Genomic DNA, 46,954 nt, shown 5'->3' on the forward strand with positions numbered 1-46,954 from the left:
ATGGGCGTCTTCGAGCACCCCGACTTCGCCGAGGGCACCAGGGCGGTCGCCCAGGCCCTGGTCGACTCGGACGGCTTCACCGTCGTGGGCGGCGGCGACTCCGCCGCCGCCGTCCGTACGCTGGGCTTCGACGAGTCGGCATTCGGCCACATCTCGACCGGCGGCGGCGCCTCCCTCGAATACCTCGAGGGCAAGACGCTCCCCGGCCTCGCCGCACTGGAGGACTGAAACCGTATGAGCACGCGCACGCCGCTGATGGCGGGCAACTGGAAGATGAACCTCAACCACCTCGAGGCCATCGCGCACGTCCAGAAGCTCGCCTTCGCCCTGGCCGACAAGGACTACGAGGCCGTCGAGGTCGCCGTCCTGCCGCCCTTCACCGACCTGCGCTCCGTGCAGACGCTGGTCGACGGTGACAAGCTCAAGATCAAGTACGGCGCCCAGGACGTCTCGGCGCACGACTCGGGTGCCTACACGGGCGAGATCTCGGGCCCGATGCTGGCCAAGCTGAAGTGCACCTACGTGGTGATCGGCCACTCGGAGCGCCGGCAGTACCACAACGAGACCGACGAGCTGGTGAACGCCAAGGTCAAGGCCGCCTACAAGCACGGTCTGACCCCGATCCTGTGTGTCGGCGAGGAGCTGGAGGTCCGCGACGCGGGCAACCACGTCACGCACACGCTCGCCCAGGTCGAAGGGGGTCTGAAGGACCTCCCGGCCGAGCAGGCCGAGTCGGTCGTGATCGCCTACGAGCCCGTCTGGGCCATCGGCACCGGCAAGGTCTGCGGCGCGGCGGAGGCCCAGGAGGTCTGCGGCGCCATCCGCGGCAAGCTCGCCGAGCTGTACTCGCAGGAGGTCGCCGACCAGGTGCGCATCCAGTACGGCGGCTCGGTGAAGTCGGGCAACGTCGCCGAGATCATGGCGCAGGAGGACATCGACGGCGCCCTGGTCGGCGGTGCCTCGCTGGACACGGACGAGTTCGTCAAGATCGTCCGCTTCGGCGAGCAGTGAGCCGGGGCCACCGCAGGCAGTGAGCCGGGCCCGCCGCGGACGGCGGGCCGGGCCGTGAGTATGCGCGGGCGGCGATCCGTCGTACCCTTGCGGGGGCATGGTAGGCATGACCTGCCACACCCTGTCGTCCATCCGAATCCGAGGAAGTTGGTCCAGCCGTGGTTTTGGGGTTCTCGATCGCCCTGATCGTCTTCAGCCTGCTGCTGATGCTGCTGGTGCTGATGCACAAGGGGAAGGGCGGCGGTCTCTCCGACATGTTCGGTGGCGGCATGCAGTCGTCCGTCGGCGGCTCCTCGGTCGCCGAGCGCAACCTCGACCGCATCACCGTGGTGATCGGCCTGCTGTGGCTCGCCTGCATCATCGTGCTCGGCATCCTGATGAAGACGAGCAGTTGACGAGCGGCTGCCCGCCGGTCGGTACCGCACATTCCGTACGTAAGGCCCCATGGTCGGTACGCGCTCTCGGGCGCGGCCTATCATGGGGCTTGCGTCTGTGTGGGAGCGGTAACTCCCATCACTGGACGCGCGTTGGGCCTTACGTAGACTGAGGCGCTCGCGGCGGAGCGGCAGGCCGACCCGCTTCGCGGCACCATCACGCAGGGAGTTACGACCGTGGCAAGTGGCAACGCGATCCGAGGAAGCCGGGTCGGGGCGGGGCCGATGGGCGAGGCCGAGCGTGGCGAGTCCGCGCCGCGTCTGCGCATCTCCTTCTGGTGCTCCAACGGACACGAGACCCAGCCGAGCTTCGCCAGCGACGCGCAGGTTCCCGACACCTGGGACTGCCCGCGCTGTGGTTTCCCGGCCGGTCAGGACCAGGACAACCCGCCGGCCCCGCCGCGCACCGAGCCCTACAAGACGCACCTGGCCTATGTGCGCGAGCGGCGCAGCGACGCGGACGGTGAGGCGATCCTCGCCGAGGCGCTCGCCAAACTGCGGGGCGAGATCTAGGACTTGAGGTCCGGCCGGCCGCCTTCGGGCGCGGGGCCGGACCTGCTGCGTACCCGGGCGGACCGGCCGCCGCGGACCGGTTGTCAGTGGTGCCCTCTACGGTTTGTGCATCGGCGAATCGTGAGCAGAGGGGACGCCATGACGGGGGTGGAGGTCGGCCGCGAGGCCGTCGACGCGGGTGCGCCGGCGTGGCGCGGTGGATTCGGACGGCTGTGGAGCGCCGCCGTGCTGTCCAGCTTCGGCGACGCGCTGCGTACGGTCGCGCTGCCGCTGCTCGCCCTGTCGCTGACCGACGACCCGCTGCTCATCGCCTCCGTCACGGCCTGCGGGTATCTGCCCTGGATCGTCTTCGGGCTGCTCGGCGGCGCCGTGGCGGACCGGGTGGACCAGCGGCGCGCGATGTGGGCGGCGGACACGGTGCGGGGCCTGCTGGTCGCCGGATTCGCGGTGGCCGTCGCCCTCGGGCACGCCTCGATCGGCCTGCTGATCGCCCTGGCCTTCGCGCTGACCACGCTCCAGACGCTCTTCGACAACGCCGCCACGTCCCTGCTGCCCGTTCTGGTGGGGCCCGAGGCGCTGGGCACCGCCAACGCCCGTCTGATGACCGGGCAGCGCCTCGCGGGCGGGCTGCTGGGCGGCCCGGTCGTGCCCCTGCTGATCGCCGCGGGGGCCGCCGTCCCCTTCGCGGCCGACGCCGTCACCTTCCTGGCAGCCGCCGCGCTCGTGGCCTCCCTGCGGGTCTCCGCGCCCGAGCGGAAGCCGCGACCCGCGGGGAGCACGCTGCGGCGGGAGACAGCCGACGGACTGCGCGCCCTCGGCCGGGACAGGGCCCTGCGCGGGCTGTGCGCCGCCACCGCGCTGTGCAACGTCGGGATGGGCGCGCTCATCGCCACCCTGGTGGTCGTCGTGACCGGCTGGCTTGGCGCGGGCCCCAAGGGGTACGCGGTGGCGCTGACGGCGTACACGCTCGGCAGCCTGGCCGGGGGAGCGGCCAACCGGCCGATCGTGGCCCGGCTCGGGCGGATGCGGGCCGTGCTGATGGCCGGCGGGGTGCAGATCGCCGCGCTCGCGGTCATGGGACTGGTGCGCAGCCTGGCCGTCGCGGTGGCCTCGCTGGCCGTGTTCGGGCTGATGGGCATGGTGTGGAACGTCAACACGACGACGCTGATGCAGCAGCGCAGCCCCGCGGGGATGCTGGGCCGGGTCAGCGCGGCCTTCCGCACCCTTGCGGTGGCCGGGGCGCCGCTCGGGGCGGTGCTCGGAGGCGCCGTCGCCGCGGTGTGGGGGCCGAACTGGCCGGTGCTGCTCACGGCCGGTTTCTTCGTCCTTTCCGTGGCCGCGCTGATACCCGTGCGCCGTGCCGACGTACTCCTTGTCACGCCGGACGACGGCGTGACGACGACTCATGTCACCCGCTGATCAACTACGTTGGAGCGGCAGCGGGGCAAGGACGCAGGACAGCTAGGAAAGAAGGCTGAGGTCCGAATGAACGCAGACGCCCGTACCAGGCTCAACCAGAGGCCGGAGTGGACCGCTCTGGCCAGGCACCGTGAGGAGCTCGCCGACACCGGTCTGCGGGATCTGTTCGCGGCCCACCCGGAGCGCGGCGAGGCGTACGCCCTCCAGGTCGGTGATCTGTACGTCGACTACTCCAAGCACCTCGTCACCGACGAGACGCTGCGGCTGCTGCGGGAGCTGGCCGCCGCGACCGACGTGTTCGGCCTGCGGGACGCCATGTTCCGCGGTGCGCGGATCAACGTCACCGAGGACCGTGCCGTGCTGCACACGGCGCTGCGCGCGCCGCGGGACGCGGTGATCGAGGTCGACGGGGAGAACGTCGTACCGGGGGTGCACGCGGTCCTCGACAAGATGAGCGACTTCGCCCACCGGGTGCGGTCCGGGAAGTGGACCGGGCACACCGGCAAGCGGATCCGCAATGTGGTCAACGTCGGCATCGGCGGCTCCGACCTGGGGCCCGCGATGGCGTACGAGGCGCTGCGGGCCTACACCGACCGCGGTCTGACGGTGCGGTTCGTGTCGAACGTCGACGGCGCGGATCTGCACGAGGCCGTGCGGGATCTGGACGCGTCGGAGACGCTGTTCGTCATCGCCTCCAAGACGTTCACCACGATCGAGACGATCACCAACGCGACGTCGGCGCGCAACTGGCTGCTGGGCGAGCTGAAGGCCGGCCCGGAGGCCGTCGCCCGGCACTTCGTGGCGCTGTCCACGAACACGGAGAAGGTGTCCGCGTTCGGCATCGACGTCGAGAACATGTTCGAGTTCTGGGACTGGGTCGGAGGGCGGTACTCGTACGACTCCGCGATCGGCCTGTCCCTGATGATCGCGATCGGGCCTGACCGGTTCCGGGAGATGCTGGACGGCTTCCGTCTCGTCGACGAGCACTTCAGGACCGCGCCGGCCGAGTCCAACGTGCCGCTGCTGATGGGGCTGTTGGGGATCTGGTACGGCAACTTCCATGACGCGCAGTCGCATGCGGTGCTGCCGTATTCGCACTACCTGTCGAAGTTCACCGCGTATCTCCAGCAGCTCGACATGGAGTCCAACGGGAAGTCCGTGCAGCGGGACGGGGAGCCCGTGGGATGGCAGACCGGGCCGGTGGTGTGGGGGACGCCGGGCACCAACGGGCAGCACGCGTACTACCAGTTGATCCACCAGGGTACGAAGCTGATCCCGGCGGACTTCATCGGATTCGCCGAGCCGGTGGCCGAGCTGAGCGGTGAACTCCGCGCGCAGCACGATCTGCTGATGGCCAACTTCTTCGCGCAGACCCAGGCGCTTGCCTTCGGCAAGACCCCGGAGGAGGTACGCGCGGAGGGGGTGCCCGACGAGCTGGTGCCGCACAAGACGTTCCGCGGGAACCACCCGACGACCACGATCCTCGCGCGCGAGCTGACTCCGTCGGTGCTGGGGCAGCTGATCGCGCTGTACGAGCACAAGGTCTTCGTCCAGGGCGCCGTCTGGAACATCGACTCCTTCGACCAGTGGGGAGTCGAGCTGGGCAAGGTCCTGGCGAAGCGGGTGGAGCCGGCGCTGACCGAGGGCGCGCGGGTGGAGGGACTGGGCCCGTCCACGACGACCCTGGTCGCCAAGTACCGGGCCCTGCGCTCCCGCTGACCCTCCTCCCGCCCACCCCGTCACACCGGAGCGGGGCACCCGCCCCGCCGGGCGCCCCGGCTCAGGCCACCGCCGACAGCGTGTCCGCCGTGCGGCGGTGGGAGGCTCTGGTGGCGGGGAGGGTGGCGAGGGCTGCGGCCCCCAGGGCGGCCGCGGCGATGAAGAGGAGAAGCAGGAGCGGGGAGGGTGTTCTGGCGATCCCCGCCCCGATGCCGCTGGAGTGGCCCTGGCTGTTGATCAGCCAGTCGGACAGAGGGAGGGCCAGGAGGGTGGCCGCGGCCGCCGCGGCCAGGGCGGTGCAGCCGGTCGAGGTCACCGTGATCGCGGTGATCTGGCGGGGGGAGAGACCGATGGCCCTGAGGGCCAGGAGGTCCCGTTCGCCCTCGCGGATCGTGCCGCCGATCGCGGAGAGGAGCTCGATCAGACCGATCAGGGCCAGGACGCAGATCAGGCCCACGATGACCGCGCGCATCGACGACAGGCCGTCGGCCGGGTTGGTCACCGGGTGGACGTCCAGGTGGCCGTGGGCGGCGGCGGACAGGGCCGTGGCGACATGGCGTGGATCGGCGCCCGGATCGAGGCGGAGCTGGTAGAAGGTGGGGCTGAGGTTCGGGTCGTTCTCGTGCAGGCTGTCCAGGGACGTGGAGATGACCCGGCCGGCGTTCTCCGGCTCGATGCTGCGCCCGACGATGTGCAGGATCTGCGGCTGGTCGCCCACCGTCATGCGCACCCAGTCGCCGACGCGGACGTCGAGCAGATCCAGCAGGCCCTGCCCGGCCACCGCCTCGTCGGGGCCGTCGGCACGGCGGCCCTCGGCCAGGGCGAACGGGTAGGGGGCCTCGCGGGTCCCCAGGCCCCGCAGGGCGATCGTGGCCGTCTGGCCGGGGACCAGGGCGGCCACTTCCACCCCGGGGTAGACGGCGGCGACCCCGGGTTCGTCCGCCAGCAGCTCCCGTGCGCCACGGTCGTTCAGGGTGCTGTCGGGCCGGACGGTGAGCGCGGCCGGCAGCCCCAGCTCCTCCGGCCTGTTGTGGAAGCGGTCGATCGTGGTCCAGGCGCTCATCGCCACCACGATCAGCAGCAGCGGCAGCGCCAGCCGTCCCACGGTGGCGAAGGTGCGCGGGCGGCGGGTGAAGGCCCGGTGCCAGCCCAGGACGAGGGCGGGCGGCAGACGCAGACCCAGTGCCCTGCGGGCGGCCGCGGTCAGTCCGCCGCCCGGCACCGCCGCGGGGCGCGGCACGGGAACCGGCGGCACCCGCCCCGCCCGCCACGCGGCGAGCCCGGTCACCGCGCCGATGAACAGCACCGCGCCCACCGGGACCGCGACCATCGCCACCGTCTGACCCGGCAGGCCCTGCCACACCCCGACCGCGTCGCCGAGCCGGCCCGGGATCCGCGCGCCCAGCCCCTCGGTGAGCACCACCGCGGCCACGGCGCCCAGCACGGCGTACGCCACATGCTGGAGCAGGAAGATCCGGACCACCTGGGCGGGTGTGAAACCGATCGCCTTCAGCACCGAGATGTCCCTCAGATGCCCCCGGATCCGGGTGCCGATCGCGCCGTGCACCGCCAGCCCGGCCGCGATCAGCGCGCCCAGCCCGAACAGGCCCAGCACCTGCCCGAGCAGCCGGTTGTCGCCCTGCGCCTCGGCCCGCGCCTGCTGCCAGGTGGACACCTCGCCCACCACGCCGGCGCCCAGCACGGTGACGGCGCGCTGCACCGCGTAGTCCGTGTCGTCGGGATCGGTCAGCCGCAGCCCCACCACCCGTCCGCCCGGCTCGCGCACGGCGGACGGCTGCGCCCACACCAGCCCCGGCTGCTCGCCGGGGCCGTAACGGGGTTCGGCGCTGTCGGCGATGCCCACCACGCTCAGCGCGCGCCCGGTGCCGGGCAGGACGAGCGTGTCACCGGGCTCGGCAAGGAGCGCCCTGGCCAGACGGCTCTCCAGGACCACGCCGTCCGGCTCCCCGGCGTCGAGCCAGTGCCCGGCGGTGAGCAGCGGACGCCCCACGGTGGGCAGGGACGGCGTACCGCGCAGCTCCACGGTGGCGCGGGTGCCGCGGGAGGCGACGGTGGCGGACTCGATGAGGTAGGCGTCGGTGACCGACTCGACGCCGTCCAGCGAGGCGAGCCGTTCCGTCTCGGCGGACCGCGCCGTGTGCAGCCACACATGGGCGCCGCCGGACTGGGTGAAGACCCGCTGCCAGGGGTTGGTCGCGTAGCCGAACAACGCGGTGGCCAGCAGCAGCGAGGCGACGATGCCGGTCGTGGCCAGCGCGATGAACAGCGCCTCCCCGCGATGCGTGCGCAGATCGGAGTGCGCCCAGCGCAATGTGGCTCGCACGGGCCTCAGTCCTCCGGTCCGGAACGCGGACCCGGGCGCGCCGGGCGGCCGTGCCCCGAGCACATCAGGTGGTCGTACACCGCACTCAGTCCCTCAGCTCCAGCACGCCCGAGATCCCCGTGCTCCGCGACGGCGTGGTGCCGTCCAGTGCCGCGTCGTCGGCGATCCGGCCGTCGAAGAAACTGATCACCCGGTCCGCGGCGCTGGCCAGCCGGGCGTCATGGGTGACCAGCACGATCGTCTGGCCGCGCCCGTGGAAGCGGGACAGCAGCCGCATCACCTCGCGGGTGCCCTTGCTGTCGAGGCTGCCGGCGGGCTCGTCGGCGAGCAGCAGCGGAGGGTGGTTGACCAGCGCGCGCGCCAGCGCGACCCGCTGCTGCTCGCCGCCTGACAGCTCGCCCGGCATGCTGCGCTCCTTGCCCTCCAGTCCCAGCTCGGCCAGCAGTTCCTCCCGCTCGGCGCGCGCCTGCCGGGGTGAGCGGCCGGCGAGCAGGGCGGGCAGTTCGACGTTGTCGGCGACGGACAGGTTGGAGACCAGGTTGAAGAACTGGAACACGATCCCGATGCCGTTGCGGCGCTCCTCGGCCCAGCGGGCCTCGCCGTAGGAGTCGGTGCACCGGCCGTCCAGCCAGATGCTGCCCTCGTCCGGCCGCTGCAGCCCGCCGAGCAGGTGCAGCAGCGTCGACTTGCCGGCGCCCGACGGGCCGGTGACCGCCACGAACTCGCCGCGGGTCACCGACAGATCCACTCCGCGCACGGCCCGGGCGGGCGCCCCCTGGCCGTGGTGCGTCTTGACCAGGCCCTCGGCCCGCAGCAGTGCCGGAGCTCGGACGTCACTCACTCCAGCCCCTCCAGTTCCTCCTGGCACCGCTCCAGCCAGTCCAGGTCGGCCTGAAGGTGCAGCATGGCGCCCTCGATCAGCAGTTGGGCGATTCGGTTGTCCCGGTTCTCGGCGGCGGCCAGCTTCGACAGATTGCGCATGGTGTTGAGGTACTGGCGCCGCTGCTTGTTGATGAGGGCGACCTGGTCGGCGAGACCGGTCTGCGGGGCGAGGGCCAGCTTCATGAAGAACTCGTCCCGCACCCGGGGCTCGTCCTCGGGCTCCTCGAACCAGGCGCGCAGTGCCCCCCGTCCGGCGTCGGTGAGGTGGTAGATCTTCTTGTTGGGCCGGCTGGACTGCTCGACCTCCTCGCCCTCGATCAGTCCCGACTTCTCGAGGCGGCCGAGGGTCACGTAGATCTGGCCGACGTTCGGCTGAGGGTACGCGGAGCCCAGCAGTTGCTCAAGGTCCTGCTTCAGCTCGTAGCCGTGGGCGGGACCGCGCGCGAGAAGTGCCAGGAGGGGCAGGCGCACGCGTGCTCTCCTCCTAGGTCCTCGTCAGACGCGTCATGCGGGGGGTCTCCGGGTGGACGACGTGAGATTGACGCCAGGCCCTAGTATCGCCCATACCTAACAGGTATACATGGCCTGAGCCGGGCGAAGGTGCCCGGCGCCGGTGTGCAAGGAGGAACCTATGCGGTGGATCCACGCCGCCGGTAGGGGCCTCCTCGTCCTGGTCGTGGTCTTGACCGGCTACATATCCTCGGGCGCGAGGGCGACCGAGGGGAGCGGCGAGGGCCGCGGTCCGCTCACCCTGGCCACCGCGGGCGATCTGACCGGTTACCTCGGCCCTCTGCTGGAGGGCTGGAACCGCACGCACCCCGCCGAGAGGGTCACCCTCGTCGAGCTGCCCGACGCCGCCGACGAGACCCGGGCGCAGATGGCCACCGACCTGCGCGGCGGCAACCGCAGCCGGTTCGACGTGCTCAACATCGACGTCAACTGGACCTCGGAGTTCGCCGCCGCCGGCTGGATCCGCCCGCTGCCGCGCGAGCGCTTCCCGCTGGGGACGTTCCTGCCCCCGGTCGTCGGCACGGCCACCTACGACGGACGGCTGTACGCGGTCCCGTACGTCACCAACGCCGGCCTGCTGCTGTACCGCAAGGACATCCTGGACAAGGAGGGCGTCGCGCCGCCGCGCACCTGGGCCGAGCTGGAGCACGCCGCCCGGACCATCGCGCCGAAGTACGGACTGGACGGCTACGCGGGCCAGTTCCTGCCGTACGAGGGCCTGACCGTCAACGCGGCCGAGGCCGTGTACTCGGCGGGCGGCACGATCCTCGGTGACGAGGGAGAGCGCGTCACCGTCGACTCGCGCGCGGCCCGCGAGGGCATCGGCTTCCTGGCCCGCGGCTTCGCCGAGGGCTGGATCCCCAAGGAGGCGCTGACGTACAAGGAGGAGGAGTCCAAGCAGGCCTTCCAGGACGGCCGGCTGCTCTTCCTGCGCAACTGGCCCTACGCGTACGCCGTCGCCTCCGCCGAGGGCTCCGAGGTCGCCGGGAAGATCGGCGCCGTACCGCTGCCCGGACCCGACGGACCGGGAACGAGCGTCCTCGGCGGCTCCAACCTGGCCGTCAACACCCACGCGCGGCACCCGGACTCGGCCGCGCGCCTCATCGCGTACCTCACCAGCGAGCCCGTCCAGCGCCAGGTGCTCACCGAGGGCGCGCTGCCGCCCGTGCGCGCCGCGCTGTACGAGGACCCCGCACTCGTACGGCGGTTCCCGTATCTGCCGACCCTGCGGGCCTCCGTGCGGGCCGCCGCGCCGCGCCCCAAGAGCCCGCACTACGACCAGGTCAGCCTGGTGGTCCAGGCGGTCGTGCACGACGCGCTGGCCGGGCGGCAGACCCCGGAGGCGGCCGTGCGGCGCCTCGCGCGCGAGCTCGACGCCATCGCCGGGCGCTCGTAGCACTTGTAGCACTGTGCCGCGCGCAGCGGAAGCGCTCGATCTAGTTACTTGTTAGGTAACGCCGCCATCACATCTGTGTCCGCTCCCTCCGGACAAGTCCGGACACGCGTCGCCAACTGCCCAGTAGTTTCTGTTCCGTTCGTTGACACCTTCGAGACACCGCTACCTAACATGAATGCATAACTGCTGCCTTCACAGGAACAGGTCAATGGGTTGAACAGGCATGGTTGGTGGCGCGACGCGGTGATCTACCAGGTGTACGTCCGCAGCTTCCTGGACAGCACCGGTGACGGCATCGGCGATCTGGCCGGGGTCCGCGCGGGGCTGCCGTATCTGAAGAAGCTCGGCGTCGACGGCATCTGGCTGAGTCCCTTCTATCCCTCCCCGCAGCACGACCACGGTTACGACGTGGCCGACTACTGCGGCGTCGACCCGGTCTTCGGCGACCTCGCCGAGTTCGACCTGCTGATGGCCTCCGCCCGTCGGCTGGGGATCAGGGTGCTCCTCGACATCGTCCCCAACCACTGCTCCAGCGAGCACCCGTGGTTCCGCGAGGCGCTCGCCGCCGGGCCCGGCAGCGAGGCCCGCGACCGTTTCCACTTCACCGAGGGGCGCGGCCCGGACGGCGTCGAGCCGCCCAACAACTGGCACGCCATGTTCGGCGGCCCGGCCTGGAGCCGGGTCACCGAGCCGGACGGCCGCCCCGGCCAGTGGTACCTGCACATGTTCACGCCCGAGCAGCCCGACTGGAACTGGCGCAACCCCGAGATCCCCGCCGAGTTCGAGCGCGTGCTGCGCTTCTGGCTCGACCGGGGCGTGGACGGCTTCCGCATCGACGTCGCCGCCGGCCTGTTCAAGCACCCCGAACTGCCCGACTCCCCGGACCCGGAGGCCGACGCCCGCACCCGCGACTCGGTCAACCCGCTCGCCTGGAACCAGCCCGAGGTGCACGACGTGTGGCGGCACTGGCGCGCGGTGTGCGAGGAGTACACCGCACGCGACGGCCGCGAGCGCCTGCTGGTCGGCGAGGTGTCCGTGCCCAGCGCCCGCGAACACGCCAAGTACGTCCGCGCGGACGAACTGCACCAGGCCTTCTTCTTCGACCTGCTCGGCGCCCCCTGGGACGCCGACGCCTTCCGCAAGGTCATCTCCGAGGCCATGCTGGACATCGCCGGCACCGGCTCCACGGTCACCTGGGTCCTCAACAACCACGACCAGGTCCGCACCGTCACCCGCTACGGCGAGCCCGCCGTGGAGGGCAGCGGACTCGGCGCCGCCCGCGCCCGCGCCGCCGCGCTGCTGATGCTGGCGCTGCCCGGAGCCGCCTACGTCTACCAGGGTGAGGAACTCGGCCTGCCCGAGGTCGTCGACCTGCCCGACGACGTGCTCACCGACCCGATCTTCCGCCGCACCGGAAGCCGCGCCCGCGTCCGCGACGGCTGCCGGGTGCCGCTGCCCTGGTCGGGGCAGGTCTCCCCGTTCGGCTTCACCTCCGGGACCCAGAGCGCCAAGCCCTGGCTGCCGCAGCCCTCGTACTTCGCCGAGTACGTCACCGAACGCGCCCTCGCCGACACCCGGTCCTTCTGGCACCTGTACCGCGACGGCCTGCAACTGCGCTCAGCGCTGCCCCAGTTGGGCGAGGGCTCGCTGCGCTGGCTGGACACCCCGCCGGACGTGCTCGCCTTCGTCCGCGGCGACGGCCTGGTCTGCGCCGTCAACTTCGGTACGGCGCCCACGACCGCGCCCGTCCCCGGCACCCCGCTGCTGGCCAGTGGCGACTGCCCGCCCGGAGTGCTCGCCGGGTCCACCGCCGCCTGGTGGACGACCGACGGCACCGACCTCTGAACCTCGTCAATTCGCCACCTTCCGAAGGGACATCAACGATGATGCGACGACGTACCACCCTGCTCACCGGCTGCACCGCCCTGGTCCTCGCCCTCGGCGCCACCGCCTGCGGCAGCGACGACCCCGTCTCCGCGGGCGGCGGCGACAAGTCGCTCAGCGGCCAGACGGTCACCGTGGCCGGCGTCTGGTCCGGCAGCGAGCAGAAGAACTTCCAGAAGGTGCTGGACGCGTTCTCCGCGAAGACCGGCGCCAAGACCCAGTTCATGTCGACCGGCGACAACGTCTCCACCGTCGTCGGCAGCAAGATCGAGGGCGGCAACGCCCCCGACGTCGTGATGGTCCCGCAGGTCGGCGTGCTCCAGCAGTTCGCCAAGAAGGGCTGGCTGGAGCCGCTGTCCGACACCACCCAGAAGTCGGTGGACGCCAACTTCGCGCCGGTGTGGAAGAAGTACGGCAGCGTCGACGACACCCTGTACGGCCTCTACTTCAAGGCCGCCCACAAGTCGACCGTCTGGTTCAGCCCCGACGCGCTCGACCAGGCCGGCGTCAAGGCGCCGGCGACGTACGACGAGATGCTCAAGGCCGGGCACACCCTCTCCGACTCCGGGCTCGCCGCCTTCGCGGTCGCCGGACAGGACGGCTGGACCCTGACCGACTGGTTCGAGAACGTCTACCTCTCCCAGGCCGGCCCCGAGAAGTACGACGCCCTCGCCGCGCACGAGCTGAAGTGGACCGACGACAGCGTGGTCAAGGCGCTCACCACGCTCGGCAAGCTGTTCAAGGACAAGCAGCTGATCGCGGGCGGCCAGAAGGGCGCCCTCAACACCGACTTCCCGGGCTCGGTGGAGAAGGTCTTCGGGCCCAAGCCCGAGGCCGGCATGGTCTACGAGGGCGACTTCGTCGCGGGCGTCGCCCACGACCAGTTCGACCGGACCATCGGCAAGGACGCGGACTTCTTCCCCTTCCCGCCGGTCGACGGCGGCAACGCGCCGGTCGTCAGCGGCGGTGACGCGGCCGCCGTCCTCAAGGACGGCAAGAACGCCAAGGCCGGCATGAAGCTCCTCGAGTACCTGGCCACCCCGGAGGCCGCGGCCGTGTGGGCCAAGGCCGGCGGATTCCTGTCCCCGAACAAGAACCTCGACCTCGCCTCCTACGGCGACGACGTCACCCGCGCCACCGCCAAGTCCCTGGTCGAGGCGGGCGACTCCGACGCGGTCCGCTTCGACATGTCCGACCAGGCCCCGGCGGCCTTCGGCGGCACCAGCGGCGTGGGCGAGTGGAAGCTGCTCCAGGACTTCCTGCGCGACCCGTCCGACCCGAAGGGCACCGCGGCGAAGCTGGAGGCCGCGGCGGCCAAGGCGTACAAGAACCAGGGCTGACCCGCCATGACCGCCACCACGCTCGCGAAGGAGAAGGGCGCGGGCCCCCCGTCGCGCCCCCCCCCCCCCCCCCCCCCCCCCCCCCCCCCCCCCCCCGGGGGGGGGGGGGGGGGGGGCCCCCCCCCCCCCCCCGGGGCCCCCCCCCCCGGCGCCGGGCCCCCGCGGCGGCGGGGGCGGGTCGTCGCGCTGCTGTTCGTCTTCCCCGCACTGCTGCTGCTCGGCGCCCTCGTCGTCTACCCGGTGCTGTTCTCCGTCGGCCGGAGCTTCTTCGACGCCTCCGGCACCCGCTTCGTCGGCGGGGAGAACTACACCGAGATGTTCCGCGACCCGGCGACCCTGAAGGCCGTCCGGAACACCACCATCTGGGTCGTCGTCGCCCCGGCGCTGCTCACCGGGCTCGGACTGATCCTCGCCGTACTGGTGGAGAAGGTCCGCTGGGCCACGGCGTTCAAGCTGCTGCTGTTCATGCCGATGGCCGTGTCCTTCCTGGCCGCCGGCATCATCTTCCGGCTCGCCTACGACGAGGACCCGGACAAGGGCGTCCTGAACGCCGCCGTGGTCTCCGTGCACGACGCGTTCAAGGGATCCCCGTCCTACCCGAGCGCCCGCGCCCGTGAGGGGTTCGGGCTCACCAAGGGCCGGGACGGCTCCTACCTCACGAACGCGAGCCTGACGCCCGGTTCCGCGGTGGCGCTGCCGATGGTCGGCGTACTGCCCAAGGACCTGCCCGGCAACGCCTCGCCCGCCCGCCCGTTGGAGGACGGGAAGGCCGCCGCCGACGAACTGCGCGGAGTCGTCTACCTGGACTTCGTGCCCGGCGGAGGCGGTACCCAGGGCAGGATCGACAGCGGCGAGAGCGGCCTGCCCGGCATGAAGGTCGAGGCGGTGCGCGACGGCCGGACGGTCGCGAGCACCACCGCGGGCTCCGACGGCTCCTTCCGCTTCACGGGCCTGAAGGCCGGTTCGTACGAGGTGAAGCTGCCGCAGGCCAACTTCGCGCAGCCCTACCAGGGCGTCTCCTGGCTCGGCCCGACGCTCGTCACCCCGATGATCATCGGCGCCTACCTGTGGATCTGGACCGGGTTCGCGATGGTGCTGATCGGCGCCGGACTGTCCGCGCTGCCGCGTGACGCGCTGGAGGCGGCGCGCATCGACGGGGCCAACGAGTGGCAGATCTTCCGCCGGATCACCGTGCCGCTGCTCGCCCCCGTCCTCACCGTCGTCTTCGTCACCCTCGTGATCAACGTGATGAAGGTCTTCGACCTCGTCTACATCATCGCGCCCGGCCCGGTGCAGCAGGACGCCACCGTGCTGGCGACCCAGATGTGGCTGGTGTCCTTCGGCGGTGGCAACAACCAGGGCCTCGGCAGCGCGCTCGGCGTGCTCCTGCTGCTCCTGGTGATCCCGGCGATGGTGTTCAACGTCCGCCGCTTCCGAAGGAGTCAGTGATGAACGCGGTCAGGCGGGGCCTGAGCAGCGCGCTGGTCCAGGCCGTCCTCGTGGTGATCGGCCTGATCTGGATGACCCCGCTCGCGGGACTGTTCCTGTCGTCGCTGCGTTCGGCCAAGGACACCGCGAAGGGCGGCTGGTGGACGGCGCTGGCCGGCCCGCAGCAGCTGTCCTTCGACAACTACTCGGCACTGCTGAAGAACTCGGGCATCACCAAGGCCTTCTGGAACACGGTGCTGATCTCGGTGCCCACGACCCTCCTGGTCGTGGTCATCGCGGCGCTGGCCGGCTACGCCTTCGCCTGGCTGGACTTCCCGGCCCGTGAGCCGCTGTTCCTGCTGGTCGTGGCGATGCTGGTGGTGCCGGTGCAGATCGGCCTGCTGCCCGTCGCCAAACTCTTCGGCCAGCTCGGCCTGTTCGGCACGATCCCCGGCGTCGTCCTCTTCCACGTGGCCTACGGGCTGCCGTTCGCGGTGTTCCTGTTGCGGAACTACTTCGCCGAGATGCCGAAGGAGATGCTGGAGGCGGCCCGCATGGACGGGGGCAACGAGTGGCGGATCTTCACCCGGCTCGTGCTGCCGGTGGGCCGGCCCGCGATCGCGAGCCTCGCCATCTTCCAGTTCCTCTGGGTGTGGAACGACATGCTGGTGGCGCTGCTGTTCGCCGACACCTCGTCGCAGCCGCTGACCGTGGAACTGCAGTCGCAGATCCGGCAGTTCGGCAGCAACATCGATGTGCTGGCGCCGGGGGCGTTCCTGTCGCTGGTCGTGCCGGTGGTCGTGTTCTTCGCCTTCCAGCGGCATTTCGTGCAGGGGGTGATGGCTGGGTCGGTGAAGTGACGCCGACCCCTGGTCCGGCCTGAACGGCCTCCTCCCCGATTGTCGGACGGGCCGGAAGAAAGGTGCGGCGGCGGTGTTCTCACCGCCGCCGCACCTTGCCGTTTCTACGCCGAGGCCGGCGGATACAGCGATCTCGGCAGCTGGGAGGCCGCCGCCGTGTCCAGGAGCCACAGGGTGCGGGCGCGGCCCTGGGCGCCGGCTGCCGGTGCCTGGATCTCGCCCGCGCCCGACAGGGCCATCGCCACCGCGTTGGCCTTGTCCTCGCCGGCCGCCAGCAGCCAGACCTCACGGGCCGAGCGGATGGCGGGCAGGGTGAGGGAGACGCGGGTGGGCGGCGGCTTGGGGGAGCCGTGCACGCCGATCACCGTACGCTCCGTCTCGCGCACCCCCGGATGCTCCGGGAAGAGGGACGCGACATGGGTGTCCGGGCCGACGCCCAGCATCAGGACGTCGAACGACGGGACCGCGCCGTGGTTCTCGGGGCCGGCCGCGAGGGCCAGCTCCTCGGCGTAGGCCTCCGCCGCCGCCTCGACGTCCGCGCCGTGGGGACCGTCCGACGCGGGCATGGCGTGCACGCGCTTGGGGTCCAGCGGCACGGAGTCCAGCAGGGCCTCGCGGGCCTGCGTGACATTGCGCTCCGGATCGCCCTCCGGCAGGAACCGCTCGTCGCCCCACCACAGGTCGAGCCGGCCCCAGTCGATCGCGTCGCGGGCGGGCGCGGCCGCCAGCGCGGCCAGGACGCCGTTGCCGTTGCGGCCGCCGGTGAGGACCACGGACGCCGAGCCCGTCGAGGCCTGCGCGTCCACGATCCGGGTGATCAGCCGGGCCGCGGCGGCCTGCGCCATCAGCTCCTTGTCGTGGTGGACGACAAGCTGCGGAGTGCTCACTTGGCGGCCTCCTCCTGGGGCACGGGCACGGCGACCGGCTCCTTCGCCGACGGCCTGGAGCCGTCGGACGCCGTGGTGCCCTCCAGCCGGTCCACGCCGAACCGCAGCGCGGACGCGTACGTGTCGTCCGGGTCCAGCCGCCGCAGCTCCTCCGCGATCAGCTCGGCCGTCTCCCGCCGCTTCAGCGCCACCGCGCGCTCCGGCTGCCCCTGGATGGACAGGGTCGCCAGCCTGCCGTCGGCCCGGTCCAGGGCGATCGGGCCGCAACTGGTGTCCATGCGGACCGCGGTCAGACCGGGCCCCGTGGACCGCGAGCGCCTGACCGGTACGTCCAGCCGGTCCGCGAGCCACATCGCCAGCAGCTCGCAGCTCGGGTTGAACTCCTCGCCCTCCACCTCCACGGCCCTGACCTCGCAGGTGACCTGGTCGAGGGCCGCGGCCAGCATGGAGCGCCACGGCGTGATCCGGGTCCAGGACAGGTCCGTGTCGCCGGGCGTGTACGCCTCGGCCCGCGCCGAGAGCTCCCGCACCGGCTGCTCGGAGGCGTAGGTGTCGGTGACCCGGCGCTGCGCCAGGGCGCCCAGCGGGTCCTGGGCCGGGTCGAGCGGGGCGTTCACCGGCCACCAGACGACGACCGGCGCGTCGGGCAGCAGCAGCGGCAGCACCACCGACTGGGCGTGGTCGGCCACCTCGCCGTGCAGGCGCAGCACGACGGTCTCGCCCGTGCCGGCGTCCGCGCCCACCCGCACCTCGGCGTCCAGCCGCGAGGACGTGCGGTCGCGCAGGGTCCTGGCGTGCCGCTTGATGACGACCAGCAGGCGCGAGGGATGCTCGCGGGAGGCGTCGCCGGCGGCCTTCAGGGCGTCGTAGGCGTTCTCCTCGTCGGTGACGATGACCAGCGTGAGCACCATGCCCACGGCCGGGGTGCCGATCGCCCGCCGGGCCTGCACCAGCGACTTGTTGATCTTGCTGGCCGTGGTGTCGGTCAGGTCTATCTTCATGGCCGGCGCCAGCTCCGTCCGTCTCGTGCGAGCATGTCGTCCGCCTCGGCGGGCCCCCATGTCCCGGACGGGTACTGCGCGGGCCTGCCGTGCTTGTCCCAGTACGTCTCGATCGGGTCGAGGATCCGCCAGGACAGCTCGACCTCCTCGGTGCGCGGGAAGAGGTTGGAGTCACCCAGCAGCACGTCCAGGATCAGACGCTCGTACGCCTCCGGGCTGGACTCCGTGAAGGACTCGCCGTAGGCGAAGTCCATCGACACGTCCCGGATCTCCATCGACGTGCCGGGCACCTTCGAGCCGAAGCGGACCGTGACGCCCTCGTCCGGCTGGACGCGGATGACGATGGCGTTCTGCCCGAGTTCCTCGGTGGCCGAGGTGTCGAAGGGGGAGTGCGGGGCCCGCTGGAAGACCACCGCGATCTCGGTGACCCGGCGGCCCAGGCGCTTTCCGGTGCGCAGATAGAAGGGGACGCCCGCCCAGCGGCGGTTGTCGATCGCCAGCTTGACGGCCGCGTAGGTGTCGGTCTTCGACTTCTTGTCGATGCCCTCTTCCTCGAGGTAGCCGATGACCTTCTCGCCGCCCTGCCAGCCCGCCGCGTACTGCCCGCGCACGGTCGACTTGCCCAGGTCCTTGGGCAGCTTCACCGCGCCGAGCACCTTGGTCTTCTCCGCGGCCAGCGCGTCCGCGTCGAAGGAGGCAGGCTCCTCCATCGCGGTCAGCGCGAGCAGTTGGAGCAGGTGGTTCTGGATGACGTCGCGGGCGGCGCCGATGCCGTCGTAGTAGCCGGCCCGGCCGCCGATGCCGATGTCCTCGGCCATGGTGATCTGGACATGGTCGACGAAGGACCGGTTCCAGATCGGCTCGAACATCGTGTTGGCGAAGCGCAGCGCCAGGATGTTCTGGACGGTCTCCTTGCCCAGGTAGTGGTCGATGCGGAAGACCTGGTCCGGGGCGAAGACCTCGTGCACGATCGAGTTGAGCTCCTCGGCCGACTTCAGGTCGTGGCCGAAGGGCTTCTCGATGACCGCGCGCCGCCACGAGCCGTGGCTCTGGTCGGCGAGCTGGTGCTTCTTCAGCTGCTGGATGACCACGGGGAAGGACTTCGGCGGCACCGACAGGTAGAAGGCGAAGTTGCCGCCCGTGCCCTGCGCCTTGTCCAGCTCCTCGATCGTGCCGCGCAGCCGCTCGAACGCGTCGTCGTCGTCGAAGGTGCCCTGCACGAAGCGCATCCCCTGGATGAGCTGCTGCCAGACCTCCTCGCGGAACGGCGTGCGCGCGTGCTCCTTGACGGCGTCGTGCACGACCTGCGCGAAGTCCTCGTGCTCCCAGTCGCGGCGGGCGAAGCCGACGAGCGAGAAGCCCGGCGGCAGCAGGCCCCGGTTGGCCAGGTCGTACACCGCGGGCATCAGCTTCTTGCGCGACAGATCGCCGGTGACACCGAAGATGACCAGGCCCGACGGCCCCGCGATGCGCGGGAGCCGTCGGTCGGCGGGGTCACGGAGCGGGTTCGCTCCGGTGACGGTAAGGGGCGCCAAGGTCTCAGCCCTCCGCGGGAGCGAGGCGCTCCAGCTCCGCCTCGGTGGACTTCAGCAGGTCGTTCCAGGACGCCTCGAACTTGTCGACGCCCTCGTCCTCCAGGACCTGGACCACGTCGTCGTAGGAGATCCCGATGCGCTCCAGCGCGGCGATGTCGGCGCGGGCCTGCTCGTAGGTGCCGGTGACCGCGTCGCCGCGGATCGCGCCGTGGTCCTCGGTGGCCTCCAGGGTGGCCTCGGGCATGGTGTTCACCGTGTTCGGCGCCACCAGCTCCTCGACGTACATGGTGTCCTTGTACGCCTTGTCCTTCACCCCGGTGGACGCCCACAGCGGACGCTGCTTGTTGGCGCCCTCCCGCTCCAGCGCGCTCCACCGGTCGGAGGAGAAGACCTCCTCGTACGCCTCGTAGGCCAGACGCGCGTTGGCCACGCCCGCCTTGCCGCGCAGCGCCTTGGCCTCGTCGGTGCCGAGCTCGTCGATCCGCCGGTCGATCTCGGTGTCCACGCGGGACACGAAGAAGGACGCCACCGAGTGGATCTTCGACAGGTCCAGGCCGCGCGCCCGGGCCTTCTCCAGACCGCTCAGGTACGCGTCCATCACCGCGCGGTAGCGCTCCAGCGAGAAGATCAGGGTGACGTTGACGCTGATGCCGTTGCCGATGGTCTCGGTGATCGCCGGCAGGCCCGCCATGGTGGCCGGGATCTTGATGAGCGTGTTGGGCCGGTCGACCAGCCAGGCGAGCTGGCGGGCCTCGGCGACCGTCGCCTTGGTGTTGTGCGCCAGGCGCGGGTCCACCTCGATGGAGACCCGGCCGTCCTTGCCGCCGGTGGCGTCGAAGAGCGGACGCAGGATGTCGGCGGCGTCGCGGACGTCCGCCGTCGTGATCATGCGGATGGCCTCCTCCACCGTGACCCGGCGGGCGGCCAGGTCGGAGACCTGCTGCTCGTAGCCGTCCCCGTGCGAGATGGCCTTCTGGAAGATCGTCGGGTTGGTGGTGACGCCCACGACGTGCTGCTGGTCGATCAGCTCGGCGAGGTTGCCGGACGTGATCCGCTTGCGCGACAGGTCGTCCAGCCAGATCGCGACGCCTTCGTCGGAAAGGCGCTTCAGTGCGTCTGTCATGGAAAATGCATCTCCTACGGGTCGTATATGAGCGTCAGCGCTGGGCGGCGGCGATGGATTCCCGGGCCTTGTCGGCCACATTCTCGGCAGTGAAGCCGAACTCGCGGAACAGCACCTTGGCGTCCGCCGAAGCACCGAAGTGCTCCAGGGAAACGATGCGGCCGGCGTCTCCCACGTACTTGTGCCAGGTCAGACCCACACCTGCCTCGACCGCGACGCGCGCCCGCACGGCCGGGGGCAGCACGCTGTCCCGGTACCCCTGGTCCTGCTCCTCGAACCACTCCACGGACGGCATGGACACCACACGGGTGGGGATGCCCTCGGACTGGAGCCGCTCACGGGCCTCCACGGCCATGTGCACCTCGGAACCGGTGGCGATCAGGACGACCTGTGCCTCGGTGTTCTGCCCGTCGGGCCCTTCCGCCTCGAACATGACGTAACCGCCGCGCGCGGCGTCGTCGTTGGGCTCGTACGTCGGCACGCCCTGGCGGGTCAGCGCCAGACCGTGCGGGGCGCCCTTGCCGAACTCCTTGGTCCAGCGGCGCAGGATCTCGCGCCAGGCGATCGCGGTCTCGTTGGCGTCGGCCGGGCGCACGATGTTCAGACCCGGGATGGCGCGCAGCGAGGCCAGGTGCTCGACCGGCTGGTGGGTGGGGCCGTCCTCGCCCAGACCGATGGAGTCGTGCGTCCAGACGTACGTCACCGGCAGGTGCATCAGGGACGACAGGCGCACCGCGTTGCGCATGTAGTCGGAGAACACCAGGAAGGTGCCGCCGTAGATGCGGGTGTTGCCGTGCAGCGTGATGCCGTTCATGGCCGCGGCCATGGCGTGCTCACGGATGCCGAAGTGGATGGTGCGCCCGTACGGGTTCGCCTCCGGCAGCGGGTTGCCCTCGGGCAGGAACGACGACGTCTTGTCGATGGTGGTGTTGTTCGAGCCGGCGAGGTCGGCCGAGCCGCCCCACAGCTCCGGGATCACCTCGCCGAGCGCCTGGAGCACCTTGCCGGACGCGGCGCGCGTGGCGAGGCCCTTGCCCGCCTCGAACACCGGGATCTTCTCGTCCCAGCCGGCGGGCAGTTCGCCCGCGGCGATCCGGTCGAACTCGGCGGCCCGCTCGGCGTCGGCCTCGCGCCAGACCTGGAGGGACTTCTCCCACTCGGCCCTGGCCCGGCGGCCCCGCTCGACGGCGGCGCGGGTGTGGCGCAGCACCTCGTCGGAGACCTCGAAGTGCTGTTCGGGGTCGAAGCCGAGGACACGCTTGGTGGCCGCGACCTCGTCCTCGCCCAGTGCCGAGCCGTGCGCGGCCTCGGTGTTCTGCGCGTGCGGGGCCGGCCAGGCGATGATCGAGCGCATCGCGATGAAGGACGGCCGGTCGGTGACGGCCTTGGCCGCCTCGACGGCCGCGTGGATCGCCTGCGGGTCGAGGTCGCCGTCCTCCTTGGGCTCCACGCGCTGCACGTGCCAGCCGTAGGCCTCGTACCGCTTGACGGTGTCCTCGGAGACGGCCGTCTCGGTGTCGCCCTCGATCGAGATGTGGTTGTCGTCCCACAGCAGGATCAGGTTGCCGAGCTTCTGGTGGCCGGCCAGCGAGGACGCCTCGGCGGAGATGCCCTCCTGGAGGCAGCCGTCACCGGCGATGCAGAAGACGAAGTGGTCGAACGGGGACTCGCCCGCGGGGGCCTCCGGGTCGAACAGACCGCGCTCGTAGCGGGCGGCCATGGCCATGCCCACCGCGTTGGCGACGCCCTGGCCGAGCGGGCCGGTCGTGGTTTCCACGCCCGCCGTGTGCCCGTACTCCGGGTGGCCGGGCGTCTTCGAGCCCCAGGTGCGGAAGGACTTCAGGTCGTCCAGCTCCAGCCCGAAACCGGCCAGGTACAGCTGGGTGTAGAGGGTCAGGGAGGAGTGGCCGGCGGACAGTACGAAACGGTCGCGCCCCACCCACTGCGGATCGGCCGGGTCGTGCCGCATCACCTTCTGGAAGAGGGTGTAGGCGACGGGAGCCAGGCTCATCGCCGTACCGGGATGGCCGTTGCCGACCTTCTGTACGGCGTCGGCGGCCAGGACGCGCGCGGTGTCCACGGCACGCTGGTCCAACTCGGTCCACTCGAGGTCTGTGGTGGTCGGCTTGATGCTCACCCTGGGTCAGGGCTCCTCTCCACATGTCGGATGCCGGCGTACGGGGGGACCGCGCACCGGTTGCCGGCGTTCTCGGCGTCGGCCGGCCTTTGTCGAGCCTATCCCGTCAGAACGTGCGTTTTTCCGCGTCGTTCCAGAGTGCCGGGACTCTCTGAGATCCGCCTCCCCGCTGGTCGGAATCGCATTCGGCACATGAATACGGACCTGCTCATTCGATCGCTCAATCGAGCCGGATCGTGCCCTTCCGGAGGGCCCTGCCAACACGACCCGACCCCCGCGAATGTCCGGGTCTGGGCAACGTCTACAGTGGCGTGGTACGCGCGAGTCCTTACCGTCGGTTCACACGGGCGGCTCGCTGGGAGTCTCTGTCAGGGGTGTGCGTGACGGCCGTCGAATCCCGTCCAGCGGGTGGGGGCACCACCCACGCCTTCAAGGCTGTGGGGGAGCTCGGTGCGAGCCAGAGCCCGAGCCACCGGCCGTTCGGGGCCCGTGTCAAGGCGTTCGTGGCGCTGACCAAGCCGCGGATCATCGAGCTGCTGCTGATCACCACCGTTCCGGTGATGTTCCTGGCCCAGCGGGGCGTGCCCGACCTGGGACTGGTCGTGCTCACGTGCGTCGGCGGCTACCTGTCCGCGGGCGGCGCCAACGCGCTGAACATGTACATCGACCGCGACATCGACGCGCTCATGGACCGCACCTCCCAGCGTCCGCTGGTCACCGGCATGGTCAGCCCGCGCGAGTGCCTGGCCTTCGGCATCACGCTGGCCGTCGTCTCCACGCTGCTCTTCGGCCTCACCGTCAACTGGCTGTCCGCGTGGCTGTCGCTCGGCGCGCTCCTCTTCTACGTCGTCGTCTACACGATGATCCTGAAGCGGCGCACGTCGCAGAACATCGTGTGGGGCGGCATCGCCGGCTGCATGCCGGTGCTGATCGGCTGGTCATCGGTCACCGACTCGATGTCGTGGGCGCCCGTCATCCTCTTCCTCGTGATGTTCTTCTGGACGCCGCCGCACTATTGGCCGCTGTCCATGAAGGTGAGGGAGGACTACGCGCGCGTGGGCGTGCCGATGCTGCCGGTCATCGCCTCGAACAAGGTGGTCGCCCGGCAGATCGTGATCTACAGCTGGGTGATGGTCGCGGTCTCGCTGCTGCTGACCCCGCTCGGCTACACCGGCTGGTTCTACACGGTGGTGGCGCTGGCCGCGGGCGGCTGGTGGCTGTGGGAGGCGCACGCGCTGCAGAACCGGGCCAAGGCCGAGGCGACCGGCGTGAAGCTGAGGGAGATGCGCCTGTTCCACTGGTCCATCACCTATGTGTCGCTGCTGTTCGTGGCGGTGGCGGTGGATCCCTTCCTGCGCTGACCTCTCGCCGGGACGCCCCACGGGCGGGGTACGTGGTCAAGGCCACGCACCCCGCCCTTCGCTGTTTGATCTACTCGCGGGTAGCATCTGGCCATGGCAGACACGCAGCAGGTTGACCCCAGGGCCGAGCGCAGGGCCGCCCGTCTCGCCCGGCGGATCGGCTCCTTCTCCAAGGCCCACGGAGGCGCCGAGGGGCAGGTCGCGTACCTCGGGGAGCGCGGCGCCAGGATCGTCCTGGTCGGCGAGGACGGCACCTGGGGCGACCTCGTGGCCCCCACGTACGCCATCGCCGAGAAGGCGGTGGAGAAGTCCGGGATCACCGTCCACGAGACGTTCGACGGCGCGCTCGCGGCCAAGGTGCGGACGGGCCCGTACGAGTGGAGCCGCATGGCGGGACTCCAGGTGGGCGGCCCGTCCAACCGCTGACCGGATCCGGACACCGGGGCCGGCAGTCACCTGACGGCCGGTTCACCCGTTAGGACCTTCAAGGAGGCAGAGGTCCAGCGTCGGGAGAACCGGATGATCGAAACGCCGTCCCTCGTGGACCAGCACTGCCACGGGGTGCTCAGAACCGAGCTGGGCCTCGGCACGTTCGAGGCCCGGCTGGCCCGCACCGAGGGCCCGCCCGCGCCGGGCACCACGCTCTTCGACACCCAGACCGGTTTCGCCCTGCGCCGCTGGTGCCCGCCGCTGCTCGGCCTGGAGCCGCACTGCCCGCCCGCGCGCTATCTCGCCCGGCGCCGGGAACTCGGCGTGCTGGAAGCCGGCCGCCGTCTGCTGCGCGGCAGCGGCATCACCACCTACCTCGTCGACACGGGGCTGCGGGGCGATCTGACCGGGCCCGGCGAGATGGCGGCCGCGGGCGGCGCGGCCGCACACGAGATCGTCCGCCTGGAACCGCTGGCCGAGCAGGTCGCCGACACCTCCGGCACCGTCGCGTCGTTCCTCGCCAACCTCGCCGAGGCGGTGCACGGCGCCGCCGCGCACGCCGTCGCCCTGACCTCCGTGGCCGGCCTACGGCACGGGGCCGCGCTCGCGCCCAGACCGCCCGGACCGGGGGAGGTGCGCGGCGCCGCGGGCCGCTGGCTGGCCGGGCGGCGGGCCGGCGGCGAACTGAACGATCCGGTGCTGCTGGGGCATCTGCTGTGGACCGCGGTGGCCTCCGGACGGCCGCTCCAACTGCACGGGGGGACCGGCGGGCCGGCATCGGGCGCCGACCGCGCGGGTCCGGCGTCGCTGACGGAGTTCGCCCGGGCGACGGCGGGCCTGGGCACGGATCTCGTCCTGCTGCACGGCTGTCCCCACCACCGCCACGCCGCCCACCTCGCCGGCCTCTTCCCGCACGTCTACGCCGACTCGGGCGCCGCCCTGGTCCGCACCGGCGCCCGCGCCGCGGCGGTCCTCGCCGAGATCCTGGAGCTGGCGCCGTTCGGGAAGGTCCTCTTCTCCAGCGGGGCACACGGACTGCCCGAACTGCATGTGGTGGGCGCACACCTTTTCCGGGAGGCCCTGGAACGGGTGCTCGGAGGGTGGGTCGCCGAGGGCGCCTGGTCCCCCGCCGACGCACAGCGCGTGGCGGCGATGGTCGCGGCGGAGAACGCGATCCGGGTGTACGGGCTGGGCTGAACGCCGGGGCGGCCGGGGCGACCCCGGGACGCCCCGGGGTGGTCCGGCCTCAGGCCTTCGCCAGTGTCGCCTCGGTGGCCGGACCCGGCAGATCGGCCACGGCCTCCGGCCGCTCGCGCAGCGACAGCAGCACGCGCAGCACCCAGATCCACATGACGCACGAGCCCAGCATGTGCAGGCCGACCAGGACCTCGGGCAGATGCGTGAAGGACTGGACATAGCCGATGACGCCCTGGCCCAGCAGGATCAGGAACAGCTCGCGGGTCCGCGCCAGCGGGCCCCGCGGCGCGTCGACGGCCTTGAGGATGAACCACAGCGCGAACGTCAGCGTGACCACGATCCACGCCAGCACGGCGTGCAGCTTGGCGACCGTCTGCCAGTCGATCGGGATGCGGGAGACCTCCTGGGAGTCGCCCGCGTGCGGACCGGCACCGGTGACCACCGTGCCCACCGCGAGCAGCAGCACACTCGCGAGGACCAGGAACCCGACGAGCTGCCGGATCGGCTTGCCGACCAGCGGGCGCGGCTCGGCGTCGCCCTCGCGGGTGCGCTGCCACATCACCGTGGCGACCGCGATCAGCGCCGAGGAGAGCAGGAAGTGCGCCGCGACGGTGTACGGGTTCAGGCCCACCAGGACCACGATGCCGCCGAGCACCGCGTTGCCCATGACCACCCAGAACTGCGCCCAGCCGAGACGGGTGAGGCTGCGCCGCCACGGCTTCTGGGCACGCGCGGCGACGATCGCCCAGCCCACGGCGGCGCACAGCACGTACGTCAGCATCCGGTTGCCGAACTCGATCACGCCGTGCACACCCATCTCGCGGGTGGTGGTCAGCGAGTCGTCCGTGCAGGTGGGCCAGGTCGGGCAGCCGAGGCCCGAGCCGGTCAGGCGGACGGCGCCGCCGGTGACGACGATGATCACCGCCATCACCAGCGCGGACAGGGCCGCCCGCCGGACGGTCCGCGGGTGCGGGGTCCAGCGTTCGGCGATGAGGGCGAGCGGGTTGCGCGCGGCGGCCACGGCGTCGGCGCGGGTCAGGTTTGCCACGCGATCCATCGTAGGCGTCCGCTTGTGCACCGTTTCACGAGGGTCCATCGCGCCCTACTCCCAACGGAAGAACTTTCCGGCGGCGGCGAGCCCCGCCACCGCCCAGACGGCGAGGATCGCGAGGGCGCCCCACGGCATTCCGGCGCCGTGCTGGAGCACGTCCCGCAGCCCGCCGGAGAGCGCCGAGATGGGCAGCAGGCCGAGCACGTCCTGGGCGACGGGCGGGAACTTGTCCAGCGGTACGACCACCCCGCCACCGACCAGCAGCAGCAGGAAGACCAGGTTGGCGGCGGCCAGGGTGGCCTCCGCCTTCAGGGTCCCCGCCATCAGCAGGCCGAGACCGGAGAAGGCGGCCGTGCCGAGGACCATCAGCAGCAGCACGGCGAACGGGTTGCCGTGCGGCGACCAGCCGAGCGCGAAGGCGATCACGGTCAGCAGCACGACCTGAAGCACCTCGGTGACCAGCACCGACGCCGTCTTGGCGGTCATCAGCCCCCAGCGCGGCAGCGGCGAGGCGGCCAGCCGCTTCAGCACGCCGTAGCGCCGCTCGAAGCCGGTCGCGATGGCCTGCCCGGTGAACGCGGTCGACATCACGGCGAGCGCGAGGACGCCGGGGGTGAGGAAGTCCACGGCCCTGCCCGCGCCGGTGTCGACGATGTCCACGGAGCTGAACAGGACCAGCAGCAGCGTGGGGATGACGACGGTCAGCAGCAACTGCTCACCGTTGCGCAGCAGCATCCTCGTCTCCAGTGCCGCCTGCGCCGCGATCATGCGGGCCAGCGGGGCCGCACCCGGCTTCGGGGCGTACGTACCGGTGGCGGTGGCGGTGGTCATGAGCGCAGCTCCTTGCCCGTCAGCTCCAGAAAAACGTCCTCCAGCGTGTGCCGCTCGACGGAGATGCGGTCCGGCATCACGCCGTGCTGGGCGCACCAGGACGTCACGGTCGCGAGCAGTTGCGGGTCGACCTTGCCGACGACGCGGTACGAGCCCGGGGTCAGCTCGGCGGCCGAGGAGTCGGCGGGCAGTGCCTTGAGCAGCGAGGCGACGTCGAGTCCCGGGCGGCCGGTGAAGCGCAGGGTGTTCTCGGCGCCGCCGCGGCACAGCTCCTCCGGGGAGCCGTGGACGACGACCCGGCCGGCGTCGACGATCGCGACGTCGTCGGCGAGCTGCTCGGCCTCCTCCATGTAGTGCGTGGTGAGGATCACCGAGACACCGTCGGCGCGCAGGTCGCGCACCAGGTCCCAGGTGGCCCGGCGGGCCTGCGGGTCGAGTCCGGCGGTCGGCTCGTCGAGGAAGACCAGTTCGGGCCGGCCGACGACGGCCATGGCGAGCGCCAGCCGCTGCTGCTGGCCGCCGGAGAGCCGGCGGTAGGAGGTCCGCCCGCAGCTTCCCAGCCCCAGCCGCTCGATGAGGGCGTCGACGTCCAGCGGATGGGCGTGCAGTCTGGCGACGTGCCGCAGCATCTCGTCGGCCCGCGCGCCGGAGTACACGCCACCGGACTGGAGCATCACGCCGATACGGGGCCTGAGCTGCGCGGACTGTCTCACGGGGTCGAGGCCCAGGACGCGTACCGTGCCGGAGTCCGGCCGCCGGTACCCCTCGCAGGTCTCGACCGTCGTCGTCTTGCCCGCGCCGTTGGGGCCGAGCACGGCGGTCACGCCCGCCCGGGCCACCAGGTCGAGGCCGTCCACCGCGGTCTTCGTGCCGTACCGCTTCACCAAGGCCTGGACCTGGACCACGGGCTCACTTCGCATGAGGCCAAAGTCTAGGGACGCGCCGGACCGCTCAGGCGGCCGGGTGAGGGAAGTCATCCTCCCGGGGCCGGTGCACCGCGAGCCACCGCTTTGCGTACGCCACCGCGTCCGCCACGGGGAACAGCCGCGACGGGGCGGCGCCCACCGTGCCGCGGGCCACCGGCCGGTCACGCTCGAAGTCGTGCCCGAGCTCGTCGAACTTCTCGGAGGTGACGGAGACGTCGGTGACGATCTCCCAGCCGTGCGGCCCCGGCCGGCCCTCCCGGGCGAGCGGTGCGGGGATCCGGTACTCGGCCAGGTGGAAGCAGGTGCAGGAGCCGTACCCGGCGCCCAGCAGCAGCACCCGGGCCCCGAGCGCCTCCAGCCGGGCGAGCGGGCTCCGCTCGCCGAACCGGCAGTCGGTGGCGTGCCCGCCCACGACTTCTGCGGCGCGCGGCCCGATCGCCGTGAACGAGGCGTCCGGGTGCGCGCTGCGCAGGGCGCCCGGCCAGGTGCGCACGGTCTCCGGTATCACTCCCACCCCGAAGGAGGGGGTGATGCGGGCGTCGTAGGCGGGCATCGTGGCCCGTATGGTGTCCCACCACTCCTCGGGCACCGGAGGCCTGCTCCAGTGCGCCGGGTCGGAGAGGTCGCCGGAGTGGGTGGGGACGACGAGCGTGCCCTCGGGACCGAGCGCCTCGAGCAGTCCCCGGACGACCGCCACCTGGCCGCCGCAGACCCAGCCGAGCGAACTGAGGGAGGAGTGGACGAGGAGGGTCTCGCCGGGGCGTACGCCGAGGTCGCGCAGTCCTTCGGCGATCGTGTCCCGGGTGACGAGCGGGCCGGTCGGCGGGGGTGTGGGCATGGTCGGGGAGTCTGGCGCATCGTTTGCGGGGGGTGCCACTCATTTGATCGATCGGAGATCGTTTCCGCAGGTCGGATTAGGTTTGCCTAAGTGACGCAGGGCACCACCCGTCCGGATCAAGGCCGCTTGTCAGTCCGTGAGGAATTACGCAACAATGGCGTTGTGAAAAACGTCGGCGAGGCTCGGGAGACCCCCAGGGGGGTCCCGCAGGAGGAGTTCGCGGCCGGGGTGCGCTCGGATCGTTCCACGCGCAACCGGGTCGCGCGGTCCATCCTGGACCACGGCCCGTCGACCGTCGCCGAGCTGGCCGGCCGGCTGGGGCTCACCCAGGCCGCCGTACGGCGCCACCTGGACGCCCTGGTCGCCGACGACGTGGTGGTGGCACGGGAGCAGCGGGTGTACGGGGCGCGGACGCGCGGCCGGCCCGCCAAGGTCTTCGCGCTCACCGACTGCGGGCGGGACGCCTTCGACCAGTCGTACGACAAGCTCGCCGCGGACGCGCTCCGCTGGATCGCCGAGCGGGAGGGCGGGCCGGAGGCGGTCGCCGCCTTCGCCCGGGCCCGGATCGCCGCCCAGGCGAGCGCGTACCGCAAGGCGATCGAGGCCGTCACCCCCGAGGAGCGGACCGAAGCGCTGGCCAAGGCCCTGAGCGTGGACGGGTACGCTGCTACGGCGCGCAGCGCGCCCCTCCCGCAGCGGGGTGAGCAGCTCTGCCAGCACCACTGCCCGGTCGCCCATGTCGCGGAGCAGTTCCCGCAGCTGTGCGAGGCGGAGACGGAGATCTTCGCCGAGCTCCTGGGTACTCACGTCCAGCGGCTGGCGACCATCGCGCACGGCGACGGCGTCTGCACGACGTTCATCCCCAAGATTTCCCAGACCGATCACCAAAGCCACAACGCATCCGCAAGCACGGCCGGGAGGAACCCCGCATGACTCTCCCCACGGAGACTGCCCACCCCGAACTCGAGGGCCTGGGCAACTACGAATACGGCTGGGCCGACTCCGACGAGGCCGGTGCCTCTGCCAGGCGTGGTCTGAACGAGGAGGTCGTCCGCGACATCTCCGGCAAGAAGTCGGAGCCGGAGTGGATGACGAAGCTGCGTCTGAAGGGCCTGAGGCTCTTCGAGAAGAAGCCCATGCCGAACTGGGGCTCGGACCTGTCGGGGATCGACTTCGACAACATCAAGTACTTCGTGCGGTCCACGGAGAAGCAGGCGGAGTCCTGGGAGGACCTGCCCGAGGACATCAAGAACACGTACGACAAGCTCGGCATCCCCGAGGCGGAGAAGCAGCGCCTCGTCGCCGGTGTCGCGGCCCAGTACGAGTCCGAGGTCGTCTACCACCAGATCCGCGAGGACCTGGAGGAGCAGGGCGTCATCTTCCTGGACACCGACACCGCGCTGAGGGAGCACCCGGAGCTCTTCAAGGAGTACTTCGGCACGGTCATCCCCGCGGGTGACAACAAGTTCGCGGCGCTGAACACCGCCGTGTGGTCCGGCGGCTCCTTCATCTACGTCCCGCCGGGCGTCCACGTCGAGATCCCGCTCCAGGCCTACTTCCGCATCAACACGGAGAACATGGGCCAGTTCGAGCGGACTCTGATCATCGTCGACGAGGGCGCCTACGTGCACTACGTCGAGGGCTGCACCGCGCCGATCTACAAGTCGGACTCGCTGCACTCCGCGGTCGTCGAGATCATCGTCAAGAAGAACGCCCGCTGCCGCTACACGACCATCCAGAACTGGTCGAACAACGTCTACAACCTGGTCACCAAGCGCGCCGTGGCCTACGAGGGCGCGACCATGGAGTGGATCGACGGCAACATCGGCTCCAAGGTGACGATGAAGTACCCGGCCGTCTACCTGATGGGCGAGCACGCCAAGGGCGAGACCCTGTCCATCGCCTTCGCGGGCGAGGGCCAGCACCAGGACGCCGGTTCCAAGATGGTGCACATGGCGCCGAACACCTCGTCCAACATCGTCTCCAAGTCGGTGGCGCGCGGCGGCGGCCGCACCTCCTACCGCGGCCTGGTCGAGATCGGCGAGGGCGCCGCGGGCTCCAAGTCCAACGTGCTCTGCGACGCGCTGCTCGTGGACACCATCTCCCGCTCCGACACGTACCCCTACGTGGACGTCCGCGAGGACGACGTGTCCATGGGCCACGAGGCGACCGTCTCCAAGGTCTCCGAGGACCAGCTCTTCTACCTGATGAGCCGCGGTCTGAGCGAGTTCGAGGCGATGGCGATGATCGTGCGCGGCTTCGTCGAGCCGATCGCCAAGGAGCTGCCCATGGAGTACGCGCTGGAGCTCAACCGGCTGATCGAGCTGCAGATGGAGGGCGCGGTCGGTTAAGCACCGACCCGGGCCGGCGTGAATCGCCGGCCCGCAGTCCGCCGTCCAGCCCATACGCAAGAAAGCGAGCATTACGACAGCCATGGCTGAGGCCCAGAACATCCCCGTCGGTTCGACGACCGCGGGCCAGATCGCGGTCGCCGCCGAGTCGACCGTCGCCACGCGCATGAGCGCGCCGCCCTCCTTCGACGTGGCGGACTTCCCCGTCCCGCACGGCCGCGAGGAGGAATGGCGCTTCACCCCGCTGGAGCGGCTGCGCGGTCTGCACGACGGCACCGCGACCGCCGACGGCGAGGGCGTCAAGGTGGACGTCCAGGCCCCCGAGGGCGTCACGGTCGAGACCGTCGGCCGCGACGACGCCCGGCTCGGCAAGGCCGGCACCCCGGTGGACCGCGTCGCCGCCCAGGCCTACTCCGCCTTCGAGAAGGCCTCGGTCGTGACCGTGCCCAAGGAGGCCGTCCTGACCGAGCCGATCCGCATCGCGGTGCACGGCCAGGGCGGGGTCGCCTACGGCCACCAGGTCATCGAGCTCGGGGCCTTCGCCGAGGCCGTCGTCGTCATCGACCACACCGGTGACGCGGTGCTCGCCGCCAACGTCGACTTCCTGCTCGGCGACGGCGCCAAGCTGACCGTCGTCTCCATCCAGGACTGGGACGACAAGGCCGTGCACGTCGCCCAGTACAACACGCTGATCGGCCGGGACGCCTCCTTCAAGTCGGTCGTCGTCACCTTCGCCGGTGACGTCGTCCGCCTGAGCCCGCGCGTGACCTACGCCGGCCCCGGCGGCGAGGCCGAGCTGTACGGCCTGTACTTCACCGACGCCGGCCAGCACCAGGAGCACCGCCTTCTGGTCACCCACAACACCCCGCACTGCAAGTCGAACGTCGCCTACAAGGGCGCCCTCCAGGGCGACGACGCGCACGCGGTGTGGATCGGCGACGTGCTGATCGAGGCCAGGGCCGAGGGCACGGACACCTACGAGATGAACCGCAACCTGGTGCTGACCGACGGCGCCCGCGTCGACTCCGTGCCGAACCTGGAGATCGAGACCGGTGAGATCGTCGGCGCCGGCCACGCGTCCGCGACCGGCCGCTTCGACGACGAGCAGCTCTTCTACCTGATGGCCCGCGGCATCCCGGAGCAGGAGGCCCGCCGTCTGGTGGTCCGCGGCTTCTTCGCCGAGCTGGTCCAGCAGATCGGTGTCAAGGACATCGAGGAGCGCCTCATCGCCAAGATCGAGGAGGAGCTGGAGGCGGCGGTCGGATGACCCACACCTTCGTACGCGTCTGCGGGCTGAGCGAGCTGGAGGAGGACACCCCGAAGCGGGTGGAACTCGACGGCACGCCGGTCTCGGTCGTGAAGACCGAGGGGGAGGTGTTCGCCATCAACGACATCTGCTCCCACGCGAACGTCTCGCTCTCCGAGGGCGAGGTCGACGACTGCCACATCGAGTGCTGGCTGCACGGCTCGCGCTTCGACCTCCGTTCCGGCAAGCCCGACGCGCTTCCCGCGACGCGCCCTGTCCCCGTATACCCCGTAAAGATCGAAGGGGACGACGTGCTCGTCTCCCTCACCCAGGAGTCCTGAGGCACCCATGGCAACGCTTGAAATCCGAGACCTGCACGTCACCGTCGAGGCCGACAACGCCACGAAGGAGATCCTCAAGGGCGTCGACCTCACCGTGAAGCAGGGCGAGACGCACGCCATCATGGGCCCCAACGGCTCGGGCAAGTCGACCCTCGCCTACGCCCTTGCGGGCCACCCCAAGTACACCGTGTCCAGCGGCTCCGTCACCCTCGACGGTGAGGACGTCCTGGAGATGTCCGTCGACGAGCGCGCCCGCGCGGGCCTGTTCCTGGCGATGCAGTACCCGGTCGAGGTCCCCGGCGTCTCGGTCTCCAACTTCCTCCGCTCCTCCGCCACCGCCATCCGCGGCGAGGCGCCGAAGCTGCGCACCTGGGTGAAGGAGGTCAAGGAGGCCATGGAGCGGCTCTCCATGGACCCGGCCTTCGCCGAGCGCAACGTGAACGAGGGCTTCTCCGGCGGTGAGAAGAAGCGGCACGAGATCCTCCAGCTCGAACTGCTCAAGCCGAAGATCGCGGTCCTCGACGAGACCGACTCCGGCCTCGACGTCGACGCCCTGCGCATCGTGTCGGAGGGCGTGAACCGGGTCCGCGAGAGCGGCCAGGTCGGCACCCTGCTGATCACCCACTACACGCGCATCCTGCGCTACATCAAGCCCGACCACGTCCACGTGTTCGCCGGCGGCCGGATCGTCGAGTCCGGCGGCCCCGCGCTCGCGGGCAAGCTGGAGAACGAGGGCTACGAGGCATACGTGAAGGGTGGCGCATCCGCGTGACACAGCTGCCGGGCCTCCTCGACACAGAGGCGATCCGCAAGGACTTCCCCGTCCTGGACCGGCTGGTCCACGACGGCCAGAAGCTCGTGTACCTGGACAACGCGGCGACCTCGCAGAAACCGCGCCAGGTGCTGGACGCCCTCAGCGAGTACTACGAGCGCTACAACGCCAACGTCCACCGCGGTGTGCATGTGCTCGCCGAGGAGGCCACGGCGCTGTACGAGGGCGCGCGCGACAAGGTCGCCGCGTTCGTCAACGCTCCGAGCCGCGACGAGGTGATCTTCACCAAGAACGCCTCCGAGTCGCTCAACCTCGTGGCCAACATGCTCGGCTGGGCCGAGGAGCCCTACCGGGTGGACCACGAGACCGAGATCGTCATCACCGAGATGGAGCACCACTCCAACATCGTTCCCTGGCAGCTGCTGGCGCAGCGCACGGGCGCGAAGCTGAAGTGGTTCGGCCTCACCGAGGACGGCCGCCTCGACCTGTCGAACATCGACGAGGTCATCACCGAGAAGACGAAGATCGTCTCCTTCGTGCTGGTGTCCAACATCCTCGGCACCGTGAACCCGGTCGAGGCGATAGTGCGCCGCGCCCAGGAGGTCGGCGCGCTGGTCTGCATCGACGCCTCCCAGGCCGCGCCGCACATGCCGCTGGACGTCCAGGCGCTCCAGGCCGACTTCGTGGCCTTCACCGGCCACAAGATGTGCGGCCCGACCGGCATCGGCGTGCTCTGGGGCCGCCAGGAGCTGCTGGAGGACCTGCCTCCGTTCCTCGGCGGCGGCGAGATGATCGAGACCGTGTCGATGCACTCGTCGACGTACGCCCCCGCCCCGCACAAGTTCGAGGCGGGCACGCCGCCGATCGCGCAGGCGGTCGGTCTGGGCGCGGCGATCGACTACCTGAACTCGATCGGGATGGACAAGATCCTCGCCCACGAGCACGCGCTCACGGAGTACGCGGTGCGGCGGCTGGCGGAGGTCCCCGACCTGAGGATCATCGGCCCGACCACGGCCGAGGACCGGGGCGCGGCGATCTCCTTCACGCTCGGTGACATCCACCCGCACGACGTGGGCCAGGTCCTCGACGAGCAGGGCATCGCGGTGCGCGTGGGCCACCACTGCGCGCGGCCGGTGTGCCTGCGGTACGGAATTCCTGCGACCACGCGGGCGTCGTTCTATCTGTACTCCACGCCGGCCGAGATCGACGCACTGGTGGACGGCCTGGAGCACGTACGGAACTTCTTCGGCTGACGGGACGAGCGATCGCATGAAGCTGGATTCGATGTACCAGGAAGTCATCCTGGACCACTACAAGAACCCGCACGGGCGTGGTCTGAGGGATGGCGACGCCGAGGTGCACCATGTGAACCCGACGTGCGGCGATGAGATCACCCTCCGTGTGAAGTACGACGGCACAACGATCAAGGACGTCTCGTACGAGGGCCAGGGCTGCTCGATCAGCCAGGCCTCGGCCTCCGTACTCAACGAACTGCTCGTCGGCAGGGAGCTGGCCGAGGCGCAGAAGATCCAGGAGACCTTCCTGGAGCTGATGCAGTCCAAGGGCCGGCTCGAACCCGACGACGCGATGGAGGACGTCCTGGAGGACGCGGTCGCGTTCGCCGGGGTGTCCAAGTACCCGGCCCGGGTCAAGTGCGCCCTGTTGAGCTGGATGGCCTGGAAGGACGCGACGGCCCAGGCGCTGGGCGGCGCCGACGCCGAAAGGAAGACCGCATGAGCGAGACCGTGGAGATGAAGCCGGCCTCGGAGGAGGAGCTCCGCGAGGCCCTGATGGACGTCGTCGACCCCGAACTGGGCATCGACGTCGTCAACCTCGGCCTGATCTACGGCATCCACGTCGACGAGTCGAACATCGCGACCATCGACATGACCCTGACGTCCGCGGCCTGCCCGCTCACCGACGTCATCGAGGACCAGGCCAAGTCCGCCACGGACGGCCTCGTCAACGAGCTGCGCATCAACTGGGTCTGGATGCCGCCGTGGGGCCCCGACAAGATCACGGACGACGGCCGCGAGCAGTTGCGGGCACTCGGGTTCAACGTCTGAGACCGACGAGCACAACGGCGAACGGCGAGGGCCACTCGGACCTCGCCGTTCGCCGTTCGCTCGCCGGTGCCGCCCGTTTCTCTCGCCGGTCCCTGGGCGTCAGCGCACGACCAGCCCTCCGATCAGGCCGAACAGGCTCACCACGCCGAAGACGGCGATACCGATCCCGAGCGCCTTGCACAGCCCGCTCACCGCCCGGGCGATCCCCGACGACCGCATCGCGGCGCCGATCCGGCGGCCCGTGCGCGGCATCACGGTGCAGAACGCCCCGCCGAAGGAGGCCAGGCCGCCGAAGAGACACAGCACGCAGAAGCAGATCACGGACAGCCGCCAGGCCGTCGGGGTCACCCCGACCGTGTAGCAGTGGCCCCGGGCATCCCGCTGGACCGGCAGCACCGCCCCCTTCCTCTGGGGGCCGCCGATGGACGCGTACGTGTCCACGACACGGTGGTCGTCGGACCGGAAGGCGCCGACGCAGTCGGTGTGGCGCTGCTTGCCGGTGCCCGAGGTGACGCATCCGTCGATCCTCAGCAGCCCCGGGGTGCCGGAAGCACGCGTGGAGTACTTCAGACCATCGGCGAGATGCGCGGTCGCGGCCACCCCGAAGGTGCAGAACAGCACCCCCATGAACAGCATCACCAGCACCAGGCAGACGCGGCCCAGCAGCGACTTCGGCGGATCGGTCGGCTTCGGTGTGTCGTCGGCCCTCACTCGCGGCGCCCCTCCAGGTCTGTGCCGTCACTCGCCGCAGCATTATCGACGGTGATCGAAGACTCGTTGTGTACGGTCGTACACATCGGCGGATACGCTCGCCCGCATGGGATACGTGATGCTCGCCGGGGCCATCGCCGCGGAAGTCGCGGCCACGACGGCCATGAAGTACAGCGACGGCTTCAGCAGGTTCGCGCCGTCGCTGGTGACCGTCGTCGGGTACGTCCTGTCCTTCGTGCTGCTCGCCCGGACCCTGCGGACCGTGGCCATCGGCACGGCCTACGCGATCTGGTCCGGCATCGGCACCGCGGCCGTCGCCGCGCTCGGTCTGGCCCTGTTCGGGGAGGCGCTCGGACTCGCCAAGGTCGCCGGGATCGTACTGATCATCCTCGGGGTGGTCGTCCTCAGCCTGGGCGGGGCCCACTGATGGCCCGGCGGTACGACCCGGAGCGGCGGCAGCGGATCATCGACGCGGCGCTGCGCGTGGTGGGCGCCAAGGGCCTGGCCGGACTGAGCCACCGCACGGTGGCCGCGGAGGCGGACGTACCGCTCGGCTCCACGACGTACCACTTCCGGACACTGGACGAGCTGATGATCGCGGCCCTCGGGCAGGCCAGCGAAGGCTTCGCCAAGGTGATCGCCGCGCGGGGCGGCCTCGACGACCCGCGCACCGACCTCGCGGAGGCGCTCGCGGGCTGGATGGGGGAGTGGCTCGCCGGTGACCGCACCGGGGTCGAGCTGGAGTACGAGCTGTACCTCGCCGCCCTGCGCCGCCCCGCGCTCCGTCCCGTCGCCGCCGAGTGGGCCGAGGACGTCGCGGCCCTGCTCTCCCGCCGCACCGACCCGACCACCGCCCGCGCCCTGGTGGCCCTCATGGACGGCATCTGCCTCCAGGTCCTGCTGACCGGAACCCCCTACGACGAGGGCTACGCGCGCGAGATGCTGAGCCGGATGATCAGGCCGTCCGCGGACGCCTGACCCGGCGCGGCGCGGGCGCCGCGCGGGCCCCCGACCGGCACATGAGACGCCCACCGCACCGGTTCGCCGGGGCGCGCCGCCTCACGTTAGGTTTCCTTCTATGACCGACACGACTGCTCCCCGCACCACCGGCGCCGTGGCCGCCGGACTCGCCACGATCGCCGCCGACGGCACCGTTCTCGACACCTGGTTCCCCGCCCCCGAGCTGACGGACCAGCCCGGCCCGGCCGGCAGCGAGCGGCTGTCCGCCGAGCGGGCCGCGGAGCTGCTCGGCGACGGCGCCACCGCGGCGATCGGACCGGACGCGCGCCGGGGCGTCGAGGTGGTCGCGGTCCGCACGGTCATCGCCTCGCTCGACGAGAAGCCGATCGACGCGCACGACGTCTACCTGCGCCTCCACCTGCTCTCGCACCGGTTGGTCAAGCCGCACGGCCAGAGCCTGGACGGCATCTTCGGCCACCTCGCGAACGTCGCCTGGACCTCGCTCGGCCCGGTCGCCGTGGACGACATCGAGAAGGTGCGGCTCAACGCCCGCGCGGAGGGCCTGCACCTCCAGGTGACCTCGATCGACAAGTTCCCGCGCATGACCGACTACGTCGCCCCGAAGGGTGTCCGCATCGCCGACGCCGACCGGGTACGGCTCGGCGCGCACCTCGCCGAGGGCACCACCGTGATGCACGAGGGCTTCGTGAACTTCAACGCGGGCACCCTCGGCACCTCCATGGTCGAGGGCCGCATCTCCGCGGGCGTCGTGGTCGGCGACGGCTCCGACATCGGCGGCGGCGCCTCCACCATGGGAACGCTCTCCGGCGGCGGCAACGTGATCATCGCCATCGGCGAGCGCTGCCTGGTCGGCGCCGAGGCGGGCGTGGGCATCGCGCTCGGCGACGAGTGCGTGGTCGAGGCCGGCCTGTACGTCACCGCCGGCACCCGCGTGACGATGCCCGACGGCCAGATCGTCAAGGCACGCGAGCTGTCCGGTGCGTCCAACATCCTCTACCGCCGCAACTCGGTCACCGGCGCGGTCGAGGCCCGCCCGAACAACGCGGTCTGGGGCGGCCTGAACGAGATCCTGCACAGCCACAACTGACCACGTTTTCTGACCTGCTGTTGAGCTGTCGACGTCGGTCATCGCTGAGCGCCCTTCCACGGCCCCAGGCCGGCCCGGGAGGGCGCTCGCGCATGAGCACGGCAGGGGGAGTTCGGCACCGGCCTGCTCAGCCAGCTGCCACCGAGGTCACCACACCACGTTCATTGCAGGCAGGAGCCCACGTGGCAAGTGCCTCCGCAGCACCGGGAGATCCCCCGCATGGTCGACTACTATCCGTACCGAATCGCGGCCAGGACAGGGGACCTGACGCTGATCTGGCGACCCGGAGAGGACGATGCCGCCGATGAGCTCGTCGTTGACGAACTCGGAAGGCTCCTCGGGTTCCATGATCTCGAGACGCTGCAGGAACACCGCGATCGCAACGGCTGGGAGCTCGTCCGGGAGGACGAAGGCACTCTCGATCTGGTCGTTGTACGGCGGTGGGTCGAGCACCCTGGCCATGGCTCGGTCCCGGCAGGACTGCTGCTGGACGCGTGGAACTTCTTCGAAGACCTCTCCCACAGTCTGAAGGCCGGCCCACGCCTTCCCGCCCAAGGATCGGTCCACGACAGCGCCTACGAGAAGATCTTCGGCGGCGAAGCTCTCGAACCGACCGCCGGTGACGGAGCCTGGACGGCGGAGGAGACCGAGGCCGTACGTGAACTCCTGCGCGCGGGGCTGGACCTCTGGGAACACGCCGTGCACAGATCCAGCACCGGCTGATCGACTCTACGAGCCTTCCACGCCTGTGCGTTTCCTTGGCTGGGACCAACTCGCCGACGGTGTTCCCCACGGGGCCGCCATGCTTCGACGGGCGCTCGACGACTACCGAGCCACGTGCCGCCCGGAGTTCGTCGTGGAGGTGTCGTGACTGCGGGCGCGTAGCCGCGATCACGCGGCTCGCAGGCGTTCGTATGTCGCGCGCAGGGCAGCGGTCGTTTCACGGGGGGCGGGGAGAAGGGGCGGGCGGACCGGGCCTGCGGGCAGGGTCAGGTCGTTCAGGAGGGCCTTGACGGTGACCGTGCCGGGGAGGCCGGCGGACATCGTCGACTCGATGAGTTCGGTGGCCTGTTGCTGGAGGCGGGCGGCCCGGGCCGTGTCGCCCGTGTCGAACGCGTCGAGGATCGAGCGGAGTTGGCGCGGGACGAGGTTCGCGACCGTGCTGACGTATCCGGTGCCGCCCACCGCGTACAGGGCGAGGATGTGCTCCTCGCAGCCCGCGTAGTACGCCAACTCGGTGCGGGACAGCACCTTCTGGGTGCCGAGGAAGTCGTAGGCGCAGTCCTTGACCGCCACGATCCGGGGGTGTGCGGCCAGCCGCAGCATGGTGTCCGGTTCGATGCGGGTGCCGGTGCGGCCGGGGATGTCGTAGAGCATCACCGGCAGCCCGGAGGCGTCCGCCACCGTACGGAAGTGCTCCTCCACGGCGTCCTGCGGTGGCCTGCTGTAGTACGGCGTCACCACCAGCACCCCGTCCGCGCCCGCCTTCTCGGCCGCCAGTGCCAGTTCGACGGTGTGCCGGGTGTCGGCGGTGCCCACGCCCGCGACGATCGAGGCGCGCTCGCCGACCGCCTCGCGCACGGCCCGCACCAGCGCCGACTTCTCGGCGTCCGTCGTGGTCGGCGACTCGCCCGTCGTGCCGCTGAGCACGACTCCGTCGCACCCTTCGCTCACCAGACGGTTGGCGAGCCGCTGGGCGCCGTCGAGGTCGAGCCCGCCCGAGGCGGTGAAGGGCGTGATCATGGCGCACAGGGCGCGGCCGAAGGGAGGGGCGGGAGTGGTCGCTGTGGTCGTCGTCATGGAAGCAGTTTCGGCAGACCCGACAGTGAAGCTCCACTTAATTTTTCTTCCGGTTATGGGTAAGTGATGCTGGAGAAACGGTGTCCTGTGTCCAAGTCGGGCGTGATGCGTCACCATGGGCAGGAGGTCACCGACGGCAGGCACGGGAGGCGTCATGAAGCTCGGCAAGGCACTGGCCACCGGGGTCGCGGAGGAACGGCCGACGGTACGCGAGGAGGAGGCCGGACTCCCCGAGGCGGTCCGGGAAAGCCAGGAAATCCAGGAACCGCGGGTCGCCGCCGCGCCCGAAGAGGCCCCGGCCGCCCGATGAGGCTCCGGCTGCCCGCGGAACGCCCGACGGAGCCGCCGACCGGATACAAGATCGCCCACCCGGTGCTGTCCCACGACGGCACCCGGGCCCGCTTCACCGGTGTGTCGCTCGGCGGCGCGCTGCCGTACGGCGTCGTCGCTGACGCGGCCTGCGTCTACGGCCGCCGGCACCGGCCACCCGCCCGCCTGTGCGACTGCGGCTTCCACTGCGTGCACGAACGTGCCGCCGCCGAGGCGCTGCTGTGCACGACCGAGCACCGCGGCGCCGTCCTGCTGGAGGTCTCCGTCCTCGGCGCCTACATCCGCTACGAGCGCGGGTTCCGCTACGCCCGCCAGCGGGTGCACACGGCGACGGTCGGCCCGTGCGCGTGCGGCGCGCCCGCCTCCGCCCTGGCCGACGCGGGCTGGGGCAGGCCCGGCTGGCGGGCGCTGACCGCCGCCTGCGCGGGCTGTCTGCACGGCCGTACCTCCGTGACCTGCGCCGGCTTCGCCCGGCTGGCCGGGGCCGGACTGCGGGTCGTGGCCGGCGGCAGCGGGCCGGCCCTGATCGCCCCGGCGGTCGCCGCGTCCGGGGCGCCGAGCGGCCCGCTCGCCGGACCCGAGGGGCTCGGGGTGCCCGAACTCGCCGCGGAGGCCGCCCTGTTGCAGGCCCGCCTCGACTGGTTCCAGACCCAGCTCGCCCGGCTGGGCGAGCGCGGTCCTGGTGGTACCGGCCACGGGTAGTCGCGGGGTCCCGGGGTACCCGGATGGTCCGGACCGAGAGGAGGCGGACACCGTGACCGGGACGATCGATGTGAGGCCTGCGCCCGACCAGCGCCGCCCAGTGCGCGACCGCTCGCCGGGCGACCGTTCACCGGACGAACGTTCGCTGGACGAACGGCTGCCGGCCGAAACCTTGGTGGGCGACCGTGCACCGGCCGTACCTTCGGCGGGCGAGCACTCGGTGGGTGAACTCGTCCACCGGGCCACCGAGCAGCTCTCCCAGCTCGTACGGCAGGAAATGGCCCTGGCCAAGCTGGAGCTGACCGAGAAGGGCCGCCGCATGGGACGCGGCGGCGGACTGCTCGGCGCGGCGGGCGCCGTCGGCTATGTCGGACTGATCGCGCTCGCCGGCGCGGCCACCGCCGCCCTCTCGCTGGCGCTGCCCGTGTGGGCCGCGGCGCTCGTCGTGACGGCCTTGCTGTTCGCGATCGCCGGCGTGCTGGCCATCGTCGGCCGCGCCCAGCTGCGCCGTGCAACACCGCCCACGCCGGAGGAGATGCTCGGCAGCGTCAAGGCGGACGTCGAGGCGATCAAGGAAAGGGCACACCACCGATGACGGACAGGACACAGGGGGACGGCGGCGCGACCACGCCGACCGGAGCGAAGGGCCCCGACGAGCTGAGGCAGCAGATCGAGCAGACGAGGAGCCAACTCGGCGACACCGTCGAGGAACTGGCGGCCAAGGCGGACGTGAAGGGCCGCGCGAAGGCCCGCGCGGCGGACCTGATGGACAAGGCCGGCGCCCTGACGGTCCAACTGCGCAGCTCGGCCGCGCACGCCGGGCACCGCGTCCAGGAGAAGGCCACCCATGCCGGTCATCGGACCCAGGAGGGGGCGGGCCGGTCCGGGCACATGCTTCAGGAGCGGGCCACGCACGCGGGTCACCTGGTCCAGGAGCGGGCCACGCGTGCCGGGCACACGGTCCAGGAGCAGGCGTCCCGGGCCGGGCATTCCGCCCCGGTGAGCAACGCGGTCGAGGCGTACCGGCGCAATCCGCGCCCGATGGTGATAGCGCTCGCGGCGGGCGCGGCGGTGCTGGTCGCGGGCGGACTGCTGATACGGCGCAACCGCCGCCGCTGAGCCGCGGGCCGTCCGGTTCCGCGCCGGCGGCCGCCGCGCACCGGGACCACCGGCACCCCGAGGGCCGCCCCCACCCGAGAGGTGGGGGCGGCCCTTCTGTTGCCGGAACGTCCCGGAATGTCCCGGAACGCGCGGGTGTTACGGGTGGAAGCGCAGCACCTGCGGGTCGTGGTCGCTGGTCTGGTCGTGGAACTCGGCGTTGACGTGCACGCTGTCGTAGTCGAAGTTGCCGCCGCGCTTGATCGCCGGGCTGATCAGGATCTGGTCCAGAACCTGAAGGTTGCCCTGGTAGTCGTAGGTGTAACGCTCGTTCGCGGGCAGCGACTTGATCGCCGACCACAGCTCGCCGTCACCCTCGAGGATCTTCGCCGTGCCGGAGAACTCGAAGTCGTTCATGTCGCCGAGCGCGACGACGTCCGCGTCCTTGTCGATCTTCAGGATGTCCTTGACGAAGGCGTTCACCTCGGCCGCCTGAAGGTGGCGCTGGACCTCGGAGCTGCGCGGCACCGGCTGGTACTGCGAGGTCAGGGCCATGTCGCCGCCCTTGGAGGCGAAGTGGTTGGCGATCACGACGACCGTGCGGCCGCGGAAGACGAACTCGCCGGCCAGCGGCTTGCGGCTGTTCTTCCACGCGTCGCTCGTGGGGTTGATCCGGCCCGGGGAGACCGTCAGGGCGGCCTTGTTGCCGTTCACCTTCTTGACGCCGACCGCGGTGGTCGAGTCGCCGCCCGGGCGGTCGGTGAAGGAGACCCGAGCGGGGTTGAACAGGAACACCTGGCGGATGTTGCCGCCCGGCTCGCCGCCGTCCTTGTCGTTGACCGGGTCGATGGAGCGCCAGTCGTACGTCGGACCGCCGGCCTTCACGATCGCGTCGATCAGCTTGTTCACCGTCACGCTCGCGTCGACCGTGCCGTCGTCCACGGCGCCGTTGTTGTCCTGGATCTCCTCCAGGGACACGATGTCGGGCGACTGGAGGTTGTGCACGATCGCGGCGGCGTGCTCGTCGAAGGTGGCGTCGGACGGGTCGAGGTTCTGGACGTTGTAGGTGGCCACCGAGAGCTCGCCGGGGGACTGCTTGGCGGTCGTCTCGCGCTTCAGGCCGCCGCTCTTGAGCGTGCCGAGCTGGTTGGCGACGATCGTGTAGCCGCCGTAGGAGTTGAAGTCCATCGGGCCGGTGGTGGCGCCGGCGAGGGTGTCGCCGACGTCCGCCACGGGGAAGTCGGCGGTGGAGCCCAGCGACTCGATCTGGAGGCGGCCGGTGTTCTGGGAGTCGTAGGAGCCGTAGACCGTGCCGCCGCGGGTGCTGCGGTTCTCGTCCGGCTTCACCGTGACCCACAGCTCGCTGTAGGGGTTGGTGGCGGTGACCACCCGGGCGTCGGCGATCTGGACGTTCATGCCCTCCAGGGACTCGTAGTAGTCCAGGGCGTACTTCGTCGGCTCCAGGGGCAGACCGTTGATCGAGTTGTTGGCGGCGGGGTTGCCGGCCGGGGCGTAGGCGGCGGGCACCGACTTGGCGTCGATCACGACCGGGGCCGGGACCGGGTTGCCCTTGGAGACGACGGTGACCGTCGGCTTGGTGATCTCGGTGACCGACTGGTTGCCGGAGGTGGTGCCGCCCGGGACGTACTCGGAGACCGTGCCGGTCACCGTGACGGAGTCGCCGACGGCGACCGTCGGGGTGGAGCTGGTGAAGACGAAGATGCCCTCGCTGGTGGCGGGGTTGTTGTCCGGGTTGGCGTCCTGCATCCAGAAGCCTCTGGTCGAACCGTAGGTGCGCACGGCGGTGACGATGCCGGGCACGGCCGTGACCTGCTGGTTCGCGTAGGGCGATATCCGGGTGGCGCCCTGGATGTCGTGGATGCGCACGGTGTCCGCGTGCGCGGGAGAGGTGAGGACGACGGCGGACGCGGCCGAGCAGACGGCGGCGATGGTCAGCGCGGCGAGACGCGCGGAGGACTTGCTGGGCACAGTGGATCCCTTCGGGCATGACGGAGTACGGCGACGGGGGTGCGACGCGGGAACGCGGGACGCGGGCGGGAGGCACCGGTCCACGCGCGTAGACCGTGACGGGAACGAGCCGCCTCCGCATTTCTACGCGCGTCAATCTGCTGCGCGGCCCGGTCGGTTGTCAAGGTCTCTGTCATGGACTTGGGGTGACGGAAAGGTGAACCGGACGGGATGGGTCGAAATCCGTCTAGGCTGAGCTTTCGAGTCGTCAGGCTTACCGGCCCGTGGGCTTCCCACCCTCCGGGCCCCGGTCCTAGGAGAAACCAGCCGATGTCAGACAGGTCCTCGTTCCCGCCGGTGCGGATCACCTCCGAACCGGAGCTGGCCCGGTACGCGCTCGCCACACCGCTGCTGTCCCGCGCCGCGCGGCTCGCGCGCTGGGCCGGGGACGGGACACGGGTCGACGCCGACGGCGGGCTCGCGCAGGAGCAACTGCCCGCCGCGGCCGAAGCGCTCGGCCTGACCGGCGACGACGCGGCGGCCGGGGCGAGCGAGGCCTGGCGGGCCGCCCTGGACACCGGGCTCGTCCGGATCGTCGACGAGGAGGAGGGCGCCGTCGCGCCCGGGCCCGACCTGGAGCTGCTGACCGGCGGCTCGCCGCACGACGTGCTCGCGGTCTGGTCGAACGCCCTGGAGACCGTGCTGGCCGACGCGAGCGTGCCCGATCTGGACACGCTGGTCGAAGCGGTGGGTCAGGGCGGCGCGGTCGACCTCTCCGGGCTGGACTGGGACCCCGAGGCGGAGGCGGAGTTCCTCGACGGGGTGCTCGCCAACCTCTACCGGCTGACCGCCGGAGCGGAGGGGGCCGGCGCGGGTCCGGTGCCGCTGCCCGTGCTCGCCGCCTCCATGATCGTGCCCAGCGACATGGGGGAGCCCACCAACGACATACTGGAGCAGGTCTCCGAGGCGATGATGCGGCTGGACGACCAGTTCCGGCTGCTGGAGCCGGCGGGCCTGGTCGAGTACCGGCCGGTGGACGAGGAGTTGATGGCGGAGTCCGAGAACGAGCCGTCCACGCCGGTCGAGGACGTGGACGTCGCCCGCTACGGCATGGTGCGGCTGACCCCGCTCGGACTGCACGGGCTGCGGACCCGGCTGCTGGAGGCCGGCTGCCGGGCGCCGGTGATCGGCGAGCTCGCGGACAAGGGTGCCGACGCGCTGCTCGACGGCACCGCCGGGTTTCCGCCCGCGGCCACGCACGCGGAGACCGAGCAGTGGCTGACCAGCCGCGAACCCCTGTCCGCCGCACGGGAGTTGCTCGCCGCGGCGCGCGGCACGGACGCGGGTGCGCCGCTGCGGCGGCTGCGCTGCCAGCAGGCGCTGTCCCTGGTCGGCGCGGAGGCCGAACCGGCGCTGCGGGAAGTGCTCGACGACGCCGAACTGGGCGGTCTCGCCCGGGTCTGGCTGACCGAGCGCGGTCTGGCCGACGTGCCGGCGCCGTCCCAGGAGATGATCTTCTGGCTGACCATCGACACGGTGGCCGCGCAGCTGGCCGCCGAGGGTGACTCCGAGGAACTGCACGCCCTCGTCGAGGGTCTCGCCGAACAGCACAGCGGCTTCTTCGCGGCGGCCTGGCGGGTGGACCACCCGCAGACGGCGGACGTACTGGAGGCGATGGGCCGCCTGCACCCGGACAAGAAGACCGCCAAGGAGGCCCGCAAGGCGGCCTTCAAGGCGCGCTCCGCGCACGGCGGTTGAGCGCGGCCGGAGCCGAGCGGGGCGGTCGGGCGGAGGAACGGCGTACGCGGCGATCCGGGGCGCCGGGCGCCGGGGAGCGCGGCGGGTTCGGCGGCCGCCCCGCCGCCCGGGTGCTGCGGGGCGGTGCTCGCTCGGCGTCTACGAAGCCTTCAGCCGCACGTTTGCGCGCGGCCGGGCGGTAGGTCAGCGCGGTCGTGGTCCCCGGTCGGGGCGGTGGCTGTCCTCCGGGCGCGGACGTGGCGCGGTGGGAGCGGGGCGGTGGCCGGCCGTGGCCCGCGCTCGTGGTGCGGGGCGGTGGCTCGTTCGGTGTCGGTGAGGCGTTCGGCGGCACGCTCGCGCGCGGCCGAGCGGTACGTCAGCGCGGTTGCGGTCCCAGGCCGGGGCGGTGACCGTCCTCCGGGCGCGGGCGCGGGCGCGGGCGTGGCGCGGCGTGGCGCTGGCTGGCCGTGGCCCGCACTCGTGCTGCGGGGCGGTCGCTCGTTCGGCGTCGACGAAGCCTTCAGCCGCACGCTTGCGTGTGGCCGGGCGGTAGGTCAGCGCGGTCGTGGTCCCCGGTCGGGGCGGTGACTGTCCTCCGGGTGCGGACGTGGTGCGGTGGGAGCGGGGCGGTGGCCGGCCGTGGCCCGCGCTCGTGGTGCGGGGCGGTGGCTCGTTCGGTGTCGGTGAGGCGTTCGGCGGCACGCTCGC

Annotated in this window: 46 protein-coding genes (1 of these 46 running past the window's edge); 31 read left to right on the forward strand and 15 right to left on the reverse strand. The window is 71.3% G+C overall.

Going from position 1 to position 46,954, the window contains the following annotated elements:
• The 6 genes from ACF09J_RS02325 to pgi form a co-directional block, all read left to right on the forward strand.
• Positions 1 to 228 carry the end of a phosphoglycerate kinase gene (locus ACF09J_RS02325; RefSeq protein WP_392303481.1) on the forward strand. Its footprint begins 984 nt before the window's first position, so 228 of the gene's 1,212 nt are visible here — the last part of the coding sequence; its start codon lies off the left edge, out of view; the stop codon is at positions 226 to 228.
• A 6-nt stretch (positions 229 to 234) separates the two neighbouring features.
• The gene (gene tpiA / locus ACF09J_RS02330; protein WP_392303482.1) at positions 235 to 1,011 is read left to right on the forward strand and encodes a triose-phosphate isomerase; all 777 of its coding nucleotides are present in this window, start codon (positions 235 to 237) and stop codon (positions 1,009 to 1,011) included.
• Positions 1,012 to 1,169: 158 nt separating this feature from the next.
• Entirely contained in the window at positions 1,170 to 1,406 is a 237-nt protein-coding gene (secG, locus tag ACF09J_RS02335) for a preprotein translocase subunit SecG (RefSeq protein WP_100569504.1), read from the forward strand.
• 216 nt (positions 1,407 to 1,622) lie between these two features.
• On the forward strand, positions 1,623 to 1,958 hold the full coding sequence (locus tag ACF09J_RS02340) for an RNA polymerase-binding protein RbpA (RefSeq protein WP_073952427.1): 336 nt from the start codon (positions 1,623 to 1,625) through the stop codon (positions 1,956 to 1,958).
• Positions 1,959 to 2,096: 138 nt separating this feature from the next.
• Positions 2,097 to 3,377: an MFS transporter gene (locus ACF09J_RS02345; protein ID WP_392303483.1), complete on the forward strand. Its 1,281-nt coding sequence runs from the start codon at positions 2,097 to 2,099 to the stop codon at positions 3,375 to 3,377.
• Positions 3,378 to 3,443: 66 nt separating this feature from the next.
• Entirely contained in the window at positions 3,444 to 5,096 is a 1,653-nt protein-coding gene (pgi, locus tag ACF09J_RS02350) for a glucose-6-phosphate isomerase (protein WP_392303484.1), read from the forward strand.
• 61 nt (positions 5,097 to 5,157) lie between these two features.
• Here pgi and ACF09J_RS02355 read toward each other — a convergent pair whose 3' ends face one another.
• The 3 genes from ACF09J_RS02355 to ACF09J_RS02365 form a co-directional block, all read right to left on the reverse strand.
• Positions 5,158 to 7,440, reverse strand: a complete 2,283-nt coding sequence (locus ACF09J_RS02355) for an FtsX-like permease family protein (RefSeq protein ID WP_392303485.1) — start codon at positions 7,438 to 7,440, stop codon at positions 5,158 to 5,160.
• A gap of 85 nt (positions 7,441 to 7,525) precedes the next feature.
• Entirely contained in the window at positions 7,526 to 8,281 is a 756-nt protein-coding gene (locus ACF09J_RS02360) for an ABC transporter ATP-binding protein (protein WP_141362014.1), read from the reverse strand.
• Positions 8,278 to 8,793, reverse strand: coding sequence for a PadR family transcriptional regulator (locus tag ACF09J_RS02365; RefSeq protein ID WP_392303486.1), 516 nt, complete (start codon positions 8,791 to 8,793; stop codon positions 8,278 to 8,280). Before ACF09J_RS02365 ends, ACF09J_RS02360 begins: the two co-directional genes overlap by 4 nt.
• Positions 8,794 to 8,953: 160 nt before the next feature.
• On the opposite strand from ACF09J_RS02365, the gene ACF09J_RS02370 reads away from it, so the two are divergent.
• The 5 genes from ACF09J_RS02370 (at position 8,954) to ACF09J_RS02390 (ending at position 15,740) form a co-directional block, all read left to right on the forward strand.
• Entirely contained in the window at positions 8,954 to 10,228 is a 1,275-nt protein-coding gene (locus ACF09J_RS02370) for an ABC transporter substrate-binding protein (protein WP_392303487.1), read from the forward strand.
• Between the two features lie 213 nt (positions 10,229 to 10,441).
• The gene (locus ACF09J_RS02375; RefSeq protein WP_392303488.1) at positions 10,442 to 12,073 is read left to right on the forward strand and encodes a glycoside hydrolase family 13 protein; all 1,632 of its coding nucleotides are present in this window, start codon (positions 10,442 to 10,444) and stop codon (positions 12,071 to 12,073) included.
• 38 nt (positions 12,074 to 12,111) lie between these two features.
• The gene (locus ACF09J_RS02380; RefSeq protein WP_392303489.1) at positions 12,112 to 13,452 is read left to right on the forward strand and encodes an ABC transporter substrate-binding protein; all 1,341 of its coding nucleotides are present in this window, start codon (positions 12,112 to 12,114) and stop codon (positions 13,450 to 13,452) included.
• Between the two features lie 186 nt (positions 13,453 to 13,638).
• Positions 13,639 to 14,901, forward strand: a complete 1,263-nt coding sequence (locus ACF09J_RS02385) for an ABC transporter permease subunit (protein WP_392303639.1) — start codon at positions 13,639 to 13,641, stop codon at positions 14,899 to 14,901.
• Positions 14,901 to 15,740, forward strand: coding sequence for a carbohydrate ABC transporter permease (locus ACF09J_RS02390; protein WP_392303490.1), 840 nt, complete (start codon positions 14,901 to 14,903; stop codon positions 15,738 to 15,740). The genes ACF09J_RS02385 and ACF09J_RS02390 overlap by 1 nt, the downstream gene beginning before the upstream one ends.
• A 104-nt stretch (positions 15,741 to 15,844) precedes the next feature.
• Here ACF09J_RS02390 and pgl read toward each other — a convergent pair whose 3' ends face one another.
• From pgl to tkt, 5 genes are read right to left on the reverse strand one after another with little or no spacing between them, the layout of a single operon-like run.
• Entirely contained in the window at positions 15,845 to 16,585 is a 741-nt protein-coding gene (gene pgl / locus ACF09J_RS02395) for a 6-phosphogluconolactonase (protein WP_392303640.1), read from the reverse strand.
• Positions 16,586 to 16,623: 38 nt separating this feature from the next.
• Positions 16,624 to 17,628, reverse strand: a complete 1,005-nt coding sequence (opcA, locus tag ACF09J_RS02400) for a glucose-6-phosphate dehydrogenase assembly protein OpcA (RefSeq protein ID WP_392303491.1) — start codon at positions 17,626 to 17,628, stop codon at positions 16,624 to 16,626.
• Positions 17,625 to 19,163: a glucose-6-phosphate dehydrogenase gene (gene zwf / locus ACF09J_RS02405; protein WP_392303492.1), complete on the reverse strand. Its 1,539-nt coding sequence runs from the start codon at positions 19,161 to 19,163 to the stop codon at positions 17,625 to 17,627. Before zwf ends, opcA begins: the two co-directional genes overlap by 4 nt.
• Positions 19,164 to 19,167: 4 nt before the next feature.
• On the reverse strand, positions 19,168 to 20,286 hold the full coding sequence (gene tal / locus ACF09J_RS02410; protein ID WP_392303493.1) for a transaldolase: 1,119 nt from the start codon (positions 20,284 to 20,286) through the stop codon (positions 19,168 to 19,170).
• Positions 20,287 to 20,320: 34 nt separating this feature from the next.
• Positions 20,321 to 22,423, reverse strand: coding sequence for a transketolase (tkt, locus tag ACF09J_RS02415; protein WP_392303494.1), 2,103 nt, complete (start codon positions 22,421 to 22,423; stop codon positions 20,321 to 20,323).
• Positions 22,424 to 22,797: 374 nt separating this feature from the next.
• On the opposite strand from tkt, the gene ACF09J_RS02420 reads away from it, so the two are divergent.
• The 3 genes from ACF09J_RS02420 (at position 22,798) to ACF09J_RS02430 (ending at position 25,410) form a co-directional block, all read left to right on the forward strand.
• A complete protein-coding gene (locus ACF09J_RS02420; protein WP_392303495.1) occupies positions 22,798 to 23,784 on the forward strand; it encodes a heme o synthase in 987 nt (328 codons plus the stop codon).
• Positions 23,785 to 23,877: 93 nt separating this feature from the next.
• Positions 23,878 to 24,210 (forward strand): hypothetical protein, encoded by a 333-nt coding sequence (locus tag ACF09J_RS02425; protein ID WP_392303496.1) that lies wholly within the window; start codon positions 23,878 to 23,880, stop codon positions 24,208 to 24,210.
• Between the two features lie 93 nt (positions 24,211 to 24,303).
• Entirely contained in the window at positions 24,304 to 25,410 is a 1,107-nt protein-coding gene (locus ACF09J_RS02430; RefSeq protein WP_392303497.1) for an amidohydrolase, read from the forward strand.
• A gap of 49 nt (positions 25,411 to 25,459) precedes the next feature.
• On the opposite strand, the gene ACF09J_RS02435 is transcribed toward ACF09J_RS02430, so the two are convergent.
• From ACF09J_RS02435 to ACF09J_RS02450, 4 genes are read right to left on the reverse strand one after another with little or no spacing between them, the layout of a single operon-like run.
• A complete protein-coding gene (locus tag ACF09J_RS02435) occupies positions 25,460 to 26,467 on the reverse strand; it encodes a heme A synthase (RefSeq protein ID WP_392303498.1) in 1,008 nt (335 codons plus the stop codon).
• Positions 26,468 to 26,512: 45 nt separating this feature from the next.
• Positions 26,513 to 27,292, reverse strand: a complete 780-nt coding sequence (locus ACF09J_RS02440; RefSeq protein WP_392303499.1) for an ABC transporter permease — start codon at positions 27,290 to 27,292, stop codon at positions 26,513 to 26,515.
• A complete protein-coding gene (locus tag ACF09J_RS02445; RefSeq protein ID WP_392303500.1) occupies positions 27,289 to 28,212 on the reverse strand; it encodes an ABC transporter ATP-binding protein in 924 nt (307 codons plus the stop codon). Before ACF09J_RS02445 ends, ACF09J_RS02440 begins: the two co-directional genes overlap by 4 nt.
• A 31-nt stretch (positions 28,213 to 28,243) precedes the next feature.
• Positions 28,244 to 29,056, reverse strand: coding sequence for an aminoglycoside N(3)-acetyltransferase (locus ACF09J_RS02450; protein WP_392303501.1), 813 nt, complete (start codon positions 29,054 to 29,056; stop codon positions 28,244 to 28,246).
• Between the two features lie 162 nt (positions 29,057 to 29,218).
• On the opposite strand from ACF09J_RS02450, the gene ACF09J_RS02455 reads away from it, so the two are divergent.
• The 8 genes from ACF09J_RS02455 to ACF09J_RS02490 all read left to right on the forward strand — a co-directional run bounded on the left by ACF09J_RS02455 (position 29,219) and on the right by ACF09J_RS02490 (position 35,832).
• Positions 29,219 to 29,989: a helix-turn-helix transcriptional regulator gene (locus ACF09J_RS02455; RefSeq protein WP_392303502.1), complete on the forward strand. Its 771-nt coding sequence runs from the start codon at positions 29,219 to 29,221 to the stop codon at positions 29,987 to 29,989.
• Positions 29,986 to 31,407, forward strand: coding sequence for a Fe-S cluster assembly protein SufB (gene sufB / locus ACF09J_RS02460; protein ID WP_392303503.1), 1,422 nt, complete (start codon positions 29,986 to 29,988; stop codon positions 31,405 to 31,407). The genes ACF09J_RS02455 and sufB overlap by 4 nt, the downstream gene beginning before the upstream one ends.
• Positions 31,408 to 31,489: 82 nt before the next feature.
• A complete protein-coding gene (sufD, locus tag ACF09J_RS02465) occupies positions 31,490 to 32,674 on the forward strand; it encodes a Fe-S cluster assembly protein SufD (protein WP_392303504.1) in 1,185 nt (394 codons plus the stop codon).
• Positions 32,671 to 32,994 (forward strand): non-heme iron oxygenase ferredoxin subunit, encoded by a 324-nt coding sequence (locus ACF09J_RS02470; RefSeq protein ID WP_100569481.1) that lies wholly within the window; start codon positions 32,671 to 32,673, stop codon positions 32,992 to 32,994. The genes sufD and ACF09J_RS02470 overlap by 4 nt, the downstream gene beginning before the upstream one ends.
• A gap of 7 nt (positions 32,995 to 33,001) precedes the next feature.
• Positions 33,002 to 33,766 (forward strand): Fe-S cluster assembly ATPase SufC, encoded by a 765-nt coding sequence (sufC, locus tag ACF09J_RS02475; protein ID WP_392303505.1) that lies wholly within the window; start codon positions 33,002 to 33,004, stop codon positions 33,764 to 33,766.
• Complete coding sequence (locus ACF09J_RS02480; protein WP_392303506.1) at positions 33,763 to 35,019, forward strand: cysteine desulfurase; 1,257 nt, start codon at positions 33,763 to 33,765, stop codon at positions 35,017 to 35,019. Before sufC ends, ACF09J_RS02480 begins: the two co-directional genes overlap by 4 nt.
• Positions 35,020 to 35,035: 16 nt before the next feature.
• Positions 35,036 to 35,503 (forward strand): Fe-S cluster assembly sulfur transfer protein SufU, encoded by a 468-nt coding sequence (gene sufU / locus ACF09J_RS02485; RefSeq protein WP_392303507.1) that lies wholly within the window; start codon positions 35,036 to 35,038, stop codon positions 35,501 to 35,503.
• Positions 35,500 to 35,832, forward strand: a complete 333-nt coding sequence (locus ACF09J_RS02490) for a metal-sulfur cluster assembly factor (RefSeq protein WP_100569477.1) — start codon at positions 35,500 to 35,502, stop codon at positions 35,830 to 35,832. The genes sufU and ACF09J_RS02490 overlap by 4 nt, the downstream gene beginning before the upstream one ends.
• A 99-nt stretch (positions 35,833 to 35,931) precedes the next feature.
• On the opposite strand, the gene ACF09J_RS02495 is transcribed toward ACF09J_RS02490, so the two are convergent.
• Positions 35,932 to 36,543, reverse strand: a complete 612-nt coding sequence (locus tag ACF09J_RS02495; protein ID WP_392303508.1) for a hypothetical protein — start codon at positions 36,541 to 36,543, stop codon at positions 35,932 to 35,934.
• Positions 36,544 to 36,649: 106 nt separating this feature from the next.
• Here ACF09J_RS02495 and ACF09J_RS02500 point away from each other — a divergent pair, with 106 nt between their 5' ends.
• From ACF09J_RS02500 to ACF09J_RS02515, 4 genes are all read left to right on the forward strand, one after another.
• On the forward strand, positions 36,650 to 36,970 hold the full coding sequence (locus ACF09J_RS02500) for a DMT family transporter (RefSeq protein WP_392303509.1): 321 nt from the start codon (positions 36,650 to 36,652) through the stop codon (positions 36,968 to 36,970).
• Complete coding sequence (locus ACF09J_RS02505; protein ID WP_392303510.1) at positions 36,970 to 37,521, forward strand: TetR/AcrR family transcriptional regulator; 552 nt, start codon at positions 36,970 to 36,972, stop codon at positions 37,519 to 37,521. The genes ACF09J_RS02500 and ACF09J_RS02505 overlap by 1 nt, the downstream gene beginning before the upstream one ends.
• Before the next feature lie 100 nt (positions 37,522 to 37,621).
• Positions 37,622 to 38,611, forward strand: a complete 990-nt coding sequence (gene dapD / locus ACF09J_RS02510; protein WP_392303511.1) for a 2,3,4,5-tetrahydropyridine-2,6-dicarboxylate N-succinyltransferase — start codon at positions 37,622 to 37,624, stop codon at positions 38,609 to 38,611.
• 219 nt (positions 38,612 to 38,830) lie between these two features.
• Positions 38,831 to 39,334, forward strand: a complete 504-nt coding sequence (locus ACF09J_RS02515) for a hypothetical protein (protein ID WP_392303512.1) — start codon at positions 38,831 to 38,833, stop codon at positions 39,332 to 39,334.
• A gap of 168 nt (positions 39,335 to 39,502) precedes the next feature.
• Here the strand turns inward: ACF09J_RS02515 and dapA are convergent, their stop codons facing one another.
• Positions 39,503 to 40,411: a 4-hydroxy-tetrahydrodipicolinate synthase gene (gene dapA / locus ACF09J_RS02520; protein WP_392303513.1), complete on the reverse strand. Its 909-nt coding sequence runs from the start codon at positions 40,409 to 40,411 to the stop codon at positions 39,503 to 39,505.
• 154 nt (positions 40,412 to 40,565) lie between these two features.
• Between dapA and ACF09J_RS02525 the strand changes: the two genes are divergently transcribed.
• The 4 genes from ACF09J_RS02525 to ACF09J_RS02540 all read left to right on the forward strand — a co-directional run bounded on the left by ACF09J_RS02525 (position 40,566) and on the right by ACF09J_RS02540 (position 42,562).
• Entirely contained in the window at positions 40,566 to 40,721 is a 156-nt protein-coding gene (locus ACF09J_RS02525; RefSeq protein ID WP_392303514.1) for a hypothetical protein, read from the forward strand.
• Positions 40,718 to 41,443, forward strand: a complete 726-nt coding sequence (locus ACF09J_RS02530; protein WP_392303515.1) for a hypothetical protein — start codon at positions 40,718 to 40,720, stop codon at positions 41,441 to 41,443. The genes ACF09J_RS02525 and ACF09J_RS02530 overlap by 4 nt, the downstream gene beginning before the upstream one ends.
• 175 nt (positions 41,444 to 41,618) lie before the next feature.
• Entirely contained in the window at positions 41,619 to 42,038 is a 420-nt protein-coding gene (locus ACF09J_RS02535) for a phage holin family protein (RefSeq protein WP_392303641.1), read from the forward strand.
• On the forward strand, positions 42,035 to 42,562 hold the full coding sequence (locus tag ACF09J_RS02540; RefSeq protein ID WP_392303516.1) for a DUF3618 domain-containing protein: 528 nt from the start codon (positions 42,035 to 42,037) through the stop codon (positions 42,560 to 42,562). The genes ACF09J_RS02535 and ACF09J_RS02540 overlap by 4 nt, the downstream gene beginning before the upstream one ends.
• A gap of 138 nt (positions 42,563 to 42,700) precedes the next feature.
• On the opposite strand, the gene ACF09J_RS02545 is transcribed toward ACF09J_RS02540, so the two are convergent.
• Positions 42,701 to 44,530 (reverse strand): endonuclease/exonuclease/phosphatase family protein, encoded by a 1,830-nt coding sequence (locus ACF09J_RS02545; RefSeq protein WP_392303517.1) that lies wholly within the window; start codon positions 44,528 to 44,530, stop codon positions 42,701 to 42,703.
• A 309-nt stretch (positions 44,531 to 44,839) separates the two neighbouring features.
• Between ACF09J_RS02545 and ACF09J_RS02550 the strand changes: the two genes are divergently transcribed.
• Complete coding sequence (locus tag ACF09J_RS02550) at positions 44,840 to 46,267, forward strand: hypothetical protein (protein ID WP_392303518.1); 1,428 nt, start codon at positions 44,840 to 44,842, stop codon at positions 46,265 to 46,267.
• Positions 46,268 to 46,954 lie beyond the last annotated feature (687 nt).

Source organism: Streptomyces sp. NPDC014889, assembly GCF_043081205.1.
In the GTDB taxonomy this organism is placed as follows: domain Bacteria; phylum Actinomycetota; class Actinomycetes; order Streptomycetales; family Streptomycetaceae; genus Streptomyces.

What these genes read in the sequence shown, in the direction of transcription:
- pgl (WP_392303640.1), bottom strand. Translation starts at nt 16,585, where the DNA reads ATGGCGCAGGCCGCCGCGGCCCGGCTGATCACCCGGATCGTGGACGCG.
- ACF09J_RS02540 (WP_392303516.1), top strand. Translation starts at nt 42,035, where the DNA reads ATGACGGACAGGACACAGGGGGACGGCGGCGCGACCACGCCGACCGGA.
- ACF09J_RS02425 (WP_392303496.1), top strand. Translation starts at nt 23,878, where the DNA reads ATGGCAGACACGCAGCAGGTTGACCCCAGGGCCGAGCGCAGGGCCGCC.
- sufU (WP_392303507.1), top strand. Translation starts at nt 35,036, where the DNA reads ATGAAGCTGGATTCGATGTACCAGGAAGTCATCCTGGACCACTACAAG.
- ACF09J_RS02470 (WP_100569481.1), top strand. Translation starts at nt 32,671, where the DNA reads ATGACCCACACCTTCGTACGCGTCTGCGGGCTGAGCGAGCTGGAGGAG.
- dapA (WP_392303513.1), bottom strand. Translation starts at nt 40,411, where the DNA reads ATGACGACGACCACAGCGACCACTCCCGCCCCTCCCTTCGGCCGCGCC.
- sufB (WP_392303503.1), top strand. Translation starts at nt 29,986, where the DNA reads ATGACTCTCCCCACGGAGACTGCCCACCCCGAACTCGAGGGCCTGGGC.
- ACF09J_RS02440 (WP_392303499.1), bottom strand. Translation starts at nt 27,292, where the DNA reads ATGACCACCGCCACCGCCACCGGTACGTACGCCCCGAAGCCGGGTGCG.
- ACF09J_RS02515 (WP_392303512.1), top strand. Translation starts at nt 38,831, where the DNA reads ATGGTCGACTACTATCCGTACCGAATCGCGGCCAGGACAGGGGACCTG.
- sufC (WP_392303505.1), top strand. Translation starts at nt 33,002, where the DNA reads ATGGCAACGCTTGAAATCCGAGACCTGCACGTCACCGTCGAGGCCGAC.
- tpiA (WP_392303482.1), top strand. Translation starts at nt 235, where the DNA reads ATGAGCACGCGCACGCCGCTGATGGCGGGCAACTGGAAGATGAACCTC.
- opcA (WP_392303491.1), bottom strand. Translation starts at nt 17,628, where the DNA reads ATGAAGATAGACCTGACCGACACCACGGCCAGCAAGATCAACAAGTCG.
- pgi (WP_392303484.1), top strand. Translation starts at nt 3,444, where the DNA reads ATGAACGCAGACGCCCGTACCAGGCTCAACCAGAGGCCGGAGTGGACC.
- ACF09J_RS02345 (WP_392303483.1), top strand. Translation starts at nt 2,097, where the DNA reads ATGACGGGGGTGGAGGTCGGCCGCGAGGCCGTCGACGCGGGTGCGCCG.
- ACF09J_RS02530 (WP_392303515.1), top strand. Translation starts at nt 40,718, where the DNA reads ATGAGGCTCCGGCTGCCCGCGGAACGCCCGACGGAGCCGCCGACCGGA.
- ACF09J_RS02435 (WP_392303498.1), bottom strand. Translation starts at nt 26,467, where the DNA reads ATGGATCGCGTGGCAAACCTGACCCGCGCCGACGCCGTGGCCGCCGCG.
- ACF09J_RS02390 (WP_392303490.1), top strand. Translation starts at nt 14,901, where the DNA reads ATGAACGCGGTCAGGCGGGGCCTGAGCAGCGCGCTGGTCCAGGCCGTC.
- ACF09J_RS02380 (WP_392303489.1), top strand. Translation starts at nt 12,112, where the DNA reads ATGATGCGACGACGTACCACCCTGCTCACCGGCTGCACCGCCCTGGTC.
- ACF09J_RS02505 (WP_392303510.1), top strand. Translation starts at nt 36,970, where the DNA reads ATGGCCCGGCGGTACGACCCGGAGCGGCGGCAGCGGATCATCGACGCG.
- tal (WP_392303493.1), bottom strand. Translation starts at nt 20,286, where the DNA reads ATGACAGACGCACTGAAGCGCCTTTCCGACGAAGGCGTCGCGATCTGG.
- ACF09J_RS02450 (WP_392303501.1), bottom strand. Translation starts at nt 29,056, where the DNA reads ATGCCCACACCCCCGCCGACCGGCCCGCTCGTCACCCGGGACACGATC.
- ACF09J_RS02525 (WP_392303514.1), top strand. Translation starts at nt 40,566, where the DNA reads ATGAAGCTCGGCAAGGCACTGGCCACCGGGGTCGCGGAGGAACGGCCG.
- ACF09J_RS02550 (WP_392303518.1), top strand. Translation starts at nt 44,840, where the DNA reads ATGTCAGACAGGTCCTCGTTCCCGCCGGTGCGGATCACCTCCGAACCG.
- ACF09J_RS02500 (WP_392303509.1), top strand. Translation starts at nt 36,650, where the DNA reads ATGGGATACGTGATGCTCGCCGGGGCCATCGCCGCGGAAGTCGCGGCC.
- dapD (WP_392303511.1), top strand. Translation starts at nt 37,622, where the DNA reads ATGACCGACACGACTGCTCCCCGCACCACCGGCGCCGTGGCCGCCGGA.
- ACF09J_RS02430 (WP_392303497.1), top strand. Translation starts at nt 24,304, where the DNA reads ATGATCGAAACGCCGTCCCTCGTGGACCAGCACTGCCACGGGGTGCTC.
- ACF09J_RS02490 (WP_100569477.1), top strand. Translation starts at nt 35,500, where the DNA reads ATGAGCGAGACCGTGGAGATGAAGCCGGCCTCGGAGGAGGAGCTCCGC.
- ACF09J_RS02370 (WP_392303487.1), top strand. Translation starts at nt 8,954, where the DNA reads ATGCGGTGGATCCACGCCGCCGGTAGGGGCCTCCTCGTCCTGGTCGTG.
- ACF09J_RS02445 (WP_392303500.1), bottom strand. Translation starts at nt 28,212, where the DNA reads ATGCGAAGTGAGCCCGTGGTCCAGGTCCAGGCCTTGGTGAAGCGGTAC.
- sufD (WP_392303504.1), top strand. Translation starts at nt 31,490, where the DNA reads ATGGCTGAGGCCCAGAACATCCCCGTCGGTTCGACGACCGCGGGCCAG.